Origin of the sequence: Brucella pituitosa (assembly GCF_965577835.1) — a bacterium.
Taxonomy (GTDB): Bacteria; Pseudomonadota; Alphaproteobacteria; order Rhizobiales; family Rhizobiaceae; genus Brucella; species Brucella pituitosa.
The window spans coordinates 942,501-998,535 of the sequence record NZ_OZ264092.1 but is presented as its reverse complement, the minus strand read 5'-3'; the positions used below and the strand labels follow the sequence as shown (position 1 = coordinate 998,535).

The following is a 56,035-nucleotide window of genomic DNA, read 5'->3' as shown; positions in this document are numbered from 1 at the left end:
GAAATTGCCGGACAATGTTCCAGCACCGCAGGCAAAGCCAAAACCGCCACAGGCGCAGACCGCCAAGACGCCGGATCGCAAGCCAACGGAAGATCAGAAGAAGTCTCAAACTGCTTCTCAGACATCGCAGTCGAAGAATGACGCGATTGCCGATGAGGTTGCAGCTCTTCTGAACAAGCAGAAGGCGTCTGGCGGCGGCGCAAAGCGTTCGACCGATCAGGCATCGCTGGGCGGCAAGAAGAATACTGGCGGCTCCAAGCTGAGCCAGAGTGAAATGGATGCCCTGCGTGGTGCGATTTCCAAGTGCTGGAACGTGCCTGCCGGTGTGGCAGATGCGCCTGGTCTTGTTGTGACGGTCAAGATGCAACTTAATCAGGACGGCTCAATTCAAGGCACCCCGCAGGTAACTTCCGGTGGTGGTGGTGATGGTGTGGGCCGGGCGGCAGCTGAAAGCGCCAAGCGGGCTGTGGCTCGCTGCGCACCATACAATCTGCCTGCAGACAAATATGATTCATGGTCGGAAGTAATCGTCAACTTCGACCCGAGCGAAATGTTCTGATCAGCTTGGCTGGTCACTCCTAACGAATGCCTGAATGAGGCCCGCCAATAAGGCCCCTCAATAAGGTCTCTGCATAGTTCCCTAGGAATTATGCAGCAAATCTAAACTGTTAGAGCGACCTTTGTGCGCCCAATAGGGCGCACGGCACTCTAAGGACAAAAGAGGTCCCTGAAGACATGAAGATCGGCATCATGAAAACAAAGATCCGGACAGTTTTTTCGGCTTTCGCCTGTATGATTGCTGCAAGCCTTGTTGCTACCATGCCTGCGCGCGCGGTGGTGGAAATCAACATCAACAAGGGTGTGGTAGAGCCATTACCGGTAGCGATCACCGATTTCCTATCGGGCGATCAGCTCGGAGCGAATATCACATCGGTCATTGCGGCAGATCTTGAACGTTCGGGCCTTTTCGCACCGATCAACAAGAATGCATTCATTGAAAAGATTTCCAACCCGGACGCAACGCCGCGTTTTGAAGATTGGAAAGTCATCAATGCACAGGCACTGGTCACGGGCCGTATCACCAAGCAGCCGGATGGCAGGCTTAAGGCTGAATTCCGTCTTTGGGATACGTTTGGTGGTCAGCAGCTGATCGGTCAGCAGTTTTTCACAACACCGGATAACTGGCGTCGTGTTGCTCACATCATCGCGGATGCGATCTATGAACGCCTGACCGGTGAAAAGGGTTACTTCGATACGCGAATTGTTTTTGTTGATGAATCAGGTCCAGCACAGAAGCGCGTAAAGCGTTTGGCTATCATGGATCAGGACGGCGCCAATGTGCGTTATCTGTCCGATGGCCGTGATATGGCGCTGACGCCGCGCTTCTCGCCTAATCGTCAGGAAGTCACTTACATGTCGTTTGCTGGTGGTCAGCCGCGTGTTTATCTGCTGCAGCTTGAAACAGGTCAGCGTGAACTCGTTGGTAACTTCCCGGGCATGTCGATTGCACCGCGCTTTTCGCCTGACGGCCAGAAGGTTGTGATGAGCCTCCTGCAGGATGACGGTAGCGCGAACGTCTATACAATGGACTTGCGTAACCGGACCACAACGCGCCTCACCAACAGCCAGGCGATTGATACCAGTGCATCCTATTCGCCAGATGGTTCGCAGATCGTATTTTCATCAGATCGTGGCGGACGCCCACAGCTCTATGTGATGGGTGCTGATGGTTCCAATCCGCGTCGTATCTCCGCAGGTGACGGCAGCTACTCCACTCCCGTCTGGTCGCCACGTGGTGATTTGATCGCTTTCACAAAGCAGTCGCAGGGACAGTTCTCCATCGGTGTCATGAAGACCGATGGTACGGGTGAGCGTCTGTTGACTTCGGGCTTCCACAACGAAGGTCCGACCTGGGCTCCGAACGGCCGTGTCCTGATGTTCTTCCGCAAGGCAGCAGGTGCCGGTGGCCCACGGCTCTTTACGATTGATCTGACTGGCCGCAACGAACGCCAGATCCAGACCCCGAACTTCGGTTCCGATCCGGCCTGGTCGCCGCTGCTCGAGTAGTCTGTTGAGCGTAGCTAACAAGTTTGAAGGCGCGAAACGCAGGTTTCGCGCCTTTTTTTATGGCAAATTGCCATAATCCGGGTCCGCGGGCCGTGTTTCTGCCGCATTTAGCCATCACTGGCTAAAAACAGAATTGCTGCCGGGAAAACCGGTTTGCATCTGGCCGAAAGAAATTGTTAACCATACTTCTTGAGCCTGCTTTAACCTAAATATGATTATTGGTTGGTTACGCAGGAACATCAAATCTTAAGGAGCTCCGGCCCATGCGCCGTTTCCAGTCGATTGCACGTAGCCCTATCGCTATTGCCCTTTTCATGACGCTTGCCGTTGCCGGTTGTGCGTCCAAGAAGAACCTTCCGAACAATGCCGGTGATCTTGGCTTGGCTGGTGGCGCTGCAACGCCCGGCTCTTCGCAGGATTTCACCGTGAATGTCGGCGACCGTATTCTGTTCGATCTCGATTCTTCGCTGATCCGCGCTGATGCGCAGCAGACCTTGTCGAAGCAGGCCCAGTGGCTGCAGCGTTATCCGCAGTACTCGGTCACCGTCGAAGGCCATGCCGACGAACGCGGTACACGTGAGTACAACCTTGCACTCGGTCAGCGCCGTGCAGCTGCAACCCGCGACTTCCTCGCGGCTCGTGGTGTTCCAACCAGCCGCATGCGTACCGTTTCCTACGGTAACGAACGTCCAATCGCCGTTTGCGATAGCGACTCCTGCTGGTCTCAGAACCGCCGCGCTGTTACCGTTCTCAACGGTGCTGGCAGCTAAGTTTCAGCAATTAGTCTAAACCTAATCCGGAAAAAGCGGCCTTTGGGCCGCTTTTTTTGCTTCAGACCCCGACTATTGGTGGTTTCGACAAATTTTGGCCGAAGTCAGCAGTGTCATAGGGAAAGCATCTTTGCTTTTTATGGATTTTCTCTAAAAGCTGAGAGAGCCGTGAGAAATTGGGTGTTCAGATAATATTCAGGCACGGTGCCTGATCATTCTGCACATAACCATGATTATCGCGGTTCAAGATTTTAGGGTACATGAGCGATAGGGGCAAAAAGGAATGAGGAAACCAATGAGAAAAGTGACGCTGGCAATTGCCATGCTGCCGCTTTTGGCAAGTGCTCCGGTTCTGGCGGCATCTGTTTCTTCGCAGCAAGGGCAAATCCAGCTGGCGCAGGCGGGTGATCCCGGCGGTGGGCAGTTTTCGCAGCAGGTCTGCAATCTCGCGCATCAGAATGCGCAGTCCTATGCTCGCATCCTGCAGCTCCGTGATAAGATGCTAAAGATCCAGCGCGATAACGAAACCCGCTTCCAGGCACTGGAAAAGGGGCGGGGCGGCGCTCAGAACCATGTCAGCATCGGCTCGACCGCGATACTTGATGATGCCATGCGCGATAGCGGTGGCGCGGGCGGGCAGGGCGGATATCAGAGCCCGGGCTTGCAGCAGGAGTTGATCCGCAATCTCACCGGTAAGGTCGAGGATGTCGATGCGCAAATTGCGTTCACGAACGAGCAATTGCAGAAGACGCAGGACGACAATGAATTCCGCTTCGAGGAACTGGAAAAGAAGAAGGGTGGCGGAGCCGCAGCGCAGGCAAATGCGGGCCAGAACACGCCTGTCGCGCCTCCACCGGGAAGCGATCTCTGCACGCAAGGCATGGCAAATCCTGCAGCCATTGCAGACACGCTTGGTGCCCGTGCTGAAGCGATGAACTTCCAGGTCCTTGAACTGCAGGACCAGATGCAGAAAATGCAGGAAGAAAACGAACGCCGCTTCCAGGCACTGGAAAATGGTGATCGTGCGGATGCTGGCGGCGCGCCAAATGATGGTGGCAACACATCACTGGCAAGTGCTGCTCCTGCTGGAAACCCCGATAACGGGGTTTCTGGAAGCACTGCGCAAGACGGTAATTTGGGTTCTTCTTCTCAAACGGCGGCCAATGATCCATCGGGCGCCGATTCCATGGCTATTGGTTCGGGTTCCGCTCAACAGGGCAACCCTCAGCGTGGGGAGCCGCCGAGAACGCTTGGCTCCATCCGGTTTGACAACAATGGCAATGTAATCGGCGAAACGATGAATGTTGAGCCACGCCCGGTAGAACAAGGTGCTGCACTTCCTGCTGGTGAAGCGGTTGCGTCTCTTCCGACCGATGACAATCCAAATTCGCTGTATCAGGCTGCTTATCAGTACCTGATGTCTGGCGACTATAAGGCTGCGGAGACTGGTTTCCGCGAGCACATTAAGCGTTATCCTGCTGATCCGACAACGGCGGAAGCACGGTACTGGCTCGGTGAATCGCTTTATGGTCAGTCACGTTTCCCGGAAGCAGCAACGGTCTTTATCGACACGCAGCGCGATTACCCGGATTCAAAGCGTGCGCCGGAGAATATGTTCAAGCTCGGTATGACGCTTGAAAAAATGGACAACCATGATGTTGCTTGCGCGACTTTCAAGCAGATTCCTGACCGCTATCCGAATGCGGCGCCCGCAATTTTGAAGCGGGTAACGGATGAGCGCACGCGTATTAAATGCTGACCGCGGAGATCATTTGTGGGGCTTTCCCCGACCGAAATTTTTAAATCTTTCGGACTTGAGAACGCCAAAGGAATTGTGGCTGCCGTTTCAGGCGGGAGCGATTCACTGGCGCTTTTGTTCCTTTTGAAAGAGTATCTCACGACGCTGGATAGTCCGCCGTCGCTGACTGCAGTTACCATCGATCATCGTTTGCGCGACGAATCGGCCAACGAAGCCGAGGATGTGGGGCGTCTTTGCAATGTGCATGGCATTGCTCATCGTGTCCTGGCCTGGGATGACCCGAAGCCTAAAAGCGGTGTCGCTGCTGCTGCCCGTTCTGCACGCTACCGGCTTCTGGTGCAGGCCGCCCAAGAGGCGGGCGCAGATTTTATCGCCACCGGGCATACACGCGACGACCAGATCGAAACATTCCTGATGCGGAGGGAACGCAGCTCTCATTCAGAAGCGCGTGGACTTGCGGCAATGGCTTCGCGTTCATGGCTGGAAAACTCCATCGAGCTGATCAGACCGTTGCTCGATGAGCAGCGAGCGGAGTTGCGTCAGGAGTTGATAAAGCGAAATGTCGTGTGGATCGATGATCCGAGTAACGTAAACACGAATTACGAACGCCCGCGTGTGCGCATGACGTCTGCTGCTGAGGCTGATCCTGATTTGGTGCTCGCCCAGATCGCGCTCGCAAGCGCTGCTCGTAAACGCGATAATGCAGCTCTGATTGCGGTGTTGGCTAATCCGGATTCTGTGACTATGAGCCCGCTTGGCACGATCACTGTCGGTGCCACTATCTATGCGGCCTTGCCGGAAAATGTGCGGCGGCTGTTTTCAGGTCTGCTTGCTTCCATTGCCGGTGGTCGGCGCTTTTTGCCCGGTGATGCTGAACGATCCCGCATCGAGAGAGTTTTATCCGGGCAGGAAAAAAGCGATCGGATGACGGTTTTCGGAGCGCTGGTTGAACTGGGCAAGAAGGGGCAACCACACCGCTTCAGGCGTGAGCGGCGCAACCTTCCTGTCATGCGTCTTGACCCCGGTCAGCGGATCATTTGGGATGGGCGTTATCGGTTCACCAATGAGGACGCGCATTCATTTGATATCGGTGCTCCTGAACGGCAGGAGCTTATCGATTTTATAAAGAACACCGGGCGGGAGATTGATTCGAGCCAACGGGAAGCCTTGCTGGTACTCCCGGCCTTATATGAAAACGGCAAGCTCTCGCAGCTTCCTGCAATGATTGGGCAGAAACTGCCCATAGGAATCAGTGTCGAACGGCATTTCGCGATCTTCGATCATGTGTTGCCGGGTTACGATTTTGGGCTGGCAAATGCCGTTGAAAAGCGGTTTGGCCGTGAATGTCCTAATTTTTATAAACCAGAATGACAAGAATCGAAGACGAGGCGGCTCTCGCGCCTTGGCAAGGCCTTCCTTCGATCCTATGTTAAGTCGAAACATCGTCCCGTTCTCGCGGGATGGCCGTGGTATCGATTGGACCCGTTATGAATCCGAACTATCGCAACTTCGCCCTTTGGGCGATCATTGCTCTGCTCTTGATCGCGCTGTTCAACCTGTTCCAGAGTCCTGGCCAGCGCACCAATTCCCGTGAAGTTTCCTATTCCCAGTTTATCGACGACGTTTCCAACGGGCGCGTAAAGTCGGTAACAATTACTGGTGAGCGGATCAGCGGTACGTTTGCCGATAACGGCTCGACATTCCAGACCTATTCACCGGGTGATACCGGACTGGTTTCCCGTCTCGAGGAAAAGGGCGTGGCCATCACTGCCCGTCCTGAAAGCGACGGTTCCAGCTCGCTCTTGGGTATCCTTCTGTCCTGGCTGCCGATGATCCTTATTCTGGGTGTGTGGATTTTCTTCATGCGCCAGATGCAAGGCGGTTCGCGCGGTGCGATGGGCTTTGGCAAGTCCAAGGCCAAGCTTCTGACCGAAGCGCATGGCCGTGTGACCTTTCAGGACGTAGCAGGTGTTGAAGAAGCCAAGCAGGATCTGGAAGAAATCGTAGAATTCCTGCGTGATCCGCAGAAGTTCCAGCGTCTGGGCGGTAAGATTCCACGCGGCGTTCTGCTCGTTGGACCTCCCGGAACCGGTAAGACGCTTCTTGCGCGTTCCGTTGCTGGCGAAGCCAATGTGCCGTTCTTCACGATTTCTGGTTCTGACTTTGTTGAAATGTTTGTCGGTGTTGGTGCAAGCCGCGTCCGTGACATGTTCGAACAGGCCAAGAAGAATGCGCCTTGCATCATCTTCATCGACGAAATCGACGCCGTCGGTCGCCACCGTGGTGCCGGTCTTGGCGGCGGCAACGACGAACGCGAACAGACGCTGAACCAGCTTCTGGTCGAAATGGATGGTTTTGAAGCAAACGAATCAATCATTCTGATTGCTGCAACCAACCGTCCCGACGTTCTTGACCCAGCGCTTCTTCGTCCGGGCCGTTTCGACCGTCAGGTCGTGGTCCCGAACCCGGATATCGTTGGTCGCGAGCAGATCCTGAAAGTGCATGTGCGTAATGTTCCGCTTGCACCGAATGTTGATCTTAAGGTGATTGCACGCGGTACGCCGGGCTTCTCCGGTGCTGATCTTGCCAATCTCGTGAACGAATCTGCCTTGATGGCGGCACGTCGCAACAAGCGCCTTGTGACCATGCAGGAGTTCGAAGACGCCAAGGACAAGATCATGATGGGTGCGGAACGCCGCTCTGCCATGACGCCGGAAGAAAAGGCCAATACGGCTTACCACGAAGCAGGGCACGCTATTGTAGCGATGAACGTTCCGAGTTCTGATCCGGTCCATAAGGCAACCATCATTCCGCGCGGTCGTGCACTGGGTATGGTGATGCAGTTGCCGGAGGGTGATCGTTATTCGGCGACCTATACCTGGATGGTTTCGCGTCTGGCGATCATGATGGGTGGTCGTGTGGCCGAAGAGCTGAAGTTTGGCAAGGAAAACATCACCTCTGGTGCTTCCTCCGACATTCAACAGGCTACCAAGCTCGCTCGTTCGATGGTGACCCAGTGGGGTTATTCCGACAAGCTCGGTCGCGTGGCTTATGGCGACAATCAGGAAGAAGTTTTCCTTGGCCATTCGGTTTCGCGCACGCAGAATGTTTCGGAAGAAACCGCACAGATCATCGATGCCGAAGTGCGTCGTCTGATCGACGAAGCCTATGCTGATGCAACTCGTATCCTGACCGAAAAGCGTGAGGACTGGATTGCTCTTGCAGAAGGTCTGCTCGAATATGAAACGCTGAGCGGTGATGAAATCAAGGAACTGATTGCTGGCAACAAGCCATCGCGTGATCAGGGTAGTGATACACCGTCCCGCGGTTCGGGTGTGCCTAAGGCTGGCAGCGCGCGCAAGCGCAAGGGTGAGGAACCGGGCAATGAGCCGGGCATAGAGCCTAACCCGCAGCCGCAATAAGCATCTTTGCAAATTTTGAAAGCCGGGCAGTTTGCCCGGCTTTTCTCTTTTGTGGGTATAAAATCCATAACAAGGCTCGGTTAAGGATTTCGGCGCATCATGAGCACAATGTGGGGCATGAGGCTTTGATGCGATCTGGTTCCCCGAAAGGTGAAATTGCAATGACGGGTGGTTTTGCGCTAATAACGCAGACAATCGATTACCGGACTAAAAGGTTCGGCTGCCATTGCCGTCTCACTGGTTTAACAGCGACTGATATTTGATTGCTTCGAGATGGCTCTATGGCGCAACGCAAGGCTAAAAATATGACACGCAAATATTTTGGAACAGACGGCATTCGCGGCAAGGCAAACAGCTTTCCGATGACGCCTGATATTGCCATGAAAGTTGGTATGGCAGTTGGGCACATCTTCCGTCGCAAGGGCCAGGCGTCGCGCGTTGTGATCGGCAAGGATACCCGTCGTTCCGGCTATATGCTGGAGAACGCTTTGGTGGCTGGTTTCACTGCCGCTGGCATGGACGTCTTTCTGCTCGGGCCAATTCCGACACCGGCTGTTGCCATGTTGTGCCGCTCATTGCGTGCCGATATCGGCGTGATGATTTCCGCCTCGCATAATCCGTTCTTTGACAATGGCATCAAGCTTTTTGGCCCCGATGGCTTCAAGCTTTCTGATGAGATCGAATTGCAGATCGAAAGCCTGATCGATAGCGATCTCTCAGCGCATCTCGCGACCCATGGTGAAGTGGGCAAGGCAAAGCGCGTTGATGGCGATATTTATCGCTATATCGAATTTGCGAAGCGCACGCTGCCGCGCAATATATCGCTCAATGGTCTGCGTGTGGTGGTCGATTGCGCCAATGGTGCGGGCTACAAGGTAGCGCCTTCGGCCCTATGGGAACTTGGTGCAGAAGTCATCACCATCAATGATGAGCCGAACGGTATCAACATCAATGAGGATTGCGGTTCAACCCATCCCATCGGTTTGATGAAGAAGGTGCATGAAGTGCGGGCCGATGTCGGTATTGCGCTTGATGGCGATGCGGATCGCGTTCTGCTCGTCGATGAAAATGGAACTGTGATTGATGGTGATCAGCTTCTGGCAGTGATTGCCGAATCATGGGCTCGGTCTGACCGCCTGCAAGGCGGCGGTATCGTTGCGACCATCATGTCCAACCTTGGTCTCGAACGCTTCCTGCATGATCACAATATGACGCTTGCGCGTACCAAGGTCGGTGATCGCTATGTGGTCGAGCATATGCGTGAGCATGGCTTCAATGTGGGTGGCGAGCAGTCAGGACATATTGTTCTGTCGGATTTTGCCACGACCGGCGATGGGCTGGTATCAGCCTTGCAGATTCTTGCGGTTGCGCAGGAAGAGAACAAGCCACTGAGCGAGCTGTGCCGTAAGTTTGAACCCGTGCCACAGCTTCTCAAGAATGTCCGCACCACTGGCGGTAAGCCGCTTGAGAACAAGAAGGTCAAGAGCGCGATTGACGAAGCCACTGAACGTCTTGGCGCTCAGGGGCGTCTGGTCATTCGTCCATCGGGAACCGAGCCGCTTATCCGCGTGATGGCGGAAGGGGATGATCGCATTCTCGTCGAAAAGGTCGTGAACGATATTATCAGTGTGATTTCTTCGGAAAGTGCAGCGGCCTGATTAAAGCATTTCCAGCAAAAAGTGCGAAGCGGTTTTGCGTAGGATAATGCGAAAAAACAAATAGTTACAGCGGCTTCAACGATTCAGTCTTAACTGGAACCGCTGTAAGCCGAAGGCATTTGAAACACAAAAAGCGCGGAATTTTCCGCGCTTTTTTGTTGCCGATATGCCCTGCCGCATACTTTAGAGAAGCTTAATAAATGTAGTTAAAAAACAAGGTTAAGTTGTATTTAACTTTTCCTGAATAATCTGCCCCAGAATATTCGGTTCCGACGCGGTTGCGGCGTGACAAATCGATGGGGCAGATAAATGAACAGTCTTATTAGAAATTTGTGTGCTGGTTTGGCCGCATCGGCAGCCTTGATGGCTTCAGGTTCTCTTGGCTTGGCGGCGGACTATATTGAACCCGTACCGGAAGTGGTTGTCGCTCCCCCAGCCGTCGGAGGCTGGTATCTGCGTGGCGATGTGGGCTACTCAGCGGCGAAATTCCGTGGTGCCAGCTATACGCTGCCGGGCGGTGGTGGCTGCAATACCTGTGGTGAAGGCGATCCGCAGATCCATGGCGGCAAGCTGAAGGGCTCGTTCCTGCTTGGCGGTGGTGTTGGTTATCAGGTGACCGATTACTTCCGCACGGATTTGACGCTCGACTACATGACCCGTGCGAAGTTCACCAGCGACCGCGATGAAAGCCAGATGTCTGCACTGTCGCTTCTGGCCAATGCTTATGTTGATCTCGGCAATTTCGGTGGTGTGACGCCTTACGTCGGTGCCGGTATCGGTGGTACCCGCGTGAAGTGGGATGATCTTGTTGATACGACGAATGGTGGCGTACTGTCCGGTGACGCAAACTGGCGCTTCACCTATGCTCTCATGGCCGGTGCCTCGGTTGATCTGACCCAAAACCTTAAGCTCGATGCTGGTTATCGTTATCGCCATATCAATGGCGGCAAGATGTTTAATGGTGCTTACGGTGTTGGCGACGGCTATGACAAAGGCATGAATGTCCACGATGTACGCGTCGGCCTTCGTTATATGTTCGGCGGCTGATCGTAACTCATTGATTGAAACGAAGGCTCGGGTGACCGGGCCTTTTTCTTTTTGTTTCCAAAAATACTGTCCAAACTGCACATAAGTTATTTTTGTTACTATTTTTCGTTTTTAAAATTTCAGTTTGCGCATACAAGGCCGCAAGAAATTAGTGTTGCCTGAAAAATAAAAGTTAGACTGTGCGCAGTCTGAAGGGAGAGAAATGAAAACCCTCGTAGCTTTGTCAGATTTCGTCGGACGTTCATTTGCCGTCTGGATTATCGTCTTTGCCGTACTTGGTTTCCTGCTGCCATCGACGTTCAGCGTGTTTGCGCCGTGGATCGTCGTGTTGCTCGGCATCATCATGTTTGGCATGGGCCTTACGATTTCGACCAAGGATTTCGCGGAAGTTGCCAAACGGCCGTTTGAAGTACTAATCGGTGTTTTTGCCCAGTTCCTGATTATGCCGCTTCTTGCTGTTTTGCTGACGCGCATTATCCCGATGTCACCGGAAGTCGCTGCGGGTGTCATTCTAGTTGGTTGTTGCCCGGGCGGCACCGCAAGCAATGTGATGACCTATCTCAGCAAAGGCGATGTTGCGCTCAGCGTTGCTTGCACCAGTGTGACAACCTTGCTCGCACCGCTTGTCACGCCGTTTCTGGTCTGGTTCTTTGCCAGCCAGTATCTTCCGGTCGATGCGATGAGCATGTTCGTCAGCATCCTCAAGGTTATTCTCGTGCCGCTCGCGCTTGGCTTCATTCTGCAAAAGCTGATGCCAGGTCTTGTGAAGGCAGCAGTTCCAATGCTGCCGCTGGTGTCGGTTATCGGTATCGTTCTGATTGTCGCTGCTGTTGTTGCAGTCAACAAGGTAGCCATCGCCCAGTCCGGTGCACTCATCTTCGCGGTCGTCGTTTTGCATAACGGCTTTGGTTTGCTGTTGGGTTATTTCGCGGCACGCGCCGCTGGTCTGTCGCTTGCCAAACGCAAGGCAATCAGCATTGAAGTTGGCATGCAGAACAGCGGTCTGGGCGCAGCACTTGCGAATGCGCATTTCTCGCCATTGGCGGCTGTTCCGAGTGCCGTTTTCAGTGTGTGGCATAATGTTTCCGGTGCGCTCATCGCAAGCTATTATGCACGTATGCATGAAAAGCCCTCCAGGAAGTAAATCTTGAGGCATTTAAACCCGCCGGGGCGACCTCGGCGGGTTCTGCAAAAATAACTTTCACGCCATATTGTGAAAATTTTGCTTTCCGGTATTTTCGTCAGCGGGCCACGCCTCCCCAACGAGGCGCGTGCTATCTGTGAGGATAGGAAACAAAATGACGACGATTGCGAAGCCGGCAGTTCGCCCGGCTAACCCTAATTTTTCATCTGGTCCCTGTGCAAAACGCCCCGGTTGGTCGCTTCAAGCGCTCGCCGATGCGCCGCTTGGCCGTTCGCACCGTGCGAAAATCGGCAAGAACAAGCTGAAAGAAGCCATCGACCTTACCCGCGAAATTCTCGGCGTTCCGGCTGATTACCGCATTGGCATCGTGCCTGCATCCGATACGGGTGCGGTGGAAATGGCCTTGTGGTCGCTGCTTGGTGAGCGCGGCGTTGATATGGTTGCGTGGGAAAGCTTCGGCTCCGGCTGGGTCACAGACGTGATCAAGCAGCTTAAGCTCGAAGACACCCGCACCTTTGTTGCGCCTTATGGTGAGCTGGTCGATTTTGCCGAAGTTGATTTTGACCGCGACGTTGTTTTCACATGGAATGGTACGACTTCTGGCGTTCGCGTACCGAATGCGGATTTCATTCCGGCAAATCGCAAGGGTCTGACCATTTGCGATGCGACGTCGGCTGCTTTTGCACAACGCCTTGATTTCGCAAAGCTCGATGTTGTTACCTTCTCCTGGCAGAAAGTGCTGGGCGGTGAGGGCGCGCATGGCATTCTCATTCTCTCCCCACGTGCTGTTGCGCGTCTGGAAAGCTATAAGCCAGCATGGCCGCTGCCAAAGATTTTCCGCCTGACTTCTGGCGGCAAGCTGATCGAAGGCATTTTTGTTGGCGAAACCATCAACACCCCTTCGATGCTCTGCGTTGAAGATTATCTTGATGCACTGAGCTGGGCGCGTTCCGTCGGCGGTCTCGAGGGTCTTGTCGGGCGTGCGGATGCAAACTTCGCCGTACTCAATGCCTTCATTGAGAAGACGCCGTGGATTGCCAATCTGGCGCAAAAGCCAGAAACGCGCTCCAACACGTCTGTTTGCCTGACCATCGTTGATCCGGAAGTGACTGCACTTTCGGCGGATCAGCAGGCAGCTTTCGCCAAGGGCATTGTTTCAGCACTCGAAAAAGAAGGCGTTGCCTTCGATATCGGTGCGTATCGCGACGCTCCTTCGGGATTGCGTATCTGGGCGGGTGCGACGGTAGAGGCTTCTGATCTTGAAGCTCTGACGGCTTGGCTCGACTGGGCCTTTGTCGCACAGAAGGCCGCGCTGAAAGCCACCGCCTAATTCGGGGAAATGCATGAATTCGTGGTCGCGTTGGGGCGATCACGGTCAGCATTCCATTTGTCGCGATGCATGGTCCAAACACAAAGCCGCTACATAGATTTTGCAGGGCATTGCTGGACATGCTCGATTAAAGATTACTTGAAGGAGGCCCTTATGGCACCTCGCGTACTCGTATCCGATAAATTGTCGCCTACCGCCGTTCAGATTTTCAAAGACCGCGGCGTTGAAGTTGATTACCTGCCAGATCTTGGCAAGGACAAGGAAAAGCTGCTTGAAATCATCGGCCAGTATGATGGCCTTGCTATCCGCTCCGCCACCAAGGCAACGGAAAAGCTGATTGCAGCAGCAACGAAGCTCAAGGTTATTGGTCGCGCCGGTATTGGTGTGGACAATGTTGATATTCCGGCGGCATCGCGCCGCGGTATCATTGTGATGAACACTCCTTTCGGTAATTCCATCACCACGGCGGAACACGCAATTGCACTGATGTTTGCAGTTGCGCGTCAGCTCCCCGAGGCTGACGTTTCCACACGCGCTGGCAAGTGGGAAAAGAACCGTTTCATGGGTGTTGAAATCACCGGCAAAACGCTCGGTGTTGTCGGTTGCGGCAATATCGGTGCGGTGGTTGCAGCGCGTGGTATCGGCCTCAGGATGCATGTTGTTGCGTTTGATCCGTTTCTATCGGAAGCGCGGGCGCAGGAACTAGGCGTTGAAAAGCTTGAGCTGGATGAGCTTCTGGCGCGTGCTGATTTCATCACGCTGCATACACCACTAACCGACAAGACACGTGGCATCATCAATGCAGACGCACTTGCAAAGACCAAGCCAGGCGTTCGGATTATCAATTGCGCGCGCGGTGGTCTGATCGTTGAAAAAGATCTGGTGGAAGCTTTGAAATCGGGTCACGTGGCAGGTGCTGGTATCGATGTTTTCGAAGCCGAGCCTGCAACAGAGAACGAATTATTCAATCTGCCCAATGTGGTCTGCACACCGCATCTTGGTGCCTCGACTTCCGAAGCACAGGAAAATGTGGCGATCCAGGTGGCCGAACAGATGTCGGATTATCTCGTCAAGGGCGCGGTATCCAATGCCATCAACATGCCGTCGATCACAGCGGAAGAAGCGCCGCGTCTCAAGCCGTTCGTCAAGCTCGCAGAGGTTCTGGGTGCCTTTGTCGGTCAGGTGACGGACGAGCCTATTCAGGAAGTGGAAGTGCTTTTTGATGGTGCGACTGCGGCCATGAACACGCGCGCTCTGGTCAGTGCGGCTCTTGCCGGTCTGATCCGCCCGCAGGTGGCTGATGTGAACATGGTTTCTGCACCAATCATGGTGAAGGAACGTGGGATCATCGTTTCCGAGATCAAACGCGACAAGTCCGGTATCTTTGACGGCTATATCAAGCTGACTGTCAAGACCACCGAACGTGAGCGCTCGATTGCCGGAACCTGCTTCTCTGATGGCAAGGCACGCTTCATTCAGATCAAGGGAATCAACCTTGATGCCGAAGTCGGTCCACACATGCTTTATGTCACCAATGTCGACATTCCGGGCATGATCGGCCTGCTCGGAACGATCTGTGGCAAGCACAATGTAAACATCGCGAACTTCTCTCTCGGACGTAACCATCCGGGTGGCGATGCCATTGCAATGCTCTATGTCGATGACAGGATTCCACAGGCAGTACTTGACGAACTCATTGCTCAAGAGGCAATCAAGGCGGCAAGACCTTTGGAATTCAACATCGAGGAAGCTTGAGCAACATGACGGACGGGATTGAACAGGCAGAATGGCGACGCATGCAAGCGCCGGATATGGCGGGTGTAACGGCTGTGGCCAATGTCGTTCATCCCGACTTCTTCGAGGATGAGGCGGTCTTCCGGGACCGCTTCAGCATTTATCCGGCTGGTTGTTTTGTACTGGTGCGCGGCAACGAAATTCTTGGTTATGGCATCAGCCATCCATGGAAACTTGATTCGGTTCCCGCCCTTAATTCGGTGTTGGGTGAACTGCCCAATGACATCAGTACTTATTACATTCACGATATTGCACTTCTGCCTGAAGTCCGTTCTGGTGGGCAGGCATCACGTGTTGTCGAACTGATGGCAGCGCAGGCTGAGCGTGACGGCTTTGTCACCATGGCACTCGTCGCCGTTAATGGCTCGCAGGGGTTCTGGGAAAAGAAGGGTTTTGTTATCCGCGACGTGCCTGCACTCGAAGAAAAGCTCAAAGGCTATTCGGATGAGGCGCTTTATATGGTCCGCGCCGGTTAGATCGTAGATATTCCGGATCAGGCGGTCTGCAAATGGCGTTCTTCTCCGCTTCCGGTGCTCATGTACCCAAAAGTACACTCCGCTCCGGTTCTCGAAGAACACCATTTTCACCTCGCCATATCCGAAATCTCAGACGATCTGACGCTATCTTTCCACGTCTTGGTGAAAATATTCGTATTTTTTGCATGTAAAGAGTCGCGTAAGCGGGATTCAGTCTGTATAGAGACGAGGGATCAGCACCTCGCGTTAAATAGTCGGGGCTGCTCGCGATCCTTGGGTTTTTTAAGAACGGCTAAAGCCGGACCGAGGAGTTTTCTCAATGGCTAATGTGGTTGTCGTCGGGTCGCAATGGGGCGACGAGGGCAAGGGAAAGATCGTGGACTGGTTGTCCGAGCGCGCCGATGTGATCGTGCGCTATCAGGGCGGTCATAACGCGGGTCATACGCTTGTCATCGATGGCGTCAGCTACAAGCTTTCGCTTCTGCCATCCGGCCTTGTGCGCGGCAAGCTGAGCGTGATTGGCAATGGTGTTGTGGTTGATCCGCATCATTTCGTCATGGAAGTCGAAAAGCTTCGCGGCCAGGGCATCGAAATCACGCCAGACGTGCTGCGCATTGCGGAAAACGCTCCGCTGATTCTCTCCATTCATCGCGAACTTGACGCTATGCGCGAAGGCGCTACTGAAGGCCTCAAGATCGGCACGACCAAGCGCGGCATTGGCCCTGCTTACGAAGACAAGGTTGGCCGTCGCGCAATCCGCGTCATCGACTTGACTGAGCCGGAAACGCTTGAGCCAAAGGTTGAGCGTCTGCTCACTCATCACAACCTGCTGCGTCGTGGCATGGGCCTTGAAGAAATCTCGGTTAAGACCATTCTTGAAGAGCTGACTTCGGTTGCCGACAAGATCCTGCCTTACATCGATCAGGTCTGGCGCGTTCTCGACGAACGCCGTAAGGCTGGCGCACGCATTCTTTTCGAAGGTGCACAGGGTGCATTGCTCGATAACGACCACGGCACTTATCCGTTTGTGACTTCGTCCAACACAGTTGCCGGTCAGGCAGCTGCCGGTTCGGGTCTTGGCCCAACAGCAATTGGTTATGTTCTCGGCATTACCAAAGCTTACACCACCCGCGTTGGCGAGGGTCCATTCCCGACAGAACTTAATGACGAAATCGGCGAGTTTCTTGGCACCAAGGGCCATGAATTTGGCGTGGTAACGGGTCGTAAGCGTCGTTGCGGCTGGTTTGATGCGGTTATCGTTCGTCAGACCGTTCGCACATCCGGCATCACGGGTATTGCGCTGACCAAGCTCGACGTTCTCGACGGTCTTGAAGAAATCAAGATTTGCGTTGCTTATGAACTCGACGGCAAGCGCATTGATTATCTGCCGTCTTCGATGGGTGCGCAGGCTCGCGTTAAGCCGATTTATGAAACGCTGCCAGGCTGGTCGGAAACGACTGCCGGTGCACGTTCGTGGAACGATCTTCCGGCGCAGGCGGTCAAATATGTCCGCCACATCGAAGAGCTGATCGGTGCTCCGGTTGCCATGCTCTCGACCAGCCCGGAGCGTGAAGACACAATCCTCGTAACCGATCCGTTTCATGATTGATTGATCTTAAGTTCTCATACAGAGAAAATGCCCGGTTTGCTGTTATGGCTGACCGGGTATTTTTTTAAGGTTTTTTCGCGATCATTTTGAAAGGGCTTACTTAATCGTTGCTCTGGGCTTTGCTTTCCATTGATTATTGTGATTATTGAGACATTTATTGCATCTCGTACTCGCGGAAACTGGGTAAGACGGCATGGCAGATTTTGTAGCGGTTCTGAAAAAGACAATCGATGCGCAGGCAGACAAATCGCCTGAACTGCGCCAGCGTGTCTATGCAAAGGCGCGCGCGACGATTGAGCAGAAGCTTGTGACGGCAAATGCCTCGCAAGTTGTGGCTGTTCGCCAACGCAAGATTCTCGAAGACGCTATTGAAGAAGTCGAGGCGTTTTACGCTCCGCCGGCATCGACGCCAGTGGTTGAAGAACCGCAGACCGATCCGCTGGAAGATTTTCTGCACGAATCAACGCGTTCGACACGAATGTCATCCTATGATGATGAAGGCCCGGTTCCGACTGAGCGTCGCTATTCCGACAGCGACGTCGATGGTGATGATGATACTGCGCCGGTCCATTCCCGTAGCAATGATGACTGGGCAGTTGAGCGTGATCGGGATGGTTCGGACGACACGGCATATGCCCGCCGCGGGGAATATGCCGATCGTGATGTACGGAAAGAAAAGCGTTCCTATGCTGGATTGATTATTGGTCTTGTTGCTCTTCTGGCCGTTGGTGCCGGAGGTTATGTCGTATGGACCAACAAGGACAAGTTGCAGGAACTTGCTTCAAGTCTTGGTCGCAGCGATGCGCCTGCAAGCGGTGACACCGGTACAGCGCAACAGCCTGCAGAGCAGACCCCGCCCGCTGGGCAGACCGCAGGTAACGAACAGCCGTCAGGTGAACAGACGCCGCCGGCATCACCTGAAGAACAGAAGATGACGCAGCGCCTCATGCCGGATGGCAGTGAGACGGATGAAGGCCCATCGGGTGGTCAGGCCGGTGTTGGCGAAGGCAAATCGACTGCCGCTTCAACGTCAGCGCCTGAGCAAACCAACACGCAGAATCAGCCGCAATCTCAGCAGGCTGTCGCTGTTGGCCAGCAGGCGCTTCTCTATGAAGAACGTGGCGGTACGGAAACCGGTTCGGTCGAGCGCGGAAATGTTGTCTGGTCGGAGATCCAGGAAAGCCCGAGTGAGGGCGAACCAGCAGCACCTGCCATTCGAGCAAGCGTCTCGATGCCTGACAGCAAGGTTGAGCTGAAGATGACGATCCGCAAAAATACGGATCAGTCGATTCCTGCCAGCCATCTGATTGAAATGGTCTTCACTGTGCCGGAAAATTTCGTTGGCGGTGTCGTCGACAATGTTCAGCGCATTACGTTCAAGGATACTGAACAGGCTGCGGGTAACCCGTTGATCGCTGTGCCGTCCAAGATCGCGGATAATTTCTTCATTATCTGGCTTAATGACGCAAAGACTGCACAGGATACGAATCTTTCGCTGATGCGTCGTCTGCAGTGGATTGATATTCCGGTTTCCTATCGCAATGGTCGCCGTGCTTTGATCAGCCTCGAAAAGGGCGTTCCGGGCGAGAAAGTCTTTAACGACGTTCTGGGTGCCAGCTAAGAATCGGAACAACGAATCAAAAAAAGGCCGCTTTAAGCGGCCTTTTTCTTTGAGAGCGGCTGATTATTTCTTTTCAGAGAATGCCTTGATTGCCTTGGCGACTTCGTTTGCCGCAGTTTCAGCCGTGTCAAAGCCACCGAGTTCTACGACCTTACGGCCTTCTGGAAGCTGCTTGTAGACGCGGAAGAAGGCTTCAAGGCGCTGCTGTTCGATCTTTGGCAGATCTGAGAGTTCCTTGATGTTGTCGTAGGTCGGATCGATTTTCGAGGTCGGTACAGCCACGATCTTGTCGTCGGTTTCGCCACCGTCGATCATCTTCAGCACACCGATTGGGCGGACCTTGATGATAGCGCCCGGAACGATGGGCTCACGCGTGTAGACGAGGGCATCGAGCGGATCACCGTCGCCAGCGAGCGTGCTGGTGATCGAACCGTAATTGGCCGGATAGATGACAGGCATCGACTGATAACGATCGACAACGATGTGACCGGTCTTGTCGTCAATTTCGTACTTGGTGAAGCTGCCCTGAGGAATTTCAATAGCAGTGAAGAACTCTTTCCCATCCTGTTCTTTCTGAGGATAGTCGAGATAAGAGACATATTCAGATGCAGATACCGCAGTCGCAGCGGTGAGAGCGAGAGCTGCAGCGAGCAGGAGCTTTTTCATGGGATGACCTTCAGGCTTGGGTGAAATACACCTGTTGCCTAAAGCCATTGCATCACAGTTATTTGGCGTTTTTTTATCGGTTTCGTGACAGTCGCCAGAGATCGGCGAGTAAAGAGCGCGCATTTCGACTTTGCCCAAAAATCCGCTCGTTGATTTTGTTATGCGTTCAAAAGCAAACTGCCGCAAAATGGAGCGATCCATTTGCGGCAGGGATTGGTTTCAAAGAGCGCTGAATTTTAGGCGTGAGCTTCCTCGACATGGTTCAACGCCTTCTGCTGCTTGATGGCTGCAGCCTTGACTGCAGCCTGCACCTTTTCAAATGCACGAACCTCGATCTGACGCACACGTTCGCGACTGATGCCGAATTCGCCGGAAAGGTCTTCCAGCGTCATTGGATCTTCCGACAAGCGGCGTGCCACAAAAATACGGCGTTCGCGTTCGTTGAGCGTATCCATCGCCTGTTCGAGCAGCGAGCGGCGGCTTTCCAGCTCGTCCTGTTCAATCAGAACCTGTTCCTGACTGCTGCTGTCATCGACCAGCCAGTCCTGCCATTCGCCTGATTCACCTTCACTCGCGCGCAGAGGCGCATTGAGCGACGCATCACCGGACAGACGACGGTTCATCGAAACCACTTCGTCTTCGCTGACCTGCAACTTGGTCGCGATCTGCTTTACCTGATCCGGGTTGAGATCGCCGTCATCAAGCGCCTGAATTTTGCTCTTCATCTTGCGCAGATTGAAAAACAGGCGCTTCTGATTGGCAGTCGTGCCCATCTTCACAAGGCTCCACGAGCGCAGGATATATTCCTGGATCGAGGCCTTGATCCACCACATTGCATAAGTTGCAAGGCGGAAGCCGCGTTCTGGTTCAAAGCGCTTGACTGCCTGCATCAGGCCGACATTGCCTTCAGAGATCACTTCGCCGATCGGCAGGCCATAGCCGCGATAGCCCATTGCAATCTTCGCAACGAGGCGAAGATGGCTTGTTACCAGCTTATGGGCGGCTTTCGGATCGGTATGTTCATGATAACGCTTCGCCAGCATGTATTCTTCTTGCGGCTGAAGCATTGGGAAACGACGAATTTCTTCAAGATAACGGGTAAGGCCACCGTCACCGGATGTGATGCTGGGGAGATTAACCTGGGCCATAGAGCACCCTCCTTTATAATTTCAGGCTCCCATGTGGCGAACCTGTCGCGGGGGCTGCCTCCTGCACTTCCCTCACGCGAGCCTCCATATATAGGCACGATTTTGGCAAAAACACGATCTTTAAACTCATGAAACAATCTGTCACTAGAATGTGAACAGCAAGGGAGCATATGCGTCGATGATGCCGCAAGAGGCGTTCTTGCTCAGACAGTTTCATGAGTGGCCTAAAACGAGCCCGAGATTCTTTACAGGCTTATATAGAGTAGCTGCGGAAACTTTCCAGAAGGTGCTCCATATCTTCCGGCATTGCGGCTTCAAAGCGCATCAGCTCTTCTGTTGCAGGATGTGTGAAAGCGAGAAGCCAGGCGTGTAGCGCCTGCCGGTGAAAGCCGTGTACGGCGTTCTTTAGAGGTTCTGGCAGCTTATTGGCTTTAGTTTTGTAGGCGCTGCCATAATCCATGTCGCCGACAAGCGGATGGCCGATATGGGCCATGTGAACGCGTATCTGATGCGTGCGGCCTGTTTCAAGGCGGCATTCGACCAGCGAAGCAAGCGAGGTCGCATCTTCCTGCGGTGCAAATTTCTCTATTGTTGAATAATGAGTGACTGCGTGCCGCGCATCTTCGCGTTCTTCTTTCACGACGGCCTGTTTGGTGCGATCGCGATGGGAGCGACCAAGATGCGCATCAATCACACCTTGCGGGCGCTCAGTCATGCCCCAGACGAGTGCAAGGTAAGCGCGTTCGAGATCACCCGTGCGGCCATGGTCAGCAAATTGTTCGCTCAGGTGGCGATGCGAAAGATCGTTTTTGGCGACGACCATGACACCGCTTGTGTCCTTATCCAGACGATGAACGATACCCGGACGGCGAATTCCTCCAATGCCGGACAAGCTATCGCCACAATGATATATGAGGGCATTAACAAGCGTTCCCGTCCAGTTGCCGTTGCCCGGATGGACAACAAGGCCAGCTGGCTTGTTGATGACGATGAGATCATCGTCTTCGTAGAGAATATCCAGCGGGATGTTCTCGCCTTGCGGGTCGGCAGGTTCAGGCTCTGGCAGCACGATGGCAATCTTCATGCCTTCGCGCAGCTTTTGTTTTGCACCGCTGGCGGGAACACCATCGAGGGTCACGTAACCCTCAGCAATCAGGGACTGGACGCGACTGCGGGAGAGTTCCGGCCCCAATGCTGCGGCCAGCCACTGGTCTAATCTTTTGCCCGCAGCGTCTAGGTCGGCAATTAGTTCTTTCAATTGTCTCTTCCCTTCGTTATCACGCGCCCACGCGGGTGCATGAACCGGAGTCATTTAATGCAGGATCCACACTATCCCCGATATCAGAATCAGCAGGATTCAGGATATCAGGACTATCAGCAGGGCTATTATCCGGAACAGCAACAGCCGGAACCCCCGCTTGATCCAGCGATGGAGAAAGTCCGTCGCAAGATGATCCGTCTGCTTGCAGTTTCCATCGGTGTCATGTTGATTGGTCTTATGGCTGTGCTTGTCGCAGTTGTCTACAAGATCAATCGCGCGCCAGACGCCAGCGAAACAGAAGCTGTGCGTTCAGACATTCCGGGACAGGCTGCAATTGCACCCTCGCTGCCTGAGCCAGTCAAGCTGATTGAATCGCAGATTGAGCTTGCGCCGGGCACACGCCTGTTGTCGCAGAGCCTTTCCGGTCAGCAGCTTTCGCTGGAAACTTTGCTGCCAGATGGCGGTACTGAGATTATCGTTTACGATTATCGCGAGTCCCGTATCGTGGGCCGCATCAAGCTCGGCAATGTCGAGTAATTATGAGTTCGAGGGCGGCAGTTCTGTCGCCCTTTCAATTTCAGTCGGCATTGCGCTTTTGACCTGTCAGGTCTATATCAGCGAAAGCTACTTGGCTCTGCGCCCATCGTCTAGCGGTTAGGACGGCGCCCTCTCACGGCGCAAACAGGGGTTCGATTCCCCTTGGGCGTACCAGCAAAATCAATCATTTAGCCGTCATCCGATGAAAGTTGTCCAATAACCGTCGATAAGCGGTTTCTGAGAATGGATATAGCTGTGTCTTTATGTCCGTTTAGGCGGTAGGGCGCGACAATCTCTTATTCGGTTGCCTATCAGTAAATCTCGATTTTTTATTGCGCGCGAAACGCCGACAGGGGGGCTGCATAAGATTGTGCAGATCTCCTCCCTAATATTTAGGAGGCCTCGTAAAACTCGATAAAGCATCCGAAACAGTGCTTCTGTCTTTGGCCTATTTGTGAGCCTTTCATAATCACTGACTATAGTGCAACTTGAGTGCGGCACCCAAATAGATACGAGAGGATAGGCCGACATGAGTGATAAACCAACGAACAACCCTTTCGATGGCCCTCAAATGCAGGACACCCATTATCATCACGCTGATATGTCGGGTACGAATTTTGACGGCGTAAATCTAACAGGGGCACGGTTCTATGCTGTTTTAAGCAAAGCAAAATTCAATGATGTGAATTTAAGCGAGGCAGAGTTTGACGATGTCAATCTGACAGCAGTGCATTTTAATAATGTCAACATGTCCAGCTCCACCATTACAAACGCCAACATGACGGGCTTGAATATCAGCGGCGTTACATTGGTGGATGCCAACATCACAGATGCGGATCTGACCGGAATGCGTATCAATGGCGTTCTCGTTTCCTCGCTTTTCGAGGCTTACGAACAAGCCAAATCCGGTGAGGACTAGGACGCATAGAGGTTCCCACCGCTGGCAGAAAGCTGATGGCTCAAATCTGCACTATGTCTTAGTAAAGGGTATCACAACCCTGCGGCGTCTGGTCTGTGTCCGCAGCGGTTAATATGGCTGCATCGGGTCAACGTGAATGTTGCCGTCATTGTATACTTGGATTTTCAAATCGGGGTTGCCTTTGATGATTTCATACTCAACCCCTTGCCGCATTTTCCATTGATAGCCCTTTTCAGGGCGGCCCGAAGAAACAGGTTCCCATTTCATTTCCGAAATTGGTTTGCCTTCACCCCACCTGTTTTCTTTGCTGGCGAATACTTTGCTCGGAGTGTCGCCCTTATCTCGCAGGTTGAAATCGTAATAATTCTTACGGTCTTGCAATAGGATTGCTTTTGCATCTGTCAGCTTAACACCCTTATTATCGACCTTATCTTTCTCGCTGATATGAGCGGTGTAGCTGTCAATAAGCTTGGGTGCTGCTGTCTGCTGTGGAACCGCGGCAATATGTGCCGAACTGCTTTCTTTGGATTTGTCGCTTGTTGTGCATGCCGTGACCGATGCAACCGCGCAGATGCTTACAATGATTGGAATAAATCGCTTCATGGTTGCCCCCTGTTTGCCGCAAGCTGGCAGAGGCGCGGCGGGTGGTCAAGCACAACCTTAAATGAAATTTTACCCGGCATCAGTTATTCACGCGCCAGTTAAATCAACGGGTTTGGGTAAATGGATATGGTGCCGTTAATAGGCATTGCTTCAATTAAATAGGCCTTTTTTTGCGAATTGACGTTGGTTCAATTTGGCGAAACGCTTGTGCTTACAGACTGATGTAACCCACCCCTCCTGCATTCCGTGCAAATGTTGCTTAGAGCGGGTTTCAATCTGATTGAATCAGATTGCGCTCTAACTTTTTGTTTTAACGCGCATCTTTTCCGGAAACCGTTTCACACTTTTCGGGATGCGCTCTAAAGAGTTGGATAAGTGGCATTAAGCCATTACAAGTCTACTCCTGATCACAGACATTCGACGACAGTTGAAGAGTTGAACACTGAGGGTGAAAATGCGTCATACGAAATACTCCGCTGTCTTGTGCGCTGCTTTAGGGATTTACGCGTTCCCCCAGGTGCCAGCGATAGCTCAAGCAGGGTTTGACTGCGGAAAAGCTTCGACGGCAATGGAAAAGACAATTTGTTCCAAGCCAGACATTGCCGAAGCGGATCGCGCTATGTCGATTGCTTATTCTGCACTGATTGAAAGAGCCGATCCTGCATTGAAGGAAGCACTTCGCAACGATCAGAGCGCCTTTATCAAGATTCGGGCTGAAGCATTTGAAAGCAATCTGTCTAATCTGGAAAATAGGCTGACCGGCTTGCTGGACCGGACAGACATGCGTGCAGAATTCCTCAATTGGATTTCAGTCACAGATAACTCGTCTCTTGAAGGCAACTGGAGCAATGCATGGGGTGCCATTGAGGTAGAAAAGAAACCATCAGGCCAACTTGCTGTGAATGTCAATGTTGCAGATCAGGCCAATGGGACCTGGGTGTGCAGTTTCGAGGGTGTGATTGAGCAGAAATCGGCTGGTGAAGCCGAATTTAAGGGTGAGGGCGGTCCTCTGGTGTTACGTCTGGAAGGGGCAACGCTGAATATTCCGACCCCGTTCTGCGATGAGTCTACGTCAGGTGGCTTTGGGACCGCAGCCGGCACCTATTTTCGAGTGGGCGCACCATAGGTGGTGGCGACTGCTTATGATGGTGCCCTTCGGCTATCGGGCCTTATCCAGTTGAAATTCTAAGGTTTGAGTAATGGCCCGCATAAGGCTGATGGTTCGGAAACATATTCGGGGAATTGACTGGGCATGGATCAGGCAAAACCTATCAGGAAGCAAAACTGGTGCTTCTCGGCGATTGCATCCCTGATCTTTGGCGCAATAACCGCTTTCATTTTCTATTATCTCGCTTTCTTCGGCGTCGGTAACGACGGATATCTGGTCGTATTCTGCGTCTATACCGCGCCAGTGGGGATCATATTCGGTCTCTGGGGTTTGCTTTATTGGCGCAGCTTTGTGGCATTCATCGGCATTGTTCTGAGCCTCTCACCGCTCGCCTATTTGTGAATTTTCAGTTGTGAGATTTGCGCATTCTTCTGAAAGGAAGTGAGGCGGCACAGCGCAGGATAAAATGGTCTGGGGAGATGTTCTCCATTCCAGTTGCAAAAATTTGCAACTGGAGCATTGCCGGTGCATAATCCGGGCATGAGTGAATCGTACAAAAAACCCGATTATGAGCAGGAGTTGAGGCAGGCTGGTGTCCGCATTACACGACCACGCCGGATCATCCTCAACATATTGACCGAGACGGAAGATCACCCGGATGCGCTGGAGATTTTTCGGCGCGCGGTTGAGATCGATAATAGCATTTCGCTATCGACCGTTTACCGAACTATGAAACTGCTGGAAGAACTGGGTGCTATTCACCGCCATGCCTTTGCTGGCGGGCCGTCTCGGTTCGAGCAGGCAAGCGGCGCCCATCATGACCATATCATCGATATGGATAGTGGCGATGTGGTCGAATTCCGCTCCGACAAGATTGAAAAATTGCAGGAAGAAATCGCCCGCTCGCTGGGATATGAGATTGTTCATCATCGCCTCGAACTTTATTGCAAAAAAATAAAATCCTGAGGGAACCAAATCCCTCAACCGGCGTTTTTGGGATATGGAGACTGCAACCCGCCCCGCAAGCAGTCTTCATTGTTCGCTTCAATCTCCCCGTATGAAGTGGACAGCGAGAATGCCGCGCAGACGCCCCCCGTTTATGCAGCTGGCGTTCCGCATATTCAGAGTTAAGCCGTTGTGGTCAGGACCATGACGGCTTTTCTTTTGTCGCGTGGAATGGATTGATGTGCCGGATCGGCCTGAATGCTTAGGCTTGTTTTTAAGAATCGAATTGTTCTGCGGGAACCGTAAGAGAATAGACAGCCCCTGCGCCATCCACGCGGTACTCAGCATGGCCACCCACCGCAGAGGGAACAATGCGTTGCAGAACGGCACTGCCAAAGCGTGGATCATGTTGATAGACTTCGGGCATGGACGGATTGGTTTCTTCCCAATGAAAAACCAGCTCTTCGTCGCCTTTTTCCGTGCGTTGGATTTTTGCAGAGATGACGACGCGACCGTAAGGGATCGAAAGCCCACCAAAAGATGTCGCATTGATGATCAGCTCATGCAGAGCAAGCCCCACATGCAATGCGGCGCCGGGGAACAGATAAGGATTGTCACTTTCGATGATCAGGCGCTCGTCGTTAATGTCGATATATTTCTCGATTTGCGAGCGAACAAGATCCAGGAACAATGCGCCATGCCAATTGGAATCAGTCACCAGATCCTGGGAATAGGAGAGCGACTGGATACGGCCGCGGAATTTTAAAAGGAAGTCATCGACAGAATCGGTGAAACGAGCCGTTTGGCTGGCGATGCTCTGCACAATAGCGAGCAGATTTTTGGAGCGGTGACTGACCTCACGCAACAATGTTTTCAGCACTTGTTCGCGGCGTTTCAACTCGCTGATTTCAAGAGCTGTGGTGACCAGCCCAAGTACATTTCCACCAGAATCACGATCACAATCAATGTGAAATTCTATCCAGCGAAGCTTGTCGCCATCATTGATGGCCAGTTCGACATTCTGTGCGATTCCGGTTTCAAGTGCTGTGCGCTTGGCGTGATCAAGCCGTGACATGGATGTCGAGAAGATAAAATCGCAGTCCTGCCCGCCGGCCTTCCATTTTTCCTGCCAGTAGGAAGGGATGTTTTCGCCCCAGGCGTAGCGGAGATCAGGTGTTTGATAGAGAACGCAAACATTGCTGTTCCGCACGGCCCTTAATAATGCGCGCAAACGTGAAGCATCCGGCTCTGTTTCATTGAGAGATGGGTTTGCTGCTGTCATGAATGCCTCAACTGCCGCCCGCTATAGAATGAAAACGATTTGGTGATCGATAAAATTGCGTTCTGAAATGATGAGTTCAATAATGTCTGATTGTTGTGAAAACGACTGATTGCGCCATTGGCCAGAACCAAAGAGGGGGCCAGAGCCACAGAACGGGCCTGAACCACAAAACGACGCGATCTTTTCAGAAGCTGACGGAGGGCTGAAATCAGCCCCCTATCAGCGGTGTTCTTTCTCTCCGTTACGCCTTGCGGATCGCCGAAGCAATCAGCGATATGACGAGCAGCGCAAGGAATACGAAGAACAGAATCTGTGCAATACCGGCTGATGCGCCAGCGATGCCGCCAAAGCCCAAGGCACCTGCTACCAGAGCCACGACGAGAAAAACGACAGCGTAATAAAGCATTTTGGGTCTCCTCTTCATTGATTGAAAGGGAAACGTCCGGTGTATGCCTTTGGTTCCTCGGAATAGACAATTTGCAGGTCCAGACCCAAAATAATCACGCGTTTTCAAGCGGATGATTGTCTGCTGAAAGCCAATGCCCCTGAAAAGACTTCTCCTTTACAGGGCGCATCGACTGACGGACTCTACGTCGTGGTTTCAGGCTGCGACCTGAGCGGCTTCCTCAAAAAACAGGGCTTGGCTGATAAGCGCCTTGACCATGTCGGGATTGAACGGCTTCGTCACAAGGAAGGTCGGCTCTGGCCGCTCACCCGTGAGCAGGCGTTCTGGGAAGGCTGTGATGAAGATCACTGGAACAGTATCATCCTGAAGGATTTCATTGACCGCATCGATGCCCGAGCTTCCGTCTGCCAGCTGAATATCTGCAAGCACCATGCGCGGCTTTTCTTGCTTGTAAAGCGCGAGTGCTTCGTCCTTGGTGCGCGCAATGCCAACCACTTCATGACCCAGACTTTCGACCATCTGTTCAATGTCCATGGCAATCAGCGGTTCATCTTCGATAATCATGATGCGGGTCGCGACCTGCTTTGAGATTTCAGTGGAAGCAGCGGCCAGAATCCGGCCAAACTCACCTTCTTCCAATTCGAGAATCTCAGCTGCCTCACGGTCATTGAAGCCTTCGACTGCGACGAGCAGAAATGCCTGGCGGGGCAGAGGGGCGATGTGGGACAAGTTCCGTGCTGCCTGCTTTTCCCATGCAAATTCAGAAGCAGGTTCCGGTATCTGGATGGACGCCGTTTTATAGAGATTGCAGAACAGCCGATAAAGGGCAATCCGGTCGGCGGATGCGGGCGGGAAGATGCTGATATCGGCGATCAATGCTTCCAATGTAGCTGCTACATAGGCATCACCTGATGCCTGCGAACCCGTCAGTGCGCGTGAAAAACGGCGAAGATAGGGAAGGTGCGGCGCAATACGCGTCGATAACGTCATGGTTCTTGGACTCCTCAGTGCCGCAATTCTTGTTTTTCTAACACTTACTGTCAGGCCCGAATGCCTTTGGAGAATGTTATAGAGCGCGGCATTATGGTACGAAAACGTCACCGCTTGAAAATAGTTCCACGAGAAAGTGACAATTCGGGGAACTTTTTGAGAGTGGGCGCATTTAGCCTGTGAATGCTGGGGCTTGGTATTATTGGAACAGGGCTTAATGCCTAGAATGAACAAGAGATGACGAACAAGAAAAACCTTCAAGCGAACGGAGCCCAGATACGGCTCAATGGGCGCGTCCGGAAGGACATTTTGGGGCCGAACTGTGAGGTCGGGTTAAAACTCAAGGCGCTTTATACTTCGATACAGGACGAGACAATTCCAGATCGTTTTCTCGATCTTTTGGAAAAACTCGATCAGGCTGAACAGGAGAGTACGCGTGAGCAGAGCACAGGTTCCGTCGGCTGAGGAGATGGCGCAATTCAAGCGTGAACTTCTGGCATCGTTGCCGAGTCTGCGTGCGTTTGCAATTTCGCTGATCGGTCAGCATGACCGGGCTGACGATCTCGTTCAGGATACAATAATGAAAGCCTGGGCCAAGCAGGAATCCTTTGAGTTGGGTACCAACATCAAGGCTTGGCTGTTTACGATCCTTCGTAATGAATTTTACACGCAAATGCGCAAGCGCGGTCGTGAAGTGCAGGACACGGATGGTGTGTTCAGTGAACAGCTTGCAGTGCATCCTTCACAATATGGCACGCTGGATTTGCAGGATTTCAAGGCAGCTCTCGAGCAGTTACCAGATGATCAGCGTGAAGCAATCATTCTGATTGGTGCGTCGGGCTTTGCCTACGAGGAAGCTGCCGAAATTTGCGGATGTGCTGTCGGCACGATCAAAAGCCGTGTCAGCCGGGCCCGCACGCGCCTGCAGGAGATATTGCAGATTGAAGGTGACGCAGACTACGGACCTGATGCCAACTCCTCCCGCGTGACTTTGAGAAGCTTTGCTTAGGTTCTGTGGAGGATTCGTTTTGAAGCGTGGTATGGATGAAAATAGCACAGGTTTAGGAGCAAAACTGGGCCATTTTCACCATATCCCTTTAGGAGGTGGCGGATTTTCTCTCTGAATGCGTCGAGCAGCCCTTGTGGAGATACACTCCACGGCGTCCTGTTCTCCTGTTCAGAAACAGAATCCGTCTCACGCCACGCCCAAAAACCTAAATCCCCTCAGACCCTAGAGTAGTTCCGACGCAAAACCGCTTCACACTTTTGCTGGAAATGCTCTGAGCGCTTTTTAAGCATTAGCTACTTGAAGATTTCTCTCTACTAATATTTGCTTGTAAAGCCAGTGCCGGTGATCCGTAGCGATCGTCAGCGCTGGTTTGCGGCTTCAAAACGTTGCAGCGCCATCTGTTTCAGGCGTCCTGGCGCGTGAGGCTTAAGCGTAATAGTTCTATTGTGGATTGACCTTTGGCATCAGCCTTTTCAAATCGTCTTTTAAAGCCTTCCGTTCGGCCGATAGCATTCATCGTGTCGCTTAGTCTGGTCCTGTTGTCGGCGCTGATAACACTGTTCCTTTCCTATGGCGTTAACAGTCAGGTCGTTGATATTTCGAAGAATTTCGAACTGCGCGAGCAAGTCAGCCGCGTCACGCGTATCGCCTATAATATTGAGATGAGCCGCCGCGGTTATCTTCTGACCCTGGATGATGCCTATCTCGAGCTTTACCAACACTCTATCGTCAATATTGATCAAACGCTCTCCGATCTTGCTTTGTTGACGGAAGGCAATCCGCAACAGGATGTGCGCGTCAAAAAGATCAGGGCGCTGGTCGAGCGTGCACATGATGATGTGCGAACCACAGTCAATCTTGCCAAGGCAGGCAAGGTTCAGGAAGCTATCGAAAAAGTGCGCGGTGATGAGGGCAGGCTCCTCATGGACCAGCTTTCTGATACCGTATCGCAGTTCATTGCCACTGAAGAACAGGAACTTGCCGAGCGTAACGCCCATATTCACCAGATGCGTTACTGGCTGACAGCGACTTCGATTGTCGCGCTTGCCTCTGCCGTTATGCTGAGTTTTTTGCTTTTCTCACGCGTTCAGCGCGCAGCACGGGTTCTTTTTGAAGGGCAGTCAGCCTTGCTGTCGGAAAAAGAACTTCTCGAACAGCGGGTGAGTGAGCGGACAGCCGAGTTGGAGAAAGAACGCGGCATCGCTGAAAGGGAGCGTCAGCGCGTCGAGATTCTTTTGCAGGATTCCAACCATCGTATCGGCAATTCCCTTGCCACTGTTTCATCGTTGCTTGGATTGCAATTGCGACAGACGCGCAGTGAAGAAGCGCGCTCTGCCCTTTCTGCCGCCCGTGATCGTGTGCAAACGGTTTCTACCGCTCACCGCAGGCTTCGTCTTGGCGAAGATATGGAATCGACGCGTATCGACGAATTCCTGGAAACCGTTATCGAGGATATTCGCAATGCTATCGGTGAAGACCGCAAGATCAGTTTTCAGACTGATTTTGCGCCGCTCGATCTCAAGGCCCGTGACGTCACGACCGTTGGCATTATTTTGGGCGAACTTATCACCAATGCCGTCAAGCACGCCTTCAAGGGGCGGCAAGAGGGGCAGATTGCGGTGAGCTTCAGATATGATGGTGAAACCGGAATACCGGCACTGATCGTTGAAGATAACGGCGTTGGCTGGCAGAGAGGCGACGCTGAGAACGCCAAAGAGCAGACCGGGCTCGGGACGCTGGTCGTCGAGCAGCTTTGCATGCAGTTCGGTGAAAAGCCTGTCTATGAAATCTCGGAAAGCGGTTCCGGCACACGTGTTATTGTGCGGCTTTCCTCACTCGCTAAAGCAAAAGAAGATCGGGAAAGCGAAGTCGCCGGATAGCAGAGGACAGCAACAAAAAAAGCAGCTCTCGTTTATCACAGGAGCTGCTTTTTTGATTAGCGCTTCTTCTTGTCTGAAAGCAGGCTGACGAGCGCGATTCCCACGAGCGGCAACGCTACTGCCAGTATCGGACGTTTCAGAATAGAGGGGACTGTCGCAATTGCAGCGGTTGCCATCAGAGCCGATTTGTCTGCCTCAATACGCTGCTTGCGTTTTTTCTCTTCTGCAGCGGCCTGAATTTTCAGAACAGCGAGAATCAGCAGAGCAAGGATCAACGACAGGCCTGCAAGAATAAGCGCTGCAATCGGCCCGCCGTAATTTTCTGCCAGCGTCAGAAAGGCCGCGACGCAAAGAAACACAACAGCGATAAGGCCGAAGACAGCGATCACCGCTCCAAAAATGGCGGCACGCTTGGCTCGTCCGGTGAGGAGTTTTAGTTCGTCACCGGCAAGGGATGTCACGACTGGCGCTAAAAGTTTCAGCATGGCGCGTATCAGCGACGCGAAAGGAGGGCGAGCAGATAACCGACGCCCAGAGCAGTCGCGAGCGACGCAATCGGCCGGGCGCGAATCGTCTCGGTCAGCTGAGCTTCGACGTCCTGCGCCTTGTTTTTGAGGTCGCCAACCACGTCTTCGCTTTGCACATATGCGCTTTTGTAGGTTTCCTTGGCAGTGCGCTTCGCATCGCGGACGGTTTGTGAGCCGAGATTAGCCAAGGTGGCAGCAATGGCTGCAATATCTTCCTTGAGTTGTTCGACCTGTGACTGAAGGTCTTCGGTTGTCGAATCCGTCAGTGCTTCTTCGAGTTTTTCCTCGATCTTCCGCGTATTTGTTGTTCCGCGCGCCATGTCAGGCCTCCTGTTCGATCTCTGGTCTGCAACATATGTTGCTCAACCGGGATAACGTTATTCAGGCCCAATGGTTGCATGCAAAGCCGCCGGTCAGCAACTCAATGCGTGACCTACTGCTCGTCATGGTAAATTTCGCCGAGTGTCGGTAGCAGCCTTAAGCAAGCAGGAGGTAGGCAGCACCAAGCAGGGTTATGAAAGCCAGACCGTAATGGGATGGCTTCAACAGCCGCTGCTGCACAGGCAATGGGTCGTCATTGCCTGCCATGGCCGTGCGCGCTGCATTTTCGAGGGTCTGAATGTCCTTGAACATCATTGGCATATCCTCCCGCAGACCCATGCAAACCATCAGGCGTGCCGGGTTTGTCCATCTTGTCTATATCACGTCTGATTTGAAGTTTTTATGCAATAGGTATTTCTTCTGCAGTTCTGCTCATTTTTGGGGGCGCTCATGTGGGAAAATATAACAAAATTCAAAACATGACTTGCATCATCAGGTTAATGGGAGTTAAGAAAAGGCCCGATAAGCGGCGCGACGGTCTGCATGAACGATCAGTCATGAGCGCTCGGACCTGAACAATCAAAAGGCGATCAAGATGACTGGTTTCTGGCGAAAAGGCTTCACGGCTGCGGCGATGGGCGTGGGGCTGCTGGCATTTGCGGGTTCTGCACTTGCGCAAGGCGCGTCCGAGCCTGTTACCAATAATCCGGCTGCAACAAGTCCCGCACCAGCAACGCCCGCGCCAGGCGCGCCTGCTGCAAGCGAGCCGACAACACCGGCACCTGCAAATCCGGCACCGACGCCTGCACTAAACAATGCGACACCGGCTACAGAACAGCCAGCTGCTGCACCTTCAACGACCCCATCAAATGAGCCTGCCGCAGCTCAACAGGCAACGCCTGAAGCAGCGCAGCCTGTGACATCTGCGGGGGAGCCACCTGCATTCGTCTTGCCACATGATCTTTCGCCTTGGGGCATGTTCATGGCCGCCGACTGGGTGGTCAAATCTGTCATGATCGGCCTCGCACTTGCATCGCTTGCAACCTGGACGGTTTGGGTGGCCAAATCCCTTGAACTTGCTGGTGCACGCAGCCGCGCCAAGCGTGCCATGAAGGTGATCGGCCATTCGGCGACGCTTTCTGAGGCTGTCCGGTCTCTGGATGGTGCGAAAGGCCCTGCCGCAATTCTGGTGCGTGCTGCCGAAGATGAAGTTCGTCTCTCCGGACCGGCATTGGCGCGTGCAGGTGGTGAAGGTCTTAAAGAACGCGTCTCTTCGCGCCTGTCGCGTATTGAAGCAAAGGCTGGTCGTCGTCTTTCCAAAGGCACAGGCATTCTGGCAACCATCGGGTCGGTTGCACCTTTCGTCGGTCTGTTTGGCACTGTCTGGGGCATCATGAACTCGTTCATCGGTATCAGCCAGGCACAGACGACCAATCTCGCCGTCGTCGCTCCCGGTATTGCGGAAGCATTGCTTGCAACGGCTATCGGCCTTGTGGCGGCTATCCCTGCTGTTGTGATCTACAACGTGTTCGCCCGTGCGATCACAGGTTATCGTCAGCTTCTGGCGGATGCGTCTGCCGGTGTTGAGCGCCTTGTGAGCCGCGATCTCGACTTCAAGACTGCAGGTGTGCCTGAAGGCAAGCTGCACGCTGCGGAGTAACGTTCATGGCTGGCAAAATTCGCGAAGGCGATGGCGACGATCTGGAGCTGAACCACGAGATTAACGTGACGCCGTTCATTGACGTCATGCTGGTTCTGTTGATCATCTTCATGGTTGCAGCACCTTTGGCAACGGTCGACATCAATGTAGACCTTCCGGCATCAAGCGCAACACCTGCACCACGCCCGGACAAGCCGATTTATGTAACGCTCAAAGAAGACCTGACCGTCAGCGTTGGCAATGACACGGTGGTTCGTGAAGGTCTCGGACCCAAGCTCGACATCGTGTCGGAAAAGAACAAGGAAGCACGCGTCTTCCTGCGTGCCGACAAGAATGTTGGTTATGGTGAGCTGATGCGTGTGATGAACCTGCTGCGTGAAGCAGGTTATCTCAAGATCGCGCTTGTCGGACTTGAAACACTTGGAGCTGCCACGCCCGATGGTTCCGCGCCTGCGTCAGCTCCAGCTCCGGCTACCCAGGGAGCTCAGTAAATGGACAGACTCCCGCCCGAACATCCCCCTATAAAGAATGTGGCGTCGACCGACAGCCATCATCATTCCTTCTGGCATGATGCAGGGCGCTGGATCGGTGCGGGTATTATCGTGCTTAGTGTTCATGCTGCTGGCGCTTATGCTGTGCACTTGACGAAAGAGGAAGATCAGCCGGATGGCGCGCAGGTCGCGGCCATGGTGATCGAACTTGCACCTGAACCTGAAGCTCCGATGGAAGAGGTGGCTTCTGAGGCTCCACAGCAGGAAACAGCTGCAGAACCTGAAGAGCAGGTTGAGCCTGAGCCGGTACCGGAAGAAATCAAGGAACCGGAGCCTGAGCCGGAACCCGTGCCCGAAGAAATCAAGGAACCGGAAGAAGTGATTCCGGATGTGGTCGAAGCGCCTAAGCCTGAAGTGGCTGTGCCGCTGCCAATTGAAAAGCCTGAACCAAAGCCTGAAAAGAAAGTTGAAAAGCCGAAGCCTGAAAAGCCTAAGCCGGTGCAGAAGGTTGAAAAGCCCAAGCCCAAGAAGGCTGAAAAGGCCAAGGAAACCAAACAGGCCAGTGCGCCGCATATGGATGCCGATAACGGCGCCAAGGCTGCAGCCAATCGCCGTGGTGAGAATAATGCTTCTGCAGGCGTTAGTTCGGCCAAATGGACGTCCAAATTGCAGGCCCATATGGCACGTAATGTTCGCTTCCTGCAGCGCAAAGCGAGCAGGAACTCCAAGGGGCTTGTCCAGGTGACGTTCGTCATCGATCCATCTGGCAATGTGCTTTCCGCACGTCTTGCCGGTTCGTCGGGAGATCCGACAGTGGATCAGCTGGCGTTGGAAGCGGCACGGCGGGCTTCTCCGGTTCCTGCGCCGCCGGCAGCAATGGCCAAAGCCCGGATGCCGATTACCTTGCCACTACTCTTCAAGTAAGCCAGCGTCATCTCTCAAAAAGCCGATCTGTTTTCAGACCGGCTTTTTAACTTTTTGCTCTGTGGTTCGGTAATTTATTCAGATGACAGCGCCACCGCTGGAAGAAGCCGGGAGGCTTTGCGTGCTGGCAGGAAGCCAAACACCAGCCCCGTGGCAAAGGCACAGGCAAAGGCGAGAAGCACAGGGCCTGCACTGAAACCAACAGGCATACCGGCCCAGGATATGACTGCCGCCGTACCGACACCAAGGATAACACCAACCGCACCGCCAATCGCCGAGACGGTCAGTGCTTCGGTAATGAACTGAAGCAGAATGTCGCGGCGACGTGCACCTGTTGCCATGCGGACGCCGATCTCTCGCGTGCGCTCGGTCACGCTGACCAGCATGATATTCATGACACCAATCCCGCCGACTAGAAGCGAAATTGCTGCCACCGACCCCAGAAACAGGGTCATGGTCGATCCCATGGCTGCTGCATCATCGCGAATCGACGACATATTGGTGATCATAGTGTCCCGCTGCTTGTGGCGGTGATCCAGCAACTCCTGAATTTGATCCTGTGTCGTATCGATCAGATCGGCATCTTTCACCTGAACCGTTATCGTGCGGACATATTTCTGGCCGAACAGCCGCAGATTTCCGGTCGAAAGCGGGACGATTACCACGTCGTCCTGATCGGAGCCGCCAAAGCCTGCGCCTTTGGATTCAAGAGTTCCGATCACCTGAAAGGGTATTTTCTGGATCAAAATATATTGGCCAATGGGGTTTGATCCATCCGGGAACAGCGTCTTGACCACTGTGGAGCCCAGTACCGCGACGGGGGCATAGGTTTCCATATCATGGGCGGTGATAAAGTCGCCGGTTGCAACCTTCCAGGATTTCGCCTCGGTGAATGCCGCAACGGTGCCATTGGCTTGGGATTGATAATCGACATTGCCGCGCCGAAGCGTAACGCTGCCGGTCACTTCCGGAACAGCCGTTTTTACATTTGGCAGCTGCAGGATAGCGTCAGCATCTTCCGGCACCAGTGTTGCCACGGACCCTGAGCCTCGAAAGCCGGGCATGGATGGCCGGATGAGCACCAGATCGGTGCCCATTGCATTGATGCGATCGAGGATAGAGTTTTGCGCACCCGTGCCGATTGCAAGCATGGTGACGACGGAACTCACGCCGATGATGATACCAAGCAAGGTCAGGATCGTGCGGAAAATATTGGCACGCAGGGCGCGCATCGCCATTTTAACCGCTTCAGAAATATCGGCGATCTGCGCGCCGCCGCTTTCAGTCATTTGCTGGAGAGTTTTGGGCGCATCGCCTTCCGGCATTTCACGCTTGGTCGTGTCGGACAGGATTTGACCATCACGGATTTCGATCAGCCGGTCTGCCCGTTCCGCAACCTCGCGGGCGTGGGTGATGACGATGATCGTGTGACCCTGTTCATGCATGGAGCGAAGCAGTGCCATGACATCTTCGCCACTCTGGCTGTCGAGCGCGCCTGTTGGCTCATCCGCGAGAATGATGCGTCCACCATTCATCAATGCACGCGCTATGGAGACGCGCTGCTGCTGACCACCGGAAAGCTGATTGGGACGATGGTCCAAACGGTCGCCAAGCTTCAGCGAACCGAGAAGTTCGGCTGCACGCTCATGGCGTTCAGCGGCAGGCATGCCAGCATAGATCGCCGGAACTTCAACGTTTTCCTGCGCTGTCGATGTTGCAATGAGGTTGTAGCTCTGGAAGACGAAGCCGAAAGTACGACGGCGCAACGCGGCCAACTCGTCTGCATCAAGGGTTGATACATCTTCGCCATCCAGCAGATATTCGCCGCCGCTGGGGCTGTCGAGACAGCCCAGAATATTCATGAGTGTCGACTTGCCCGATCCGGATGCGCCCTTGATGGCGACAAACTCACCGGCGCGTATATCAAGCGTAATGCCATGCAGAACCTCAACCGCGAGATCGCCATTGTGGTAGGTCTTGCGGATATCCTGCAGTCTGATGAGGGGCGCTTCGTTCATGGTTTCGTTCATGGCTGACCCCATCAGAAGAACATGCCGCCGGGCCTGCGATTGCGCTGGGTCGAGCCTGCTGTCGCCGAGGCAGAGGTGACGACCACTTTGTCCCCTTCTTCAAGCCCGCTCTTGATTTCGGCCTGTACGCGGTTGCGAACACCGACTTCAACGGTGCGCTCCGTGGTAGAGCCGCTTTTATCGACAACCTGAACAGTTGTCTGTGGTTTGCCTGAGCCTTCACGCTTGGAATTAAGCGCTGCGGTCGGGACAATCAGCACATTGTCGGCGTGATCGAGAACGAAATAGACCTGTGCACTCATATTGATCATGAGTTCACCAGTTGGGTTGGGAACGTCGAACAGCGCATAATAGAGAACGACATTGTTGTCGGTCTGTGGCGTTGGCTTGATCTGACGCAGCGTGCCGGTAAACCGTTTGTCGGGCTGGCCCAGCAACGTGAAATAAACTGGCATATCAGGTTTCAGCTTGCTGATATCGGCTTCCGAGACCTGCGCCTCGACCGTCATCACCTTGAGGTCCGCAACCGTGACCACTGTCGGTGCGCTCTGCACCGCGTTCAGCGTTTCGCCTTCCTTGGCGCTTTGGTCGACGACTGTGCCAGCCATCGGGCTGTAAATCTTGGTATAACCGAGATCGACCTTGTCACTGGCAAGCTGTGCTTCCTGCTGGCGGATTTGTGCGCTCAGGGCTTTCACATCAGCGTCTGCCATGGCGAGATCGGCATCAGCCTGATCGATGGTTGACTGAGAAGCATTTCGGCTTGCGAGCAATGAACGTTGACGGGCAGCGTTCGATTTTTTCAGCGTCAGTTGCGCCTGCTTGCTCAAAAGCTGTGCTTTGAGATTGTCGAGCTGTGCGCTGGCGATTTCCACCTTCTTTTCAAAGGGCGATGGGTCGATTTCAGCAATCAGATCGCCTTGTTTGACCTCATCGCCAACTTCGACCTTGACGCTTTTAAGCTGGCCGGAAACCTGCGCGCCAACATTAATACTGCGCAGCGCGCTCAGCGTACCAACCGCTGTGATCGAGTTTTCGATGTTTCCGCGTTCTACGGTCTCGGCCAGATAGGTGCTTTTCTGGCTGCTGGCTTCTCGTCCGCTCAGGAAATACCAGCCCGCACCCAAGGCAACGGCTGCTATTGGCAGCCAGATCCACAAGTGGCTCCGACCACGCGGTGCGCGTTTGGCTGATGCGGTCTTTTTTTGACCTGCCGGAAGTGAATCGGTGGATTTAAGCACCCTGTAACCCCTGAGAATTCAATATAAAACAGCTGTATTAACCAGATATCTATGCTCACCCACTCAAGAATTCATCTTAATTATTTGTCATGCGCCCAATGGTCGTAGTTTTTGGGTCGGCGCTATACAGTGCTTCGGAGGCTAAAAATAAAAAAGCCGGAACGAGGTTCCGGCTTTTTTCAGGATTGTTGGATCGCTCGATCAGGCTGTTCCGGTCGAACCGAAACCGCCAGCGCCGCGTGCTGTTTCGCTGATTTGTGAACGCTCTTCAATTTTTGGCTGAACGACAGGCGAGAAGACGGCCTGCGCAATGCGCATACCGCGTTCGATGCGGAAATCGTCGTCGCCGAGATTAACCAGAAGCACTTTTACTTCACCGCGATAATCCGAGTCGATTGTGCCCGGTGTGTTGAGGCAAGTGATACCATTCTTGAATGCAAGGCCCGAGCGAGGGCGGATCTGTACCTCAAAGCCTTCCGGAATTTCGAAGATGAGGCCAGTTGGCACCAAAGTCCGGCGGCCTGGCAGAAGCACAATCTGGCGGTCTTCGGCAACGGCGGCACGGAGATCCATGCCTGCAGAACCGGAAGTTTCATAAGCGGGGAGTTCAAGGCCTTCCGCATGTTCGAGGCGGATGATGCCGAGCGTAGGCGTGGAAGAGGATGCTGCGGTCATGAGAGAGCCTTTCATACGGGAATTCAAATTGGCGACGCTCATACGTTAAATTGCACCAAAGGTGTACCGCCTATTTGAGGTTTTGCAATGATAGTGCGGCACTGGATCATGCTTATACACGATGAGCTGCTGTTTTCAGGCGTTTCAATCCCGTTCCAGCGGTACGGCGGTGGTTTCTTTGATCTCTTCCATGACGAAAGAAGCCGAAACATCTGACAGCGGAACACTTGCGATCAGCCGCTGATAGAGCCGGTCATAGGCTTTGACGTCAGCAACGCGCGCTTTAAGGACATAATCCAGATCGCCGGTCATGCGATAGACACCGACGATTTCAGGAAAGCGTGCCATGGCGCTGCGAAACTTGCCCAGCCATTCGGGATCGTGGCTCGAAGTGCGCACCAGAATGAAGACGGATAGGCCGCAGCCGGCCATCTCGGCATCAATCAGAGCGACACGCGCCTTGATGATCCCTGCATCTTCCATGCGCTTGACGCGCCGCCAGCAGGCGTTGCGTGAAAGATGAACGCGCTCCGACAGGGAATCAACGGACAGAGTGCCGTCAATCTGCAACTCATCCAAGATTTTGCGGTCAATTTCGTCTAAAGTGAGTTTCATATTGGGATGATTGTCTCATATAATGCTAATTATCAAGGACAAATTGAGATTTCATCTCGGATGCTTTTGCTAAAATGATTTTCCAGAAAGGCGCTTCTGGTGCCGGACAAAAGGGAACGAATTGCTCATTGACGGGAGTATTTCCAATGACGACACGTATTACACGCCTCTTCACCGAGCATCCGGAATCGGTCGATGAAACCTATTTCCAGCACATGGCCTTTGCCGGTCGTTTTTCATTCAAGCTTTTTTGCGCAGCCTTCGCAGCGCTCATCCATGCAATTTTGCCATTTTTATTCGAGAAGACTGCGAGCACGATCGTTCGCCAGCTTTATGAGCGGACACACAACCGGAGCCGGTAATTTCCGGATACAACATGTGCCGTTGGGCTGCCTATCTCGGACCTGAGACCTATCTGGAAGACATTATATCGTCTCCCTGTCATTCGCTCGTGGCGCAAAGCCATGATGCACACGAAGCCAAAACGCGTACCAATGGTGACGGTTTTGGGGTTGCGTGGTACGGAAATCGTGACGAACCGGGGCTTTATCGGGATATTCTGCCCGCATGGTCCGATCAAAATTTACGGAGTTTGGCGCGGCAAATCCAGTCGCGCCTTTTTCTTGCGCATGTGCGAGCGTCGACTGGCGGACTAACCAGCCGGTCCAATTGCCATCCGTTTGTGTCGGGTCGTTGGAGCTTTATGCATAATGGCCAGATCGGAGATTTTGATCGTTTACGGCGCAGGCTCGAAAGTCACCTCAGCGATGACGTCTATCGTCAGAAACATGGCGCGACAGATTCGGAGCTGATCTTCCTGTTGATGCTGGAGTTTGGCCTTGATAGTGACCCTGCATTAGCCATGAAGCGGATGGTGGCAACGATTGTTGAAGAGGCCGTGCGCGTCGGTGTACCGCCGTTTCTGCGACTGACTGCGGCTTTTTCCGATGGGAATCAGCTTTATGCGATCCGCTATGCCACCGATGCTTTTGCCCCAACACTTTATACGGCGACACTGGGCAGTGCGTCCGGCATCTGTGTGGTGTCTGAACCGCTTGATGGCGAAGCAGGAAACTGGATGGCGGTTCCGGCAAACAGCTTTGTCACTGTTTCCCGGCAAGGCCGCATCGCTATTGATGTTTTCGAGAGGCCCGTTTCGCTACCGCACGATACAGTGACGGTTTAGGCGCTACCGATCAGTATGCCTGCTGCCAGAACCAGTGCGCCGCCGAATACGACCTGAAGCGCTGCGCGGAAGAACGGCGTTTCCATATAACGGTTCTGGATGAAGGCAATTGCCCAGAGTTCGAAGAACACCAGAATCGCTGCAATCGTCGTTGCGGTCCAGAAATCGCTGATCAGGTAAGGCAGGGTATGGCCAAGGCCACCCAGTGTCGTCATGATACCGCAGGAGAGCCCACGTTTGATGGGCGAGCCTCGACCTGACAACTTGCCGTCGTCATGCACGGCTTCGGTGAAACCCATGGAAATACCTGCACCGACCGATGCCGAAAGGCCAATTAGAAATGTCTGCCATGTATCCTGCGTGGCAAAGGCTGCAGCGAAGATTGGTGCGAGAGTGGAGACGGAACCATCCATCAATCCGGCCAGTCCCGGCTGCACATAGGTCAGGATGAACTGTTTGCGCTCGGCGGCGCGTTCTTCATCCTGCACATCGTTCGGTGTCAGAGTCTGTTCCAGCGATTCAGCCTTGGCTTCATGCTGCTTTTCTTGTTGGGCAAGGTCGCCCAGTAGCTTGCGGGTGTCTGCATCGCTGATGCGTTTGGCGGCCTCAACATAGAATCGATAGGCCTGTTCCTCCATTTCCGACGCAGCTTCGCGCACCTTGTCGATGCCAAGCGGACGCACCAGCCAGTCCGGTTTGCGATCATAGTAACCGCTGACATGCTCGCGGCGGATCAGCGGAATCCGGTCGCCAAAGCGGGCCTTGTGCCGTTCAATCAGCGCATCGCGATGTCCGTGTTCTTCTGCTGCCATCTGCTCGAAAATTTTTGCCGATTGCGGAAACTCGTCGCGCAGGCCGTCGGCATAGGCAAGATAGATGCGTGCATCGTCCTCTTCAGAGGATATGGCAAGCGCCAGAATTTCCTGTTCGGAAAGCGAATCGAAAGGACGTCGGTCGTTGCGGAAGAATCGGCTGAGCATTTTGGGAATCCAAAGTTTAGAATAGTTCTAAAATAGGCCTCGACAGATGGAAGTCAAGTCTTGCAGTGCAGAGACAATTGGCGCATTAAAACCCACCCGAAAAGATCGGACTCAAGTACTTAAACCACCAGAAAAGAATCGAATCGATGGCTTCGACGAATCTCCATGCAAGCACCGCCCCCCGACCGCTAAATCGGCAGGATTTCCGCACGCTCGGCCTTTCGGCCCTTGGCGGCGCGCTGGAGTTTTATGATTTTATCATCTTCGTATTTTTCGCGAGCGTTATCGGACATCTGTTTTTTCCGCCTGACATGCCTGACTGGCTGGTGTTGATCCAGACTTTCGGTATTTTCGCAGCCGGCTATCTGGTGCGCCCGATTGGCGGCATCGTGCTGGCGCATTTTGGCGACAAGTTTGGCCGCAAGCGCGTCTTCGCTTTCTCGGTGTTTCTGATGTCGATCTCGACATTGGCCATGGCCTGCCTGCCAACCTATGCAACGCTTGGTGTTGGCGCGCCGATCCTGCTGATCATCTTCCGCATGTTGCAGGGCGCTGCCATCGGTGGTGAAGTCCCCGGCGCATGGACCTTTGTGGCGGAGCATGTTCCCGCCAATCGTGTTGGCATGGCGTGTGGTTTCCTTTGCTCGGGCCTGACGCTCGGCATCATGATCGGCTCGCTTATTGCAACCGCCATCAACTGGATTTTCACGCCGGAAGAACTTGCCGGTTACGCATGGCGCATTCCGTTCTTCATCGGCGGTATTTTCGGGCTGTTCGCCGTTTATCTGCGCCGCTGGTTGGCTGAAACACCGATCTTCACCGAGATGAAGAACAGCCATCTTCTCAAGGATAAGCTGCCGCTTGGCACTGTCCTGCGCAACCACATGCATGGCGTGATTATTTCCGTGCTGCTGACCTGGATTCTGTCGGCTGGCATCGTCGTGACCACATTGATGACTGCGACGTTCCTGCAGAAGCTTTATGGCTACACGCCTTTGCAGTCGCTTGCCGCCACAAGCTTCGGCACGCTGTTTCTGATGTTCGGAACGGTGAGCGCAGGCGCGATTGTTGATCGCATTGGCAGTGGCCGCTTCTTTGCGGTTGCAGGCATTTTCTTCGGTGTTGCGACTTTCGTGTTCTACACCTATGCGGCGGTTTCCCTGCCTGTTCTGTTCGCGCTTTATGCGGTGATGGGTCTATCGGTCGGCATGGTGGGCGCGGTCCCTTATGTGATGGTGCGCGCCTTCCCGGCACCTGTTCGCTTCTCGGGCCTGTCGTTTTCCTACAATATTTCCTATGCGGTCTTTGGCGGTCTGACGCCGGTGATCGTTACTTCGCTTCTGGCGGTCAACCCGATGGCACATGCCTGGTATCTGGTGTTCATCGCGGTTCTAACCTCTGTGCTTGGCCTCTACCTGATGGCCCGAAGCGATCAGGTTGAAGGTGATATCGGTCTGACCGAGCTTTCGACCGGGACTGCCGTTCCACAGCCGAACTGATTAAAAAAGGGCCGCGAAAGCGGCCCTTTTTCTATGTTTTAAGCATGTCTTTGTCCCAAAACCGGTTCCCACTTTTGGGAGACATGCTCTAGTGTACCGCCAGTTTTGCGGCACCGATTTCCTTATCATGGACAGCGAAGCGGTCGATCATGTCGCTACTTGCTTCATTAAAGCCGATCACCGAAACATCCGTACCACCGGCACGATATTTCAGCACCACCTTGTCGAGCGCACCGACCGAGGTGATGTCCCACAGATGGGCATGGCTGACATCGATCGTTACCCTTTTTGCAGGCGATGAAAAATCGAAAGCTGCAATGAAGTTTTGTGCCGAGGCAAAGAAGATCTGGCCCTGAACGGTATAGGTGCGCTCGGTTCCATCCTCGCTCGTTGTTTCGCTCACGCGGAACATCTTTGCGACCTTTCCTGCGAAAAACACGCCGGAAAGCAGCACGCCAACCAGAACACCCTTGGCAAGATCATGGGTGGAAACCACCGTTATGACAGTTGCCAGCATGACAATGGAGGACGACGGCGGGTTGCGGCCCAGATCGAGGATCGAACGCCATGAGAACGTGCCAATCGAGACCATGATCATCACGGCTACCAGAGCGGCCATCGGAATGATCCGCACCAGATCGTCGAGAACGAGAATGAGAAACAGCAGGAAAGAGCCAGCAACAAAGGTTGAAAGCCTGCCGCGACCGCCGGAAGATACATTGATCACCGACTGCCCGATCATAGCGCAACCACCCATGCCGCCAATCATGGCTGATGCGATATTGCTGGTGCCCTGACCAATACATTCCTGGTTTTTGTTGCTGCTGGTATCCGTCATGTCATCGACAATCTGGGCCGTCATCAGCGATTCAAGCAGGCCGACAGCTGCCAACGTGATCGAATAGGGCAGGATGATTTGCAGCGTTTCAAGCGTCAGCGGAACTTGCGGCAATGCGAAGATCGGCAATGCAGAAGGCAATTCACCGAGATCGCCAACCGTGCGCAGATCCATGCCGCTTGTCCATGCAAGCGTGGTGAGTACGGCAATGGCGACGAGCGGCGAGGGGATGGCTTTGGTGAGGCGCGGGAAGAGATAGATGATGGCAAGACCACCCGCGATCATCCAGTAGGTCTCAACCGGAACATGAATGAGTTCAGGCAGCTGCGCCATGAAAATGAGGATAGCAAGCGCATTGACGAAGCCGGTAGTGACCGAGCGCGATACAAAACGCATTAGGCGTCCGAGTTTGAGAAAGCCCGCAAGGATTTGCAGAATGCCCATCAGGATCGTGGCTGCAAAGAGATATTGCAAACCGTGTTCCTTGACGAGCGAGACCATCACCACAGCAGTTGCAGCGGTTGCAGCAGAGATCATGCCAGGACGTCCACCAGTGAAGGCGGAAACACAGGCAATGGCGAAAGAGGCGAAGAGGCCGACCTTGGGATCGACACCAGCGATGACCGAAAAGCCGATGGCTTCCGGGATAAGGGCAAGTGCTACGACGATGCCGGAAAGAATATCGCCGCGAATATTGGAGAACCACTCGCGGCGGTAGGCAGCAAGACTTGTCATTGAATTTTCCGCAAATAGAAGACGGGCGTTGAGAGCCGTCCGATTCAACATGGCCGATTGTAAAAATGGGGGATGTTGTTGCGTTGTCTGGCGGATAGGCGGCCAGAAGAGCCACCCGGGCTTTCACCGGGTCCTTGCGAATACGCCTGTATAAACAAAAAAAGCGCAGCAGGGCAATGGCCCGCTGCGCTTTCTATTGCACGGTGCTGATTAGAGTATCTTTTGCATGAAGGTCAGATCAAGCCAGCGTCCGAATTTCTGGCCGACCTGTTTCAGCGTACCGCAATCTGAAAAACCCTGCGATTTGTGCAACGCGATGGATGCGGCATTGCCTGCTTCAATGCCTGCGACGAGCACATGGACTTTACGCTCGCGTGCTTCTTCTACAAGCTCTGCCAGAAGTGCGCGTCCGATACCGCCACCGCGTGCATCGCTTGCCACATAAACAGAGAGTTCCGATGAGTGGCGGAAACCTTCAAACGGCCGGAATGGGCCATAACTCGCATAGCCGACGACCTGTTCCTCACGTTCGGCCACCAGAACCGGAAAGCCGTCACGGTTGCGGGCTTTGAGCCATTCGCGACGGTTTTCCAGATCGACGAGTGTTTCGTTCCAGATGGCAAGCGTGTTCTCGACTGCATCATTATAGATCGCAAGCAGAGCAGGGAGGTCAGCTTCGTTGGCAAAGCGGATGGTGAGGGTCATTTCAGAGGCCTTTATAGAAAAGTGTGGTCGCGCAGGGGCTTCCGTCGGGATAAAGCGCATAATTCGGGATAACGCCCACCCGCTCCCAGCCGAGATGGGTGTAAATTGCTTCTGCCGGACTGCCGGTTGCGGTGTCCAGGCAGAGAAGTGTCTTGCGTCGGTTACGTGCTTCTTCTTCAACGGCTTCCATCAGCTTGCGTGCAAGACCAAGGCCGCGCGCCCTGCGATGGATCAGCAGTTTTTTAAGATCGGCACGATGCGGCTGATTGGGCATTTGAGCAAGACCAAGCTGAACCGTGCCGACGATTTCGCCGTTATGTTCGGCAACCAGAAGGGCCGTGTCGCCTCGCTCTACTTCATTAAAGACGCGGTTCCAGTAGGGGATGAAGCCCTGCCATTCACATGGCGCCATGAAACCAACTGACGCGCCGCCATTGACGCAATCTGTTAGGATTTCGGCAAGTGCCGGGACGGCGGCTTTGGCTTCTTCGAAATTGAGAAGGCTGATCATGCTGATTGCTTTCAAAGACTGCTGCGGCGTTCGAGTACGATTGTATAACGGGCGGTCGAGGTGCCGGGATTATGAAAGGTAATGCTTTCAACGAGCGGCATATAAAGACAGTCGCCGGTACTGAGCTGATAGGCGGTTGCTCCAACGGTGATTTCCATCTGGCCATTCAGGAGCCACAAATGCTGCGTGATGCCTGCATTGGCCGCCTGTGGCGCGAAGGTGACCTTTGCGCCTACGGGAAATTCGACCTCGATCATGTCAATATTCGATCCCGTTGCGGGTGGTGAAACAGACCGCCGAATATAGCCCGTATCCGGATCACGCCAGACTGGTTGGCGATCATGCGTGAGCAAGGGAGAGGCTGGGGCTTCCGCATCGGCAAAGAAGGCTGAGAGCGATGTGCCGAGCGCTGCACAAATGCGCGCCAGAAGCTGTGCGGTCGGGCTGGTTTCGCCACGCTCGATCCGCGAGATCATGGCGCGGCTGACACCTGACACATCACCAAGCGCATCCAGCGTCATACCTTGCGCAAGGCGCAGGCGGCGCAGATTTTCGCCAATGGCGTTGTCGAGCTGCTCGATTACATTTTCCATTATATTAGAATTAATATCTATTATAATGGAGTCAAGGGATATTCCGGATAGAAGGCAAAAGAAAACGGCGGGATTTCCCCCGCCGCATTCTTTTTGTCCGAATAATTCGGATTAGCCCTTTGCCTTTAATTCGAGGCGGCGGCGATGCAGGACTGGCTCGGTGTAACCATTCGGCTGTTCGCGGCCCTTGAAAACCAGATCGCAAGCGGCCTGAAAAGCAATCGACTTGTCGAAGTTTGCGGCCATCGGGCGATACAGCGGATCGCCTTCATTCTGCTTGTCCACGACAGCTGCCATGCGCTTAAGCGTTTCCATGACTTGCGCTTCCGAAACCACGCCATGATAGAGCCAGTTGGCGATGTGCTGTGCCGAGATGCGCAGCGTTGCACGATCTTCCATCAGGCCGACATTGTTGATGTCCGGCACTTTCGAGCAGCCAACGCCCTGATCAACCCAGCGCACGACATAGCCGAGGATGCCCTGTGCGTTGTTGTCGATTTCGTGCTGAATGTCTTCCGGCGTCCAGTTTGGACGAGGGGCGACCGGCACCGACAGAATATCGTCGAGCTTGGCACGCGGGCGGCTCTTCAGCTTTTCCTGAACGCTTGCAACATCAATCTGATGATAATGGGTTGCGTGCAGCGTTGCAGCGGTTGGCGATGGCACCCAGGCGGTGTTCGCACCAGCCTTCGGATGGGCGATTTTCTGTTCCAGCATCGCGGCCATCAGGTCCGGCATGGCCCACATGCCCTTACCGATCTGCGCATGGCCGGAAAGGCCGCATTCAAGACCGATATCGACATTCCACTGTTCATAAGCGCCGATCCAGGCGGCCTGCTTCATGTCGCCCTTGCGGATCATCGGGCCAGCTTCCATCGAGGTATGGATTTCGTCGCCAGTGCGGTCAAGGAAGCCGGTATTGATGAAGACGACGCGTTCCTTGGCAGCGCGGATCGCTTCCTTGAGGTTAACCGTGGTGCGGCGTTCCTCATCCATGATGCCGATTTTCAGTGTGTTGGGCTTCATACCAAGCAGCTCTTCGGTGCGGGTGAAGATTTCATTGGCGAATGCCACTTCTTCCGGCCCGTGCATCTTTGGCTTGACGATATAGACCGAGCCTTCGCGCGAATTCATGTGGCGACCATTGGAGCCAATATCATGCAGTGCGATCAGGCTGGTGAAGGCTGCATCCATGATACCTTCCGGCACTTCGTGGCCGTCGGCATCAATGATCGCCGGGTTGGTCATCAGGTGACCGACATTGCGGATCAGCATCAACGAACGGCCCTTGAGGCTGAGTTCAGAGTCATCGGGCGCTTTATAGCTGCGGTCGCCATTGAGGCGGCGGGTCATCTGCTTGCCGTTCTTCTCGAACGTGTCTTCGAGCTTGCCATTCATCAGGCCGAGCCAGTTGCGATAAACCGCAACCTTGTCTTCCGCATCGACGGCAGCAATCGAATCTTCGCAATCCTGAATCGTGCTGACGGCAGATTCCAGAACCACATCGGCAATATGGGCCGGATCGGTCTTGCCGATCGGGCTGTCCGCATTGATTACGATATCAACATGCATGTTGTTCTTGGCCAGCAGCACATTGGTCGGTGCCGCCGCATCGCCATTATAACCCTTGAACTGGTTGGCATCCTTCAGCGCCGTTGCCGAACCGTCGGTCAGCTTGATTTCAAGCTTGCCGTCCTTGACGGCGAGACCGGCGACGTTGGCCCAGTTGCCGGTGGCAAGCGGTGCGCTTTCATCGAGGAAGTTTTTCGCCCATGCGATGACTTTCTCGCCACGCTTCGGGTTGTAGCCTTTGCCTTTTTCCGCGCCATCATCTTCAGAGATAGCATCGGTGCCGTAAAGCGCATCATAGAGCGAACCCCAGCGTGCATTGGCAGCATTGAGCGCATAGCGGGCATTCATGACCGGAACGACAAGCTGCGGTCCGGCAATATGCATGATTTCCGGATCGACATTGGCGGTTGAGACCTTGAATTCTCCGCCTTCGGGCAGGAGATAGCCGATATCCTTCAGGAATTGCTGGTAGTCAGCCTGCGAATAGCCTTTGTCGCGATTGTCCTTGTACCAGGCATCGATCTTGGCCTGCAGGTCGTCGCGCTTTTTGAGAAGGGCGCGATTCTTCGGTGCGAGATCGCGGATGATGGCGGCGAAGCCCTTCCAGAAGGCCTCTGGTTCAACGCCAGTGCCGGGTGCGGCTTCCTTGGCCAGAAACTCCACCAGTTCAGGGGCAACGCGCAAGCCTTCTATCTCAACGTAGTTACCGGCTTTCTGAGAAACCATGGCTCTGCCTCCTTCAAAATAAACAAAATCACCGCCAGCACCCTTCAGTGCCAGCTATCATGCTGTCTTTGAACCGCTTTAGCGCGCTTTCGTCAATCAGCGTGCGGGCACATCATCTGTGACGCTGCGGCGAAAATAGTTTTTACAGCGATAGTCTTGCGCGGATGTCTTCAGGCCTAAAGCCTTGTTCGCGCAAGCTGCTGAGTGCCGTATCCTTACGACTTTTGGAGAGTTTCAAACCGTCATCGCCCAGCACCAGATCGTGATGATGATAAAGCGGTTCCGGCAAACCCAGAAGCTTTTGCAGAAGCCTGTGCACGGATGTTGCATGAAACAGATCGCGTCCGCGGACAATATGCGTGATGCCTTGCAGCGCATCATCCACCACAACGGATAGATGATAGCTCGTGGGAGTGTCTTTGCGGGCAATCACCACGTCGCCCCATTGCGCAGGATCTGCCTCGATAAGTCCGGTGCCGCTTTCGTTCCAGAAGAGCGCTTCGCCAGCCACCTCGAGCGCTTTCTCCATATTGAGCCGCCATGCATAGGGGGCACCGGAGACGATGCGCTCCATCTGCTCTTTTTCGCTCAAGTTTCGTTCGCCCTGCGGATAAAGCGGTGTGCCGTCAGGGTCGGCAGGCCATTCCTGCCCTTTGGCATGGGCTTCGCCGATGATCTCGCGTACCTCGGTGCGGCTCAGAAAGGCGGGATAGACGAGCCCCTTGTCGGCAAGCTTGGTCAGTGCGTTGCGATATTCGCCGAAATGCTCTGACTGGCGGCGTACCGGCTGTTCCCATTCAAGCCCGAGCCAGTGGAGATCATCGTAGATGCCTTGTTCGAGTTGAGGTGTGCAGCGAGCGGTGTCGATGTCTTCCATGCGCAGCAGAAAACGGCCCCCGCTGGTCTGCGCCATGCTTGCATTGAGAAGCGCTGAATAGGCGTGGCCAAGATGCAATTGACCATTGGGGCTTGGAGCGAAGCGATATACTGGCTGGGTCATGATCATGTCAGTTGATTGTCATCTGATTGCATTGGTACTTTGCAGTTACAGCATCGGCCCGAAAATCGGAATCGATTTTCGGAAAGCACGATGCGTAGTTTCGATAGTTTAGAGCGTCCTTTGTGCGTCCGAATGGACGCACGGCGCTCTAACTGAAATGAAAGGCCTGACGATGCGGCGGATCGATACATTGGACGATATTGAAGCCGGGCTCGAAGCGCTGGGATTAGCTGACCCACGGTTGCTCGATATCCGCAGCCGTTCTCATGCTGTACCGCTTCGCAGGTCTCAGCCGGGCTTTGAAAGTCTTGCCTCGATTATCGTTGCACAACAGGTTTCAACGGCCAGTGCGAGCGCAATATGGGCGCGGTTCAAGCAGGTGATCGATCCAATGACACCGGAGGCTTATATTGCAGGCGGGGAAGAGGCATGGCGTTTTGCCGGGCTTTCACGCCCAAAACAGAGAACGCTGTTTGCTTTGAGTGAAGCCTTGGCAGAAGAGGCAATCGATCTGCATGGACTGTGCGATCTGCCTGCCGAAGAGGCGATTAAGGCACTGACCACTATCAAGGGCATCGGTCCGTGGACGGCCGAAGTCTATCTGCTGTTTGCCGCTGGTCATCCTGATGTGTTTCCGGCGGGCGATGTGGCGCTGCAAACGGCTGTTGGTCACGCTTTTGCGCATGAAAAGAGACCCGATGCAGCCGCTCTTCGCCTGCTTGCGGAAGACTGGGCGCCGTGGCGCGGTGTGGCAGCACGTTTGTTCTGGGCATATTACGCCGCGATTAAGGGACGGGAGGCTGCGCCCCTTCTGTAAAACTTGCGTGTTTCCGGGGACATAAATGCGTTTCTGCTTCACAATGCTGTCACGTCGGGATTACATTATTTGCATCAGGTGAATGACGGCATTTCGATTCGCAGAAACTTGGTATCCTGCCTATCGCACTGCCGCCTTTTGCAAGGTTGGAGCGTCGTAGGTTGCGCCCAGAATGGACGCGCGGCGCTTCGATGAAGAGCGCAATTCCGCATGGAAAGCCATTCGTACTTTTCCTTTCGGAGTTGCTCTGAAGGAGGTGCGCCCTTGAATGTAGCCGTCTCTCCCCGAACCGTTTCGAGCAGTGGTTTGCCTGCTCTGGTTCTCAATGCGGATTATCGGCCGCTCAGCTATTACCCTTTATCGCTCTGGTCCTGGCAGGATGCGATTAAGGCAGTCTTTCTTGAACGCGTGCATATCGTGGCGGAATACGATCAGGTCGTATCCTCACCATCGTTTTCCATGCGTTTGCCGAGCGTGATCTGTCTGAAGGATTATGTGAAGCCGCCGCGCTATCCGGCGTTTACGCGGTTCAACCTGTTCCTGCGTGATCGTTTTGAATGTCAGTATTGTGGCTCACCGCATGATCTGACCTTTGATCACGTCACCCCGCGTTGCCATGGCGGCGAGACGACGTGGGAAAATGTGGTCGCCGCATGTTCTCCCTGCAATTTGCGCAAGGGCGGCTTGATGCCGGCGAGCGCGCATATGTGGCCGCGCCAGAAGCCGGTCACGCCCACGGTGCAGGATCTGCACAATAATGGGCGCCTTTTCCCACCCAACCATCTTCACGACAGCTGGCTCGACTTTCTGTACTGGGATGTCGAATTGGAGCCTTAACTCCTCAGAACTTGCTCTTACTTCCCACCTTTTGCAAACGCACCATAGTAGCCAATCACTGCAAAGAGTAGGCTTGCGACAACATTCCATCCGGCAAACGACAGGCCGAGGAAGAAGCCAGGCGCGCTGTCACATGCAGGCGGGCGGGTCGCGTTGAGATCGCCGAGCAGATTGCCTGCATCGAGTGTGACCTTCATGGTGGCTGCACTGCAATCAGCCGGACCCGGCCAGTATTTGAGTTCTACGCCTGTGTGATAGATGGCAAGCGCTAAGCCGAAGGTCATCAGCAACGCACCAATCAAGATCAGGCCGCGTGTCAGAATCGGGGGCCATTTCAGGCCGTAAGATACCCATGCTGCCGCCAGAACCGGCACGCCTATATAATAAGGCGTGCGTTGTTCGAGGCAGAGCTTGCAGGGCATGAAACCAGCCAAATGCTCGAAACCCAGTGCCGTGCCGACGGTTGCGGCAAGGCCAACCGTCATGATGCCTGCGGTCCATGCCTGTACTTTGCCGACCGGATTAGTGAGTGCAAACGCCATATGAGATTCCCTGAAAAGGCTTTCTTATTCTTAAGGCAAATAACTGGCTTGTCTCCAAGCAACTTATTTTGACCGAGTTTGGGCGAACTGCTCAGGCGTGAAGATATTTTACTGCAAAGAACAGCGCGATCAAGACGACTGCCACGAGACTTGCGATCAGGCCAAGGCGCTTTTCGATAAAACCACGGATTGGTTCGCCGTAGCGCTTCAATAGCCATGCAAGGAAGAAGAAGCGTGCGCCGCGCGCAATGATGGCCGATGCGATGAACAGCCAGATATTGATGCCCGCAGCACCGGACAGAATGGTGACAACCTTGATTGGTGGCAGATGTGCGAGGCCTGATGTGATGAGCATCAGAAGAATCATGTCGGCGCTGGTTGTGCCGCGCATTTGCTCAAACGTGTCGAGCTTGCCATACATTTCCAGTACTGGCTTTGCGACCTGCTCATAGGCATGATAACCGAGATACCAGCCTGCTATGCCACCGAGAACGGAAAAGATGGTTGCAACCAAAGCATAACGATAGGCCCGTTCCGGGCGTGCGAGCGCCATCGGTAGAAAGAGTACATCGGCAGGCACCAGAAACACCGAACTTTCTACGAAAGCGATGAAAGCGAGCCAATATTCGGCAGACTTTCGGGCAGCAAGCGAGATCGTCCAGTCATAGAGTCGGCGCAGCATGAAGTTTTCCGGATTTTTTGCGGGCAAACACCCAAGGGATTGTTTGCATCGTCTATAAATAAAAAAGGTGGCACGAACAATGCGTGCCACCTTTTTAAAGTCGTCCGGGTTAATTTCAGCGCTTGTAGGCGCTGCAGATATATTTGGTTTCGAGATATTCTTCGATGCCGTATTTCGAGCCTTCACGACCGAGGCCTGACTGCTTCACACCACCGAATGGCGCAACTTCATTGGAAATCAGTCCGGTGTTGTGCCCGACCATGCCATATTCAAGACCTTCGCTAACGCGGATCGCACGGCTGAAGTTCTCTGTATAGAAGTAAGCAGCCAGACCGAAGATCGTGTCGTTGGCGGCAGCGATCACTTCTTCTTCGGTGTCGAAGGCAAAGAGTGGTGCGAGCGGGCCGAAGGTTTCTTCCTTGGCAACAAGCATATCTGAGGTAACGCCGGTCAAAATGCCCGGTTCAAAGAACAGGCCACCCAGTTCCTTGCCACCCGCGATGAGCTTTGCACCTTTGGAAACCGCATCTTCAATATGCGCCTTGACCTTGGTGATGGCTTTTTCTTCGATCATCGGGCCGATGACGACGCCCGGTTCGGTGCCGTTGCCGACTTTCAGTTCTTTCACTTTCGCTGCCAGCTTTTCAGCAAACTTGTCATAAACGCCGCGCTGAACATAGATGCGGTTGGCGCAAACGCAGGTTTGGCCAGCGTTACGGTATTTCGAAATCATCGCGCCATCGACAGCAGCATCAATGTCGGCATCATCAAACACGATGAAAGGTGCGTTGCCACCAAGCTCCAGTGAAATACGCTTGATGGTCGGTGCACACTGCGCCATCAAAAGACGACCAACTTCGGTCGAGCCGGTGAAGGAAAGCTTGCGCACGATTTCATTGCTGGTGAGTTCGGCGCCGATTTCACGGGCTTTGCCTGTCACGATCTGCAGAACGCCTGCAGGAATGCCAGCCTTCTCAGCCAGTACACCGAGGGCGAGGGCCGTCAGCGGGGTGAGATCGGCAGGACGAACGATCATCGTACAGCCAGCGGCCAGAGCAGGCGCTGCCTTGCGGGTGATCATCGCCGCGGGGAAATTCCAGGGGGTGATCGCAGCGGTCACGCCGACCGGCTGGCGGATAACAGTAAGGCGTTGGCCATTTTGCGGGGCAGGGATCGTGTCGCCATAGATGCGTTTAGCTTCCTCGGCGAACCATTCAATGAACGAGGCGGCATAAATAACTTCGCCGCGTGCTTCAGTGAGTGGCTTGCCCTGCTCCGATGTCATGATCAGTGCAATGTCATCTGCATTGGCGACAATCAGGTCGAACCATTTGCGCAGGATTCCTGCACGTTCTTTGGCGGTCTTTGCAGCCCATGCCGGAAGTGCCTTGTTCGAAGCGTTGATTGCCTCTTTAATAGTATCGACGGAGAGAGAAGGAACGGTTCCAATGACAGAGCCGTCTGCCGGGTTGGTCACGTCAATGGTTTTGCCATCTGCGGCATCAATCCAGCGGCCGTCCACAAGGCATTGCGATTTCAGCAGCGATTTATCTTTCAAGGCAATCATATCTGATGTTCCATCTCGGTGTTGCGTCAGAGGAAAGTTCAATATATTGAACTCTATACGATATACTGAATAAACCAGCCGACAGCGCCAAAGTCAATTCATCTGTCGGTTGGGTAAAGAGGGCATATGGATAAAACTGTAGGTGATGAAGAAAGTTCCTTGAAGCTGGTTCCAGCTGTGGTGAGGGCGACGCAGATTCTCGATTGTATTGCGGAGAGCCGTGATGGGCTCAAACTTTCGGATCTCGTGCGTCAGACCGGATTGCCAAAAAGCAGCGTCCATGGCCTTTGTCAGACGCTCACCCATTTGAAGTTGTTGAAGCTTAATAGTGACGGAAGCTTTACAATGGGGCCGCAATCGGTCCGGTGGGCGAATGTCTTTCTTGCCGACAGTGATATTGTCGATGCTTTCCATGAAGCGGTCGCGGACGCCGAAGGGTTAGGTGCTTATACATTGACGCTCTCACATCTTGAGGGTCCGGAAGTCATCTATCTGTCCTGCCGTAACTCAACCTCGCCGCTTGGCATCACATTTCGCATTGGCATGCGCGTGCCAGCTGTTTTTACGGCGACTGGCAAGGCAATGCTGGCGGCTATGTCTCCACAGGAGCTCGCGCGCCATCTCCCATCGGAGTGGCCGCAACCGATTACGCCCTCAAGTGTGCAATCATTGAAGAAGCTTGAAGCTGAAATGGCTGAGGTGAGGGCGAAGGGCTATTCGCTTGACGACGGACAGTTGCGTGAAGGCATGTTCTGTATTGGCGCCGCTATCTGTGATCGGCCATTTCATCCAGCTGCGGGCATTGCTCTTTCCATGATGGCAGCTGAAGCGCGGCCCGACATGGTAGAAGCGATGGGCAAACGAATGCGCGCTCTGGCGGATAGGCTTGGAGAGCGGATGGGCTGGTTCGCTTAGCGTCTGTACCGATCGCCTTTTATATAGTGACGTCATAAGAGGGCGCATTGAGCGCCCTTTTGATTGCCTGGCATCGAATCGGAGTGGCTTGGTTGATTAATGTTTGGTAAAATTGTTTGGTTTTCGCTGTGGAAAGAAAGTTTGTTTATTTTGCTATTTTAGCGTTGACAGTTTTGATTAGTGGGACGTATATAGCGCCACAACGAGGGCGGCGGCGTCGCAAGCGACAGGCTGATGCGTCCTTTGAGTTGACATAAAGAGTTTGACAGCGATGTTTGAATTGGTTATGTCGGCGGCGTTGACCGGGCTTTGGTTTGGTTGATGTGTTGAGAGAGGAACGACTGATAAGGTTGTGAATTTCTTGAAAAAAATGGGTTGACACACTGAACGGTGTG

General features: G+C 53.8%; 55 protein-coding genes, 1 tRNA gene and 1 other annotated feature (1 of these 57 running past the window's edge). Of the genes, 32 read left to right on the top strand and 24 right to left on the bottom strand.

Annotation, left to right across the window (positions count from 1 at the left end):
- The 14 genes from ACSME1_RS04820 to ACSME1_RS04755 form a co-directional block, all read left to right on the top strand.
- Positions 1–559, top strand: partial view of a cell envelope integrity protein TolA gene (locus ACSME1_RS04820; RefSeq protein ID WP_024895712.1) — the 3' portion only. 512 nt of this gene lie to the left of the window's left edge; the window shows 559 of its 1,071 coding nt (coding positions 513–1,071); its start codon lies off the left edge, out of view; its stop codon occupies positions 557–559.
- A gap of 176 nt (positions 560–735) precedes the next feature.
- Positions 736–2,067 carry a Tol-Pal system beta propeller repeat protein TolB gene (gene tolB, locus ACSME1_RS04815; RefSeq protein ID WP_024895711.1) on the top strand — a complete coding sequence of 444 codons (1,332 nt, stop codon included), beginning with the start codon at positions 736–738 and terminating at the stop codon, positions 2,065–2,067.
- A 263-nt stretch (positions 2,068–2,330) separates the two neighbouring features.
- Positions 2,331–2,837, top strand: a complete 507-nt coding sequence (gene pal / locus ACSME1_RS04810) for a peptidoglycan-associated lipoprotein Pal (protein ID WP_024895710.1) — start codon at positions 2,331–2,333, stop codon at positions 2,835–2,837.
- A gap of 283 nt (positions 2,838–3,120) precedes the next feature.
- Positions 3,121–4,596, top strand: coding sequence for a tol-pal system protein YbgF (ybgF, locus tag ACSME1_RS04805; RefSeq protein ID WP_036566551.1), 1,476 nt, complete (start codon positions 3,121–3,123; stop codon positions 4,594–4,596).
- Positions 4,597–4,611: 15 nt separating this feature from the next.
- On the top strand, positions 4,612–5,967 hold the full coding sequence (gene tilS / locus ACSME1_RS04800) for a tRNA lysidine(34) synthetase TilS (RefSeq protein WP_024895708.1): 1,356 nt from the start codon (positions 4,612–4,614) through the stop codon (positions 5,965–5,967).
- A 116-nt stretch (positions 5,968–6,083) separates the two neighbouring features.
- Positions 6,084–8,018, top strand: a complete 1,935-nt coding sequence (gene ftsH, locus ACSME1_RS04795; RefSeq protein ID WP_024895707.1) for an ATP-dependent zinc metalloprotease FtsH — start codon at positions 6,084–6,086, stop codon at positions 8,016–8,018.
- A gap of 305 nt (positions 8,019–8,323) precedes the next feature.
- Positions 8,324–9,676, top strand: coding sequence for a phosphoglucosamine mutase (gene glmM, locus ACSME1_RS04790; RefSeq protein ID WP_181151659.1), 1,353 nt, complete (start codon positions 8,324–8,326; stop codon positions 9,674–9,676).
- 309 nt (positions 9,677–9,985) lie between these two features.
- A complete protein-coding gene (locus tag ACSME1_RS04785; protein WP_024895705.1) occupies positions 9,986–10,723 on the top strand; it encodes an outer membrane protein in 738 nt (245 codons plus the stop codon).
- A gap of 202 nt (positions 10,724–10,925) precedes the next feature.
- A complete protein-coding gene (locus tag ACSME1_RS04780; protein ID WP_105535285.1) occupies positions 10,926–11,867 on the top strand; it encodes a bile acid:sodium symporter family protein in 942 nt (313 codons plus the stop codon).
- 154 nt (positions 11,868–12,021) lie between these two features.
- Entirely contained in the window at positions 12,022–13,197 is a 1,176-nt protein-coding gene (locus ACSME1_RS04775) for a phosphoserine transaminase (RefSeq protein WP_105706843.1), read from the top strand.
- 153 nt (positions 13,198–13,350) lie between these two features.
- A complete protein-coding gene (gene serA / locus ACSME1_RS04770) occupies positions 13,351–14,952 on the top strand; it encodes a phosphoglycerate dehydrogenase (RefSeq protein WP_024895702.1) in 1,602 nt (533 codons plus the stop codon).
- A 5-nt stretch (positions 14,953–14,957) separates the two neighbouring features.
- Entirely contained in the window at positions 14,958–15,467 is a 510-nt protein-coding gene (locus ACSME1_RS04765; protein WP_024895701.1) for a GNAT family N-acetyltransferase, read from the top strand.
- Between the two features lie 319 nt (positions 15,468–15,786).
- Complete coding sequence (locus ACSME1_RS04760; protein ID WP_024895700.1) at positions 15,787–17,076, top strand: adenylosuccinate synthase; 1,290 nt, start codon at positions 15,787–15,789, stop codon at positions 17,074–17,076.
- Positions 17,077–17,269: 193 nt separating this feature from the next.
- Positions 17,270–18,697, top strand: a complete 1,428-nt coding sequence (locus ACSME1_RS04755; protein ID WP_024895699.1) for a hypothetical protein — start codon at positions 17,270–17,272, stop codon at positions 18,695–18,697.
- A gap of 63 nt (positions 18,698–18,760) precedes the next feature.
- Here the strand turns inward: ACSME1_RS04755 and ACSME1_RS04750 are convergent, their stop codons facing one another.
- The 3 genes from ACSME1_RS04750 to ACSME1_RS04740 all read right to left on the bottom strand — a co-directional run bounded on the left by ACSME1_RS04750 (position 18,761) and on the right by ACSME1_RS04740 (position 21,823).
- On the bottom strand, positions 18,761–19,363 hold the full coding sequence (locus tag ACSME1_RS04750; RefSeq protein ID WP_024895698.1) for an inorganic diphosphatase: 603 nt from the start codon (positions 19,361–19,363) through the stop codon (positions 18,761–18,763).
- Positions 19,364–19,599: 236 nt separating this feature from the next.
- A complete protein-coding gene (gene rpoH / locus ACSME1_RS04745; protein ID WP_024895697.1) occupies positions 19,600–20,511 on the bottom strand; it encodes an RNA polymerase sigma factor RpoH in 912 nt (303 codons plus the stop codon).
- A gap of 253 nt (positions 20,512–20,764) precedes the next feature.
- Positions 20,765–21,823 (bottom strand): RluA family pseudouridine synthase, encoded by a 1,059-nt coding sequence (locus ACSME1_RS04740; RefSeq protein ID WP_181151660.1) that lies wholly within the window; start codon positions 21,821–21,823, stop codon positions 20,765–20,767.
- Positions 21,824–21,826: 3 nt separating this feature from the next.
- On the opposite strand from ACSME1_RS04740, the gene ACSME1_RS04735 reads away from it, so the two are divergent.
- The 3 genes from ACSME1_RS04735 (at position 21,827) to ACSME1_RS04725 (ending at position 23,228) form a co-directional block, all read left to right on the top strand.
- Positions 21,827–22,309 (top strand): hypothetical protein, encoded by a 483-nt coding sequence (locus tag ACSME1_RS04735; RefSeq protein WP_024895695.1) that lies wholly within the window; start codon positions 21,827–21,829, stop codon positions 22,307–22,309.
- Between the two features lie 99 nt (positions 22,310–22,408).
- Positions 22,409–22,483 (top strand) — tRNA-Glu (locus ACSME1_RS04730).
- 355 nt (positions 22,484–22,838) lie between these two features.
- Entirely contained in the window at positions 22,839–23,228 is a 390-nt protein-coding gene (locus ACSME1_RS04725) for a pentapeptide repeat-containing protein (protein WP_105706841.1), read from the top strand.
- 108 nt (positions 23,229–23,336) lie between these two features.
- Here ACSME1_RS04725 and ACSME1_RS04720 read toward each other — a convergent pair whose 3' ends face one another.
- On the bottom strand, positions 23,337–23,831 hold the full coding sequence (locus tag ACSME1_RS04720) for a hypothetical protein (protein ID WP_105706839.1): 495 nt from the start codon (positions 23,829–23,831) through the stop codon (positions 23,337–23,339).
- A 568-nt stretch (positions 23,832–24,399) separates the two neighbouring features.
- Here ACSME1_RS04720 and ACSME1_RS04715 point away from each other — a divergent pair.
- The 3 genes from ACSME1_RS04715 to ACSME1_RS04705 all read left to right on the top strand — a co-directional run bounded on the left by ACSME1_RS04715 (position 24,400) and on the right by ACSME1_RS04705 (position 25,905).
- A complete protein-coding gene (locus tag ACSME1_RS04715; protein WP_435654943.1) occupies positions 24,400–24,957 on the top strand; it encodes a lysozyme inhibitor LprI family protein in 558 nt (185 codons plus the stop codon).
- A 126-nt stretch (positions 24,958–25,083) separates the two neighbouring features.
- The gene (locus ACSME1_RS04710; RefSeq protein ID WP_235822347.1) at positions 25,084–25,341 is read left to right on the top strand and encodes a hypothetical protein; all 258 of its coding nucleotides are present in this window, start codon (positions 25,084–25,086) and stop codon (positions 25,339–25,341) included.
- Positions 25,342–25,479: 138 nt separating this feature from the next.
- On the top strand, positions 25,480–25,905 hold the full coding sequence (locus ACSME1_RS04705) for a Fur family transcriptional regulator (RefSeq protein ID WP_024895691.1): 426 nt from the start codon (positions 25,480–25,482) through the stop codon (positions 25,903–25,905).
- A gap of 253 nt (positions 25,906–26,158) precedes the next feature.
- Here the strand turns inward: ACSME1_RS04705 and ACSME1_RS04700 are convergent, their stop codons facing one another.
- The 3 genes from ACSME1_RS04700 to ACSME1_RS04690 form a co-directional block, all read right to left on the bottom strand.
- Complete coding sequence (locus ACSME1_RS04700) at positions 26,159–27,166, bottom strand: sensor histidine kinase (RefSeq protein WP_024895690.1); 1,008 nt, start codon at positions 27,164–27,166, stop codon at positions 26,159–26,161.
- Between the two features lie 241 nt (positions 27,167–27,407).
- Positions 27,408–27,572 (bottom strand): DUF1328 domain-containing protein, encoded by a 165-nt coding sequence (locus tag ACSME1_RS04695; protein WP_024895689.1) that lies wholly within the window; start codon positions 27,570–27,572, stop codon positions 27,408–27,410.
- 195 nt (positions 27,573–27,767) lie between these two features.
- Entirely contained in the window at positions 27,768–28,562 is a 795-nt protein-coding gene (locus tag ACSME1_RS04690) for a response regulator (protein WP_024895688.1), read from the bottom strand.
- A 237-nt stretch (positions 28,563–28,799) separates the two neighbouring features.
- Here ACSME1_RS04690 and ACSME1_RS04685 point away from each other — a divergent pair, with 237 nt between their 5' ends.
- The 3 genes from ACSME1_RS04685 to ACSME1_RS04675 all read left to right on the top strand — a co-directional run bounded on the left by ACSME1_RS04685 (position 28,800) and on the right by ACSME1_RS04675 (position 31,451).
- Positions 28,800–29,027 (top strand): NepR family anti-sigma factor, encoded by a 228-nt coding sequence (locus tag ACSME1_RS04685; protein ID WP_024895687.1) that lies wholly within the window; start codon positions 28,800–28,802, stop codon positions 29,025–29,027.
- A gap of 4 nt (positions 29,028–29,031) precedes the next feature.
- Positions 29,032–29,571, top strand: coding sequence for an RNA polymerase sigma factor (locus ACSME1_RS04680; protein ID WP_036566548.1), 540 nt, complete (start codon positions 29,032–29,034; stop codon positions 29,569–29,571).
- A 458-nt stretch (positions 29,572–30,029) separates the two neighbouring features.
- Complete coding sequence (locus ACSME1_RS04675; RefSeq protein ID WP_024895685.1) at positions 30,030–31,451, top strand: sensor histidine kinase; 1,422 nt, start codon at positions 30,030–30,032, stop codon at positions 31,449–31,451.
- Positions 31,452–31,507: 56 nt separating this feature from the next.
- Here ACSME1_RS04675 and ACSME1_RS04670 read toward each other — a convergent pair whose 3' ends face one another.
- The 3 genes from ACSME1_RS04670 to ACSME1_RS04660 all read right to left on the bottom strand — a co-directional run bounded on the left by ACSME1_RS04670 (position 31,508) and on the right by ACSME1_RS04660 (position 32,614).
- Entirely contained in the window at positions 31,508–31,936 is a 429-nt protein-coding gene (locus ACSME1_RS04670) for a phage holin family protein (protein ID WP_024895684.1), read from the bottom strand.
- Positions 31,937–31,944: 8 nt separating this feature from the next.
- Positions 31,945–32,298, bottom strand: a complete 354-nt coding sequence (locus tag ACSME1_RS04665) for a DUF883 family protein (protein WP_024895683.1) — start codon at positions 32,296–32,298, stop codon at positions 31,945–31,947.
- Positions 32,299–32,455: 157 nt separating this feature from the next.
- The gene (locus tag ACSME1_RS04660; RefSeq protein WP_164844641.1) at positions 32,456–32,614 is read right to left on the bottom strand and encodes a hypothetical protein; all 159 of its coding nucleotides are present in this window, start codon (positions 32,612–32,614) and stop codon (positions 32,456–32,458) included.
- Positions 32,615–32,894: 280 nt separating this feature from the next.
- On the opposite strand from ACSME1_RS04660, the gene exbB reads away from it, so the two are divergent.
- Genes exbB through ACSME1_RS04645 form a run of 3 tightly spaced genes read left to right on the top strand, consistent with a single transcriptional unit; the run spans position 32,895 to position 35,374 of the window.
- Complete coding sequence (exbB, locus tag ACSME1_RS04655; protein WP_024895682.1) at positions 32,895–33,959, top strand: tonB-system energizer ExbB; 1,065 nt, start codon at positions 32,895–32,897, stop codon at positions 33,957–33,959.
- Positions 33,960–33,964: 5 nt separating this feature from the next.
- Positions 33,965–34,450, top strand: coding sequence for a TonB system transport protein ExbD (gene exbD / locus ACSME1_RS04650; protein WP_024895681.1), 486 nt, complete (start codon positions 33,965–33,967; stop codon positions 34,448–34,450).
- Positions 34,451–35,374, top strand: coding sequence for an energy transducer TonB family protein (locus tag ACSME1_RS04645; protein WP_024895680.1), 924 nt, complete (start codon positions 34,451–34,453; stop codon positions 35,372–35,374).
- A 74-nt stretch (positions 35,375–35,448) separates the two neighbouring features.
- On the opposite strand, the gene ACSME1_RS04640 is transcribed toward ACSME1_RS04645, so the two are convergent.
- The 4 genes from ACSME1_RS04640 to ACSME1_RS04625 all read right to left on the bottom strand — a co-directional run bounded on the left by ACSME1_RS04640 (position 35,449) and on the right by ACSME1_RS04625 (position 39,935).
- Entirely contained in the window at positions 35,449–37,392 is a 1,944-nt protein-coding gene (locus ACSME1_RS04640; RefSeq protein WP_100560080.1) for a MacB family efflux pump subunit, read from the bottom strand.
- 23 nt (positions 37,393–37,415) lie between these two features.
- Complete coding sequence (locus ACSME1_RS04635; RefSeq protein WP_024895678.1) at positions 37,416–38,645, bottom strand: efflux RND transporter periplasmic adaptor subunit; 1,230 nt, start codon at positions 38,643–38,645, stop codon at positions 37,416–37,418.
- Positions 38,646–38,846: 201 nt separating this feature from the next.
- Complete coding sequence (gene dut, locus ACSME1_RS04630) at positions 38,847–39,320, bottom strand: dUTP diphosphatase (RefSeq protein ID WP_024895677.1); 474 nt, start codon at positions 39,318–39,320, stop codon at positions 38,847–38,849.
- A 144-nt stretch (positions 39,321–39,464) separates the two neighbouring features.
- Positions 39,465–39,935, bottom strand: coding sequence for an Lrp/AsnC family transcriptional regulator (locus tag ACSME1_RS04625; RefSeq protein WP_105706835.1), 471 nt, complete (start codon positions 39,933–39,935; stop codon positions 39,465–39,467).
- Between the two features lie 146 nt (positions 39,936–40,081).
- Between ACSME1_RS04625 and ACSME1_RS04620 the strand changes: the two genes are divergently transcribed.
- Positions 40,082–40,297 (top strand): DUF6356 family protein, encoded by a 216-nt coding sequence (locus ACSME1_RS04620; protein ID WP_007876511.1) that lies wholly within the window; start codon positions 40,082–40,084, stop codon positions 40,295–40,297.
- 14 nt (positions 40,298–40,311) lie between these two features.
- On the top strand, positions 40,312–41,121 hold the full coding sequence (locus ACSME1_RS04615; protein WP_024895675.1) for a class II glutamine amidotransferase: 810 nt from the start codon (positions 40,312–40,314) through the stop codon (positions 41,119–41,121).
- Here the strand turns inward: ACSME1_RS04615 and mbfA are convergent.
- Complete coding sequence (gene mbfA / locus ACSME1_RS04610; RefSeq protein ID WP_024895674.1) at positions 41,118–42,101, bottom strand: iron exporter MbfA; 984 nt, start codon at positions 42,099–42,101, stop codon at positions 41,118–41,120. The genes ACSME1_RS04615 and mbfA overlap by 4 nt on opposite strands.
- A gap of 146 nt (positions 42,102–42,247) precedes the next feature.
- Between mbfA and ACSME1_RS04605 the strand changes: the two genes are divergently transcribed.
- Positions 42,248–43,600, top strand: coding sequence for an MFS transporter (locus ACSME1_RS04605; protein ID WP_024895673.1), 1,353 nt, complete (start codon positions 42,248–42,250; stop codon positions 43,598–43,600).
- A gap of 88 nt (positions 43,601–43,688) precedes the next feature.
- On the opposite strand, the gene ACSME1_RS04600 is transcribed toward ACSME1_RS04605, so the two are convergent.
- The 6 genes from ACSME1_RS04600 to gluQRS form a co-directional block, all read right to left on the bottom strand.
- A complete protein-coding gene (locus ACSME1_RS04600; protein ID WP_105706833.1) occupies positions 43,689–45,173 on the bottom strand; it encodes a SulP family inorganic anion transporter in 1,485 nt (494 codons plus the stop codon).
- Between the two features lie 81 nt (positions 45,174–45,254).
- Positions 45,255–45,310, bottom strand: a sequence feature (sul1 is cis-regulatory element that is thought to sense ions involved in sulfur or methionine metabolism; They are found in Alphaproteobacteria).
- Between the two features lie 73 nt (positions 45,311–45,383).
- Complete coding sequence (locus ACSME1_RS04595; protein ID WP_024895671.1) at positions 45,384–45,878, bottom strand: GNAT family N-acetyltransferase; 495 nt, start codon at positions 45,876–45,878, stop codon at positions 45,384–45,386.
- A 1-nt stretch (position 45,879) separates the two neighbouring features.
- Complete coding sequence (locus tag ACSME1_RS04590; protein WP_181153642.1) at positions 45,880–46,395, bottom strand: GNAT family N-acetyltransferase; 516 nt, start codon at positions 46,393–46,395, stop codon at positions 45,880–45,882.
- 5 nt (positions 46,396–46,400) lie between these two features.
- Positions 46,401–46,982, bottom strand: a complete 582-nt coding sequence (locus ACSME1_RS04585) for a helix-turn-helix domain-containing protein (RefSeq protein ID WP_105706831.1) — start codon at positions 46,980–46,982, stop codon at positions 46,401–46,403.
- Positions 46,983–47,093: 111 nt separating this feature from the next.
- On the bottom strand, positions 47,094–49,280 hold the full coding sequence (locus ACSME1_RS04580) for a malate synthase G (RefSeq protein ID WP_105706830.1): 2,187 nt from the start codon (positions 49,278–49,280) through the stop codon (positions 47,094–47,096).
- 142 nt (positions 49,281–49,422) lie between these two features.
- A complete protein-coding gene (gene gluQRS / locus ACSME1_RS04575) occupies positions 49,423–50,280 on the bottom strand; it encodes a tRNA glutamyl-Q(34) synthetase GluQRS (RefSeq protein WP_105706920.1) in 858 nt (285 codons plus the stop codon).
- Positions 50,281–50,452: 172 nt separating this feature from the next.
- Between gluQRS and ACSME1_RS04570 the strand changes: the two genes are divergently transcribed.
- Both ACSME1_RS04570 and ACSME1_RS04565 read left to right on the top strand, forming a co-directional pair.
- Positions 50,453–51,097: a DNA-3-methyladenine glycosylase family protein gene (locus tag ACSME1_RS04570; protein ID WP_024895666.1), complete on the top strand. Its 645-nt coding sequence runs from the start codon at positions 50,453–50,455 to the stop codon at positions 51,095–51,097.
- 264 nt (positions 51,098–51,361) lie between these two features.
- The gene (locus ACSME1_RS04565; protein WP_024895665.1) at positions 51,362–51,934 is read left to right on the top strand and encodes an HNH endonuclease; all 573 of its coding nucleotides are present in this window, start codon (positions 51,362–51,364) and stop codon (positions 51,932–51,934) included.
- A 17-nt stretch (positions 51,935–51,951) separates the two neighbouring features.
- Here the strand turns inward: ACSME1_RS04565 and ACSME1_RS04560 are convergent, their stop codons facing one another.
- The 3 genes from ACSME1_RS04560 to ACSME1_RS04550 form a co-directional block, all read right to left on the bottom strand.
- Positions 51,952–52,476, bottom strand: coding sequence for a disulfide bond formation protein B (locus tag ACSME1_RS04560; RefSeq protein ID WP_024895664.1), 525 nt, complete (start codon positions 52,474–52,476; stop codon positions 51,952–51,954).
- A 91-nt stretch (positions 52,477–52,567) separates the two neighbouring features.
- A complete protein-coding gene (locus tag ACSME1_RS04555; RefSeq protein WP_024895663.1) occupies positions 52,568–53,158 on the bottom strand; it encodes a YqaA family protein in 591 nt (196 codons plus the stop codon).
- Positions 53,159–53,273: 115 nt separating this feature from the next.
- Positions 53,274–54,725 carry an NAD-dependent succinate-semialdehyde dehydrogenase gene (locus ACSME1_RS04550; RefSeq protein ID WP_024895662.1) on the bottom strand — a complete coding sequence of 484 codons (1,452 nt, stop codon included), beginning with the start codon at positions 54,723–54,725 and terminating at the stop codon, positions 53,274–53,276.
- A gap of 126 nt (positions 54,726–54,851) precedes the next feature.
- Here ACSME1_RS04550 and ACSME1_RS04545 point away from each other — a divergent pair, with 126 nt between their 5' ends.
- Positions 54,852–55,640: an IclR family transcriptional regulator gene (locus ACSME1_RS04545; protein ID WP_024895661.1), complete on the top strand. Its 789-nt coding sequence runs from the start codon at positions 54,852–54,854 to the stop codon at positions 55,638–55,640.
- Positions 55,641–56,035 lie beyond the last annotated feature (395 nt).

Bases quoted from the DNA above. Each gene is read 5' to 3' on its own strand.
- tolB (WP_024895711.1), top strand. From the start codon at position 736: ATGAAGATCGGCATCATGAAAACAAAGATCCGGACAGTTTTTTCGGCT.
- pal (WP_024895710.1), top strand. From the start codon at position 2,331: ATGCGCCGTTTCCAGTCGATTGCACGTAGCCCTATCGCTATTGCCCTT.
- ybgF (WP_036566551.1), top strand. From the start codon at position 3,121: ATGAGGAAACCAATGAGAAAAGTGACGCTGGCAATTGCCATGCTGCCG.
- ftsH (WP_024895707.1), top strand. From the start codon at position 6,084: ATGAATCCGAACTATCGCAACTTCGCCCTTTGGGCGATCATTGCTCTG.
- glmM (WP_181151659.1), top strand. From the start codon at position 8,324: ATGACACGCAAATATTTTGGAACAGACGGCATTCGCGGCAAGGCAAAC.
- ACSME1_RS04785 (WP_024895705.1), top strand. From the start codon at position 9,986: ATGAACAGTCTTATTAGAAATTTGTGTGCTGGTTTGGCCGCATCGGCA.
- ACSME1_RS04780 (WP_105535285.1), top strand. From the start codon at position 10,926: ATGAAAACCCTCGTAGCTTTGTCAGATTTCGTCGGACGTTCATTTGCC.
- ACSME1_RS04775 (WP_105706843.1), top strand. From the start codon at position 12,022: ATGACGACGATTGCGAAGCCGGCAGTTCGCCCGGCTAACCCTAATTTT.
- serA (WP_024895702.1), top strand. From the start codon at position 13,351: ATGGCACCTCGCGTACTCGTATCCGATAAATTGTCGCCTACCGCCGTT.
- ACSME1_RS04765 (WP_024895701.1), top strand. From the start codon at position 14,958: ATGACGGACGGGATTGAACAGGCAGAATGGCGACGCATGCAAGCGCCG.
- ACSME1_RS04760 (WP_024895700.1), top strand. From the start codon at position 15,787: ATGGCTAATGTGGTTGTCGTCGGGTCGCAATGGGGCGACGAGGGCAAG.
- ACSME1_RS04755 (WP_024895699.1), top strand. From the start codon at position 17,270: ATGGCAGATTTTGTAGCGGTTCTGAAAAAGACAATCGATGCGCAGGCA.
- ACSME1_RS04750 (WP_024895698.1), bottom strand. From the start codon at position 19,363: ATGAAAAAGCTCCTGCTCGCTGCAGCTCTCGCTCTCACCGCTGCGACT.
- rpoH (WP_024895697.1), bottom strand. From the start codon at position 20,511: ATGGCCCAGGTTAATCTCCCCAGCATCACATCCGGTGACGGTGGCCTT.
- ACSME1_RS04740 (WP_181151660.1), bottom strand. From the start codon at position 21,823: ATGACTCCGGTTCATGCACCCGCGTGGGCGCGTGATAACGAAGGGAAG.
- ACSME1_RS04735 (WP_024895695.1), top strand. From the start codon at position 21,827: ATGCAGGATCCACACTATCCCCGATATCAGAATCAGCAGGATTCAGGA.
- ACSME1_RS04725 (WP_105706841.1), top strand. From the start codon at position 22,839: ATGAGTGATAAACCAACGAACAACCCTTTCGATGGCCCTCAAATGCAG.
- ACSME1_RS04720 (WP_105706839.1), bottom strand. From the start codon at position 23,831: ATGAAGCGATTTATTCCAATCATTGTAAGCATCTGCGCGGTTGCATCG.
- ACSME1_RS04715 (WP_435654943.1), top strand. From the start codon at position 24,400: ATGGAAAAGACAATTTGTTCCAAGCCAGACATTGCCGAAGCGGATCGC.
- ACSME1_RS04710 (WP_235822347.1), top strand. From the start codon at position 25,084: ATGGATCAGGCAAAACCTATCAGGAAGCAAAACTGGTGCTTCTCGGCG.
- ACSME1_RS04705 (WP_024895691.1), top strand. From the start codon at position 25,480: ATGAGTGAATCGTACAAAAAACCCGATTATGAGCAGGAGTTGAGGCAG.
- ACSME1_RS04700 (WP_024895690.1), bottom strand. From the start codon at position 27,166: ATGACAGCAGCAAACCCATCTCTCAATGAAACAGAGCCGGATGCTTCA.
- ACSME1_RS04695 (WP_024895689.1), bottom strand. From the start codon at position 27,572: ATGCTTTATTACGCTGTCGTTTTTCTCGTCGTGGCTCTGGTAGCAGGT.
- ACSME1_RS04690 (WP_024895688.1), bottom strand. From the start codon at position 28,562: ATGACGTTATCGACGCGTATTGCGCCGCACCTTCCCTATCTTCGCCGT.
- ACSME1_RS04685 (WP_024895687.1), top strand. From the start codon at position 28,800: ATGACGAACAAGAAAAACCTTCAAGCGAACGGAGCCCAGATACGGCTC.
- ACSME1_RS04680 (WP_036566548.1), top strand. From the start codon at position 29,032: ATGGCGCAATTCAAGCGTGAACTTCTGGCATCGTTGCCGAGTCTGCGT.
- ACSME1_RS04670 (WP_024895684.1), bottom strand. From the start codon at position 31,936: ATGCTGAAACTTTTAGCGCCAGTCGTGACATCCCTTGCCGGTGACGAA.
- ACSME1_RS04665 (WP_024895683.1), bottom strand. From the start codon at position 32,298: ATGGCGCGCGGAACAACAAATACGCGGAAGATCGAGGAAAAACTCGAA.
- ACSME1_RS04660 (WP_164844641.1), bottom strand. From the start codon at position 32,614: ATGATGTTCAAGGACATTCAGACCCTCGAAAATGCAGCGCGCACGGCC.
- exbB (WP_024895682.1), top strand. From the start codon at position 32,895: ATGACTGGTTTCTGGCGAAAAGGCTTCACGGCTGCGGCGATGGGCGTG.
- exbD (WP_024895681.1), top strand. From the start codon at position 33,965: ATGGCTGGCAAAATTCGCGAAGGCGATGGCGACGATCTGGAGCTGAAC.
- ACSME1_RS04645 (WP_024895680.1), top strand. From the start codon at position 34,451: ATGGACAGACTCCCGCCCGAACATCCCCCTATAAAGAATGTGGCGTCG.
- ACSME1_RS04640 (WP_100560080.1), bottom strand. From the start codon at position 37,392: ATGAACGAAGCGCCCCTCATCAGACTGCAGGATATCCGCAAGACCTAC.
- dut (WP_024895677.1), bottom strand. From the start codon at position 39,320: ATGACCGCAGCATCCTCTTCCACGCCTACGCTCGGCATCATCCGCCTC.
- ACSME1_RS04625 (WP_105706835.1), bottom strand. From the start codon at position 39,935: ATGAAACTCACTTTAGACGAAATTGACCGCAAAATCTTGGATGAGTTG.
- ACSME1_RS04620 (WP_007876511.1), top strand. From the start codon at position 40,082: ATGACGACACGTATTACACGCCTCTTCACCGAGCATCCGGAATCGGTC.
- ACSME1_RS04615 (WP_024895675.1), top strand. From the start codon at position 40,312: ATGTGCCGTTGGGCTGCCTATCTCGGACCTGAGACCTATCTGGAAGAC.
- mbfA (WP_024895674.1), bottom strand. From the start codon at position 42,101: ATGCTCAGCCGATTCTTCCGCAACGACCGACGTCCTTTCGATTCGCTT.
- ACSME1_RS04605 (WP_024895673.1), top strand. From the start codon at position 42,248: ATGGCTTCGACGAATCTCCATGCAAGCACCGCCCCCCGACCGCTAAAT.
- ACSME1_RS04600 (WP_105706833.1), bottom strand. From the start codon at position 45,173: ATGACAAGTCTTGCTGCCTACCGCCGCGAGTGGTTCTCCAATATTCGC.
- ACSME1_RS04595 (WP_024895671.1), bottom strand. From the start codon at position 45,878: ATGACCCTCACCATCCGCTTTGCCAACGAAGCTGACCTCCCTGCTCTG.
- ACSME1_RS04585 (WP_105706831.1), bottom strand. From the start codon at position 46,982: ATGGAAAATGTAATCGAGCAGCTCGACAACGCCATTGGCGAAAATCTG.
- ACSME1_RS04580 (WP_105706830.1), bottom strand. From the start codon at position 49,280: ATGGTTTCTCAGAAAGCCGGTAACTACGTTGAGATAGAAGGCTTGCGC.
- gluQRS (WP_105706920.1), bottom strand. From the start codon at position 50,280: ATGACCCAGCCAGTATATCGCTTCGCTCCAAGCCCCAATGGTCAATTG.
- ACSME1_RS04570 (WP_024895666.1), top strand. From the start codon at position 50,453: ATGCGGCGGATCGATACATTGGACGATATTGAAGCCGGGCTCGAAGCG.
- ACSME1_RS04560 (WP_024895664.1), bottom strand. From the start codon at position 52,476: ATGGCGTTTGCACTCACTAATCCGGTCGGCAAAGTACAGGCATGGACC.
- ACSME1_RS04555 (WP_024895663.1), bottom strand. From the start codon at position 53,158: ATGCTGCGCCGACTCTATGACTGGACGATCTCGCTTGCTGCCCGAAAG.
- ACSME1_RS04550 (WP_024895662.1), bottom strand. From the start codon at position 54,725: ATGATTGCCTTGAAAGATAAATCGCTGCTGAAATCGCAATGCCTTGTG.
- ACSME1_RS04545 (WP_024895661.1), top strand. From the start codon at position 54,852: ATGGATAAAACTGTAGGTGATGAAGAAAGTTCCTTGAAGCTGGTTCCA.